The organism is Microbacterium sp. NPDC019599, assembly GCF_040632175.1.
GTDB lineage: Bacteria > Actinomycetota > Actinomycetes > Actinomycetales > Microbacteriaceae > Microbacterium.
Map to the genome: position 1 here is coordinate 510865 of NZ_JBEYBL010000002.1, position 55735 is coordinate 566599.

The following is a 55735-nucleotide window of genomic DNA, read 5'->3' on the forward strand; positions in this document are numbered from 1 at the left end:
CCTCGCTCAACGACCGGAAGCGGCGTGGGAGGAGCCTTCGGTCGACGACCGGGGGGCAGCCCGTCAGATCGAGCGCTGGTATGCCCGGATCGCGCTCACCGACCACACGAACGCCAGCCCCGCGAGCACCGCGAGCCCGGCCGCCTGCAGCCATGCGGCATCCGGATACCCTCCGTCCAGCCCGCCGCGACCGAGCTCGACCGCCCACGTCATGGGGTTCCAGCGCGAGACGTTCTGAACCCACTCGGGCATGAGGTCGGCGGGCATCATCGTGGTCGACAGGAACGTCGCCGGCAGCACGATGAGCTGCGAAAGGCTGATGAGCGCGATCTGGTTGCGGGTCGTCAGCGCGATCGCCGTCGACATCGAGCAGAAGATCGTCGCGAGGAGCGTCGCGACGCCCAGCGCGACGGCCACGCCGCCGATCCCGCCCGGATAGCGGGCGCCGGTGAGCCAGCCGATGCCGAGGACCACGAGCGACTGCAGCACGTTCACGATGAGCTGCTGCGCGAGCTGTCCAGTGATGATCGCCGTGCGCGAGATGGGCGAGGTGAGGTACTGGTCCATGACGCCGGAGTTGATGTCGTCGATGTAGCCCGTGCCGGCCCACGCCCCCGAGTACAGGACGGTCATCATGAGGATGCCCGGTACGAGGTAGTCGATGTAGCCGTCGCCGCCGAACTGCGGCAGCGTGCCGAGCGACGAGAAGACGGCGCCGAACAGCGCGATCCAGATGACGGGCTGGATGAGCGACATGACGGGACCCCACGCCTGGCGCCAGCTCGAGATGAGCCAGCGGCGCAGCACCTGCCCCGTCTGGGTGAACCAGCCCGAACGGGCCGGAATGGCGGTCGTGGGAAGCGCTATGGCGGTCATGCTGCCGCTCCTGTCCGGATCTCGGCGGCGTCGGGCGCACCCGCCTGGGTGAACGTGTGACCGACGAAGTGCAGGTACACGTCGTCGAGGGTGGGATGGGATGCCGCGACCTGCCCGAAGCGCACGCTCTCGGCGTCGAGGGCCGCGATGACGGCTCCGACGGCGGCCGATGCGTCGTCGGTCCGGGCCGCGAGGACTCCAACGGTTCCGGATGCCTCGACCACGACGTCTCGCAGACCGTGGACGCGCGCGACGGCGGCGCGGACAGCATCCGGATCGGGCTCGATGAGCGAGACCCGCAGCGAGTCGCCGTGGAGCGCCGCTTTGAGCTCGGCGGGCGTGCCCTGCACGACGGTGCGCCCGTTGTTGACGAGAAGGAGCTCATCGGCGAGGCGGTCCGCCTCCTCCATGTAGTGCGTCGTGAGCACGACGGTGAGCGCGTCCTCGGCGGACAGGCGCCGGATCTCGGCCCACATCGCGGCGCGCGCCTCGGGGTCCAGGCCCGTCGTCGGCTCGTCCAGGAACAGCACGCGCGGGCCGTGCACGAGTGCCGCGGCCACGTCGAGCCGGCGCCGCATGCCGCCGGAGAACGTGCTGACGGGGCGACGGGATGCCTCGGCCAGGCCGAACTCGTCGAGCAGGCGCACGGCGCGCTTGCGCGCGTCGACCGAGCCGATGCCGCGCAGTCGTGCCGCGATCTCGAGGTTCTCGGTCGCGGTGAGGAGCGGGTCCGTGCTCGCACCCTGCGAGACATAGCCGATCGACGCGCGCACCGCGTCGGGGCTGCGCAGGACGTCGTGGCCGTCGACGCGCGCCGTGCCGCTCGTGGGGCGCGACAGCGTCGTCAGGATCTTCGTCGTGGTCGACTTGCCGGCGCCGTTCGGGCCGAGGAGGCCGAACACGCGACCGGCGGGGACGGTGAAGCCCAGGCCGTCGAGGGCTCGGACGGCGGGCTTGCGCCCGCGACCGGGGTAGACCTTCACGAGGTCTTCGGCGACGATCGCCGGGGTGTTCTCAGGCATGGCGGAGCATCCCTTCCTTCTTCGTGGGTTTCGGTGGTCGCCGGTCGGCGGCCGGTTCGTCTCCGTCGAATGCGCGCCTCGAGGGCCGAAATCGCGGCGTTCTACGGAGACGAACCGAGGGTCGCGGCGGCACCGCGACGGGGTCAGGACGACGGCTTGCGGGGTGCGAACAGCATGCGGGCGAGGAGGATCATCATCGTCGCGAAGCCGCCGACCAGCGCGAGCAGCGCCCACCACCAGCCGACGGTGAAGATGAGCACGCCCGCGACGGCGAAGGCGACGATCCAGATGACGGCGGTGTAGATCCCGAAGCGCGCGGCGGCCTCCGGCTCCTCTTCGAAGCGGTTGGGCGGCAGGTCGGCGTGCGACTGGCGCGTCCATGCCTTGTGGCGATTGGTCTGCGTCGCGCCGAGGAAGGCGAACAGGACGACGGATGCCACGATCCCGAGCGCCGCGAACACGACGCACCACATCGGCAGCGCGCCGAGTGCGACGAGTCCCCCGAACGCGACGCCATAGGCGCCGAGGAAGGTCGCCAGCGCGTAGGACGAGGCGCGCCCCTGCGGCATCGGGTGATTCGTCGTGGTCTCCTGCGACAGGGAGTCGCCGACGAGCAGCCCGAGCCCCGTCGCGAACAGGCCCGCGAGCCCGATGAGCGGCCCGGGCGGCAGCGCAAGGACGCCTGTGCCGCCGAGGACCCCCATCACGAGGCCGGCCGTCGCGAGGACCGACCACAGGACGACCCGCACGACGAAGCCGGGCTTCGGTCGCACGCGGTGGCGCCGGGCGAGCGCCTCCATGCTCTCCCGCGCGGCGGGGGATGCGGCATCCGTCTCCCCCAGGAGATCGCGCACATCGCCGAGCTCGGCGATCGCGCGCTGCGCGGCGTCGGCCGGTGCGACGCCCGTCGCCTCGAGCTCCTCGACGCGGGCGACGAGGTTCGCGCGCACTTCCTCCTTGAGGTCCTGCGCGTCGGGCGTCATCGCGACCTCGCGGAAGGCCTCGTCGAGAAGGCGGTGGATGTCGGTGTTCATTGCTGTTCCTTCACGTCGAGGAGAGAGTCGATGATGCGCCGGGTGGCAACCCAGGCCTTGACGTTGCCCGCGTAGACGGCGCGGCCGGCGTCGGTGATCCGGTAGTACTTTCGGCGACCGCCCTGCGTCTCGTCGCCCCAGTAGGACTCGACGAGGCCGTCCTTCTCGAGGCGGCGGTAGGTCGCGTAGAGCGTGGCTTCCTTGATCTCGTGGTCGCCGCCCGTCGCATCGCGGATCGTCTTGTAGATCTCGAAGCCGTAGCGGTCGCCGCGCCGCAGCACGCCGAGCACGATCGTCTCGGTGTGGCCGCGCAGCAGATCGGCCGCGAAGGCGTCGTCCTGTGTCATGACAAGTACTGTATCACATCCAGTACTTGTCGAGACAAGACTCTTTCAGACCCGGGTCCCCACGCCTCCTCCACTCGCCGCTGGCGCGTCGAGCGGAGCCTCTGGCGCGTGGGCCCGACCGCGTCCTAACCTCGCGTCATGACGTTCGAGGTGCCCGCCACGGCGTACGACGACTTCATGGGCCGCTACTCCGTGCCCCTCGCCGAGGCGTTCGCCGAGTTCGCGCGGCTGCCCGACGACGGCCGCGCCCTCGACGTCGGCAGCGGGACGGGTGCGCTGACGGCGGTGCTCGCGCAGCGGTTCGGAGCGAGCGAGGTCGCCGCCGTCGAGCCCTCCGCGACCTTCGTCGCCGCGATGGCGTCGCGCTTCCCGTGGGTGGACGTCCGCCAGGGCCACGCCGAGGAGCTCCCCTTCGACGACCATGCCTTCTCGGCGACCCTCGCCCAGCTCGTCGTCCATTTCATGGCCGACCCCCTCGAGGGGCTCCGCGAGATGCGGCGCGTGACCCGCCCGGGTGGGGTCGTCGCAGCGTGCGTGTGGGACTTCGAGGGCGGCCGCGCGCCCCAGTCGCGGTTCTTCGAGGCGCTCCGCTCAGCGACGGGATCCGCCGACGACGAGAGCGACCGCGCGGGCGCGGGCCGCGGGCAGCTCGCGACGCTGCTCGAGGCCGCAGGCTGCACCGACGTCGTCGAGGGCGAGGTGAGCGTCTCGCGCTCCTTCGACGGCTTCGACGACTGGTGGGAGCCGTACACGCTCGGTGTCGCACCCGCAGGAAAGCAGCTCGCGGCGCTCGACGACGAGACGCGCGAGCGCGTGCGCGAGGCCGCCCGCGGGCTCTTCCCGGCCGGACCGTTCACGGTCGCCGTCGCGGCGTGGGTCGCCCGCGGGCGGGCGTGACAGCATCCCGAGCCGCTCAGGTCGCGGCGAGCCGCGCCTTCTCGGCCTCGACGTCGTAGTCCGCCTTCGGCCACTGCGGGTCGATCTCTTCGAGGGCCGCGAGGAGGAGCGCCTGCACCGCGACGCGGCCGTACCACTTGTGGTTGGCCGGGATGACGTGCCAGGGCGCGGCATCCGTCGACGTCCGCTCGATCGCGATCTGATACGCCTCCATGTACTTCGGCCACAGCATCCGCTCGTCGACGTCGCCGGGGTTGTACTTCCAGTGCTTGTCGGGGCGCTCGAGCCGGCGCATGAGCCGCGCCTTCTGCTCGTCGCTGGAGATGTGCAGCATGACCTTCACGATCCGCGTGCCGCCCTCGGTCAGGCGCTTCTCGAACTCGTTGATGGCGTCGTAGCGGCGCTCGATCTCGTCCGCCGGCGCGAGCTCGCGTACGCGTGCGATCAGGACGTCCTCGTAATGCGAACGGTCGAAGACGCCGATGTAGCCGGCTTCGGGAAGCGCCTTCTCGATGCGCCACAGGAAGTCGTGGGCGAGCTCCTCGTCGGTGGGCTTCTTGAAGGCGCTCACCGTGATGCCCTGCGGGTCGACCGAGCCCACGACGTGACGGATGATGCCGCTCTTGCCGGCCGAGTCCAAGGCCTGGAGCACGAGCAGCACCGAGGCGTTCGTGACCTCGGCCTGGCTTCTGGCATAGAGCCGCTCCTGGAGCTCGTCGAGCTCGTCGGCGCCCGAGCTGAGGTCCCGCTTGCCCTTGGCCTTGCCGCCGTCGTAGCCGGGTGTCGACGAGGGGTCGACCTTGTCGAGCCGGAATCCCTTGCCCACGCGCAGCAGCTCGGCGGGATCCCCTGTCCAGTACTTCTGACTCTCAGCCGTCATGGCACACCATCCTGGCGGACCAGACCGCGCCACGCACCCACTTGATCGCGGGTCGTCAGCGTGGCAAAGGCACCTCGATGATGCGGCATCCGCCGGCGACCGAGGTCAGCGCCTGGTCGAGCGCCGTCCGCGTCGTGACGCGCTCGTACTCCCACCCGTACGCGCGCGCGAGCTGCTCGACCTGGACGTCGTGCGGCGTGTAGAGCACGCGGTCCATGGCTTCGGCTCCGGCGACGCCGGCGACCTCGAGTCCGTCGAAGATCGTGCCGCCGGCGTCGTTGCCGACGATCACCTGGATGCGCGGCTCGGCCTCGCCTCTCGCGCGGAGGAGGGCGCCGACGTCGTGGAGGAAGGCGAGGTCGCCGAGCACGACGCGCGTGACCCCGGCTCGCCCGTCCGCCTGGCTCGCCAAGGCGATCCCGAAGGCCGTCGCGACGGTCCCGTCGATGCCGGCGAGGCCGCGGTTGGAGTGGACGGGGACCTTCTTGCCGCCGAGAAGGGCGTCGGCGACGCGCACGAGACGGGAAGAGCCGAAGACGAGGCGGTCGTGCGGCCACGTCGCCCGCCACACGGCGTCGACGAGGGTCGCGCGGTCCAGCGGCGTGCGGATCGCGTCCAGCTCGGCCGCGATCGCGCCGAGCCGCTCGCTCGGGACGCCCGACGAGAGCCCGTCGGCGTCGGGTGCGGCAGGTGAGAGATCGACGGATGCTGCGCGCGACGCCCGCATCCACAGTCCGAGCCACTCGCGATCGGCCTCGCCGCGCTCGACTCCGACGGTGTCGAGGGGCGTCGTCGAGCCGTTGAGGTTGAGCGGCTCCCCCGGTCCGCGAACGGCGAGGATCTCGACCTCCGGATCCGACAGAAGCGCGGCCGCCTCGCGGCTGAGCGTCGGGTGCCCGAGGACCACGACCCGCTCGATGCGCCCGCCCAGGTCCGGCTCCGCGAGAAGCTCGCGGTAGCCGTGCACGAGGTTGCGGCCGAAGCGGGCGCCGCTCACGATCTCGGCGATGAGCGGCCAGCCCCCCGCGTGGGCGAGGGCCTCGGCCTCCGGCCCCGCATCGGCGCCCGCGACGACGACGGTCCGCGGTCGTCGCGGGAGCAGGAACGGACGCTCCTCCGGCTCGATGGGCAGATCCGCCTCGCCGATCCCGCCACCGCCTTGGTAGAGGGCCCCGGACGGATCGACCTCGGACTCGGGCTCGACGGGTGCGGCGTCGAGGTCGGGCTCGGGCTCGACGGTGAGTTCGACGATCGGTGTCGTGAGCCAGCCCGGCAGATCGCCTGCGAGCGGCTCTCGGAAGGGCAGGTTCAGGTGAACGGGCCCCGGCGAGCGGGTGCCGGCCCCGAGCGCCGCGGCGACGGCCTCGACCGCGACCCGGCGCAGCATGAGGCTCTGCTCGCCGTCCCCCTCGGCATCCGTCCGCTCCGGAACGGGGAGGTCGGCCTCGAACCGCACGCTCGGTGAGAACATGCCCGGCTGGCGCGTGGTCTGATTCGCCCCGACGCCCCGAAGCTCCGGCGGGCGGTCGGCGGTGAGCAGCAGGAGAGGGACGCCGGCGTGGTGCGCCTCGAGGGAGGCGGGCAGGAGGTTCGCGACGGCCGTGCCCGAGGTGCAGACGACGGCTGCCGGCATCCGCGTCTCGCGCGCGATCCCGAGGGCCGTGAAGGCCGCGACGCGCTCGTCCACGCGGACGTGCAGCGAAAGGATGCCGCGCCGCTCCAGCTCGGCGGCCACGAGTGCGAGCGATTGGGAGCGGGAGCCGGGGCTCAGGACGATGTGGCGGACTCCCTCGTCGACGAGCGCGCCCAGGAGAGCCGCGGCGGCATCGGTCGCCGGAGACGGATCAAGGCGCGCGTCGGGCTCGTCGGGAGTCGCGACGGCGCGCTCGCCGTCGGCTTCGGGATCCACGGTCAGCCGGCGACGCCGCGCTGACCGCGGTTGTCGTCGTCGGCGTCGGGCGTGCCGCCGCGCCCGGTCGGCTCGGGCGGCGTGCCCGAACCGGTCGCGGTCTCGGGCGGCGCGGGCTTTCCCTTCGGGGCGGGACCGCCCGGGTCGGTCCAGCGCGGATCGTCGTCCTCGGCGTCGAGCTGCGCGAGCTCCTCCTCGAGGCGGCGGATGCGCTCGTCCTGGTCGCTGAGCGAGCCGATGCGGCCGAGGAACTCGGGGTCGTCGTCCGGAGCGCGGCGGGCCTGCACGGCGCTGGCTCGCGTGCGACCGACGACGAGCCACATGATGCCGCCCAGCACGGGGAGCAGCACGACGATGAGCACCCAGATGGGCTTGCTCACGCCACGGTGCCGCGTCGCGGGCTGCACAGCGCAATCGACGATGGTGAACACCCAGAAGGCGGTCGCCACCAGGGCCAGAATCAGCAGCACCCGAGGCACAGTCCCATCCTAGGCGCGTGAACTGGACATGGCCTGGGTCGTGACAGAACGGCAACGCCGTGGTAGCCAACTTAGGATGAGGTGGTGAAAGCCCGCTCCGCCGTCTTCTACACCGTGATGCGGCTGCTCGCGTTCCTGGTCCCGTTCGGCATCCTCATGCTGTTCCCCGTGTTCCAGGAGCTGTACTGGCTGGCGGCCCTGTTCGCGGCGCTCATCGGCCTGAGCCTCTCGCTCCTGTTCCTGCGCCGGCCGCTCGACGAGGTCTCGTCCGGCCTGGCCGAGCGCCGCGAGCGCACGCGCCGCGCCCGCACGGACGAAGACGCGGAGGATGCCGCGGCCGACGCGGACGACGACCGCTGACGCTCGGTCGTCGGGCGAGGGCGCGGGACCGGCCCGGTGCGTGCGCCGTGGGCACGCGTTTCGCCTCGCTGGAGCGCGGTTCCCGAGCTTGTCGAAGGGCCCTCAACGACCGGAAAGCCGGCTCAGCCGATGAAGGCCCAGCAGAGCGCGGCGCCGTAGGCGATCGATGTGAGCGACGTCAGCGCCAGCGCGACGAGCAGCTCCTTCGGCAGGCGGTAGGTCCACCCGATGAGGATCGCGGGGAGTGCCGCGAGCAGCACCATGAGCGTGAGCCACGCGATCGGGTAGAAGACCGCGAGGAACGCCGCGATGCCGAAGGGCGCGAGCACGAAGACGGTGAAGAGGACCTGCGTCCAGCGGCGCCCGATGAGCACCGTGAGCGTGCGCTTGCCCGCCGTGCGATCCTGATCGATGTCGCGCAGGTTGTTCGCGAGCAGCACGGCGCACGCGAGGAATCCGGCCCCCGCACCGCCGAACCACGCCTCCTGCGGCACGGAGAGCACCTGCACGAACGTCGTTCCGGCCGTCGCGACGAGGCCGAAGAAGACGAAGACGAAGAGCTCCCCGAGGCCGTAGTAGCCGTAGGGGCGCTTCCCGCCCGTGTAGAACCACGCCGCGAGGATGCACACGGCGCCGACGGCGAGGAGCCACCACTGCTGCGTGCGGATGACGAGCGCCAGGCCAGCGATCGCCGCGATGGCGAAGAAGGCGAGCGCCACGAGGAGCACGGTGCGCGGCTTCGCCTTGCGGGATGCCGTCAGGCGCGCCGGACCGACACGGTGGTCGTCGGTCCCGCGGATGCCGTCGCTGTAGTCGTTGGCGTAGTTGACGCCGATCTGCAGGCTCACCGAGACGATGAGGCAGAACAGGGCGATGACCCAGTGGAAGAGGCCGTCGACGAGATGCGCGGCGCCCGTGCCGATGAGGATGGGCGTCACTGCGAGCGGCAGCGTCCGCAGGCGCGCCGCGCCGATCCAGTCGCGCGACGTCGCCTTCTCGATGTGCCGCGGGTCGCGCGGTTCGTGCGACTTCTGCGGATTGCCTCGCGGGGGCTGCTTCTTCGGGCCCGTGCGCTTGCGGTTCTTGCTGGGGGTGCCTGCCACGAGGTCACATCCTAGATGCCTCATCCATGCCCGCCGCGCAACCCCTGTGCACAGCATCCCGCGTGCCGTCAGGATGACCGGATGCTGAGCTTCGCGACCGTCGTCATCACCGTCGAGGACATCGAGCGCGCCGGCGCCTTCTGGCGCGAGGCGCTCGGGTACGTCAACCGGCACGACCCCGACGACGACTGGGTCGTGCTCGACCCGCCGTACAAGAAGGACGACCTCGCGCCGGGCGCCAGCATCGCTCTTTCCGTGACGGGGTATCCGCAGCACTATCCGCCGCGCATCCACCTCGATCTGTACGCCGACGACCAGGCCGCCGAGGTGCAGCGCCTGCTGTCGATCGGGGCGCGGGAGGTCGACTGGGACGACTATCCGGAGGATGCCGACTGGATCGTCCTCGAGGACACCGAGGGCAACCGCTTCTGCGTCGTCGACAAGAGCGGCGCCTGAAACGGCTCAGTGAGCCCGTGCCGAATTCAGGGCGATTCGGCCTGTTCAGGACGTTCCGGGCCCGCTCCGTCCTGATTCCAGGCGATTCGCCTGATTTGGGCAAGGCAGGGGACCGGCCGGGCGGGCTCGTTCGGCGGCGCGGCGAGGCCGGCGAGGCGCCGCTGACCCGGCTCAGTGGAGGGCCGCGACGGCGCGGCGGATCGCGTCGCGGTCGGGCTTGCCCGACGGGAGAGTCGCGAGCTCGTCGACGAGCACGAGGCGGGCGGGCCGGGCGTAGGGTCCGATCTCGGCCGAGACGGCGTCCCGCGCCTCTTCGAGCTGGACGGACTCGCTGCGGCGCAGCGCCTCGCCGCGGGCGGCGACGATGACGGAGGCCTCGCCCCACTTCGCGTCCGGCATCCCGACGACGACGGCGCCCGCAAGGCCCGGGACGGACCGGACGACCCGTTCGACTCGATCGAGCGAGATGTTGACGCCGCCCGACACGATGACGTTGTCGATGCGGCCGCGCACGCGCAGGATGCCGTCCTCGAGGAGCCCCGCATCGCCCGTGCGGTACCACCGGCGCCCGGCGTCGTCGCGGCGGAAGGCGGCATCCGTCGCCTCCGGATCGCCGAGATACCCGTTCGCGAGGGTCGGACCGGAGATCTGCACCTCGCCGTCGACGATGCGCACGCCGACGCCGTCGAGAGGGCGGCCGTCGTACACGCAGCCGCCGCTCGTCTCGGTCGAGCCGTAGGTGCGCACGACGCAGGCCCCCATCGCCTGCGCGCGCTCGAGCACGACCGGCGGAAGCGCCTGCCCGCCGACGAGGATCGCCTGGAAGGAGCGCAGGGCCGCGCCGACGACACGATCGTGCTGGGCGGCGTCGAGCAGCCGCGAGAGCTGCGCCGGCACGAGCGACGTGTACGTCGGCACGCGCTCGCCCCCTTCGCTCGAGACCATCGTGAGCGCGGCGGCGGCGAATGCCTGAGGCGAGAACGAGCCGCTCAGGAGAGCGGGCTCGCGGTCGGCGATGATCGCCCGGACGAGCACCTGCAGGCCCGCGACGTAGCTCGCCGGCAGAGCGAGGAGCCACGCGCCTTCCCCGACGCGGGCGAATGTCGCAAGGGCGCTCGCCGTCAGGGCGTCGCGGCTCAGGATGACGCTCTTGGGCACTCCCGTCGACCCGGAGGTCGTGACGACCACGGCAGTGCCGGACCGCACCGTCCCGGACATGGACCGGATCATGCCGAGCCCGAGGGCCGGCCCCGCGCCGTGGATCGCCGAGCGCAGTCCGCGCAGGATCTCGCGCGGATCGTCTCCGGTGACGGTTTCGAGCCTCATGCCGCGCTGCCCCGCGCGCACGTGCGGAATTCAGGCTGGATGGATCGGGCCCGTCGAGAAGTCCGCGCAATCCCTGCCGAGGACCGGCGCACACTCGGCAGCGAGCCTGAATTGCGGACGTGGGACATGGATCGGGATGCTGCTCTCAGTACTGCCAGGGGTAGGACGACCAGTCGGGCTCGCGCTTCTCGAGGAACGAGTCGCGGCCCTCGACGGCCTCGTCGGTGCCGTATGCGAGGCGCGTCGCCTCGCCGGCGAACACCTGCTGGCCGACGAGCCCGTCGTCGACGGCGTTGAAGGCGAACTTCAGCATGCGGATCGCGGTCGGGGACTTCGTGAGGATCGTGCGGGCCATCGCGACGGCTTCGCGCTCGAGGTCGGCGTGCGGGACGACGCGGTTGACGGCGCCCATCTCGTACGCGCGCTGCGCCGAGTACTCCTCGGCGAGGAAGAAGACCTCGCGCGCGAACTTCTGGCCGATCTGCCGCGCGAAGTAGGCGGAGCCGTACCCGGCGTCGAACGAGCCGACGTCGGCGTCCGTCTGCTTGAAGCGTCCGTGCTCGGCGCTGGCGACCGTGAGGTCGCATACGACGTGCAGCGAGTGCCCGCCGCCCGCCGCCCAGCCGGGCACGACGGCGATCACGACCTTCGGCATGAAGCGGATCAGCCGCTGCACCTCGAGGATGTGCAGGCGTCCCGCGCGCGCGGGGTCGGCGACGACCGCGGGGTCGTCGGAGTACTTGTAGCCGTCCCGGCCGCGGATGCGCTGGTCGCCACCGGAGCAGAACGCCCAGCCGCCGTCCTTCGGGCTCGGACCGTTCCCCGTCAGCAGCACGACGCCGATCCGCGGATCCTGACGCGCGAGGTCCAGCGCCCGGTACAGCTCGTCGACCGTGTGCGGACGGAAGGCGTTGCGCACTTCGGGCCGGTCGAACGCGATGCGCGCGATGCGCCCGTCGCGCGAGACGTGGGACGTGATGTCGGTGTAGGCGTCGGCGCCGGGTGACGGCATCCATTCCGCCTCGTCGAAAAGCTCCGAAACGCTCACCGCCCAAGCCTACGGCGAGCCGGTCCCGGCGGGGCGTCACACGGGCGGACAGCCACCGGACAGGGCCCTAGCCTGGAAAGGTGACTTCGACCCTCCGCACTCTCGCCGCCACGTCCGCCGCCGCCCTGCTGCTCGCTCTCGCGGCGTGCACCGCGACTCCGTCTCCCGAGCCCACGCCCACGCAGGCGACGGCCGGAGCGGGCGAGTGCGCCGGTGTGACGGTCGTCGTCGACGCGAGCGCGCTGGAGCTCGAGGACGGCGACCCGTCGCAGGAGACGTGCATCCAGACGGACGACGCGATCGCCGCGAGCGACGCGCTCGACCAGGCCGACGTCACGACCGAGGGAACGGTCGACTACGGCGACCAGGTCGTGTGCCGCGTGAACGGCGTGCCGGCCGAGGATGTCGCCCTCCCCCAGCCCGACGGCTCGGACTACTTCGAGGCCTGCGAAGGGATGCCCGCGGCCTTCGCCTACTGGTCGCTGTGGGTGCAGCCCGAGGGCGGCGAGTGGGAGTACGCGCAGGAGGGCCTGTCGACCCTGCAGCTGCAGCCCGGCGAGAGCCTCGCGCTGCTGTTCAGCCTGAACGGGGATCCCGGCGCCCCGAGCTCGATCTCGTGACGCCGTGACCCTGCGACCCGGACCCCTGCGCGCCGCGGCGGCTCTCGCCGCCGGGTTCGTCGCAGTCCGGGTCGTCTATCGCGTCCTGTTCCACGGGGCCGACGGCTCGGGCCCGGTCATCCTGGCGCTGCCCGAGGTCCGGCTCCCTCCGCCGTTCGCGCACGTCGTCCTGTTCGGGCCCGTCACGACGGGCGGACTGTGGGATGCTGCCGCCAGCGCCGTGCCGATCGCCCTGACGATCCTCGCCTTCGGGCTCCTCAACGCGCTCATCGACCTGCCGCGCGTGTTCGCACGCGGCTCGCGGCGCGGACCCCTGCGCGGCATCGCGCGGACCCTCGCGGTCGCCTGGGGGACGCTCCCCGCGCTCGTCGACGCCGTGCGGTCGGTGCGGTTCGCGCAGCGTCTGCGCGGCGAGCGCGGCGGCGCGCGCCTGCTCGCACCCGTCCTCGAGCGGACGCTCGCGCGCGCGACGGCCGTCGCGGCCGCCCTCGAGCTGCGGGGGTTCGCGGGCACGTCGGTGCCGGGCGACTGCGAAGCGCCGGTCGTCGTGCGGGATGCCGAGCTCGCCCATGCGGGGGCGTCTTCGGTCGTCCGGATCGATGACCTGCGCCTCGCCCCGGGGACGCTCACGGTCCTCGCCGGCGCCACGGGGTCGGGCAAGTCGACGGTGCTGCGCGCACTGGGCGGACTGCTGACCCACCTCGACGGCGGGTCGATCACGGGCACGCTCGAGGTGGTCGGCCACAACCGGACAGCGGTGGCGCCGCGCGACACGGCCCAGCGCGTCGGGGTCGTCCTGCAGCAGCCGCGCGACGCGTTCGCGACGGAGCGCGTGCGCGACGAGCTGGGCCTCGCGCTCGAGCTGCGCGGCGTCGCACCCGTGCTCGTGCGGGCCCGGGTCGACGAGGTCGCCGAGGCGGTCGGCATCCGTCCCCTGCTCGAGCGGCGACTTCGCGGACTCTCGGCGGGTGAGGCGACGCTCGTCGCGATCGCCGCCGCGATCGTCGAGCGCCCCATCCTGCTGCTGGTGGACGAGCCGCTCGCCGACCTCGACACGGACTACCGACGGCGCATCGTGACGCTCCTCGGCGCGCTCGCGCACGACGCGGGCGTCTGCGTCGTCGTGGCCGAGCACCGCGCCGCGGAGTTCGCCGCCGTCGCCGACCGGATGCTGGCTCTCGAGGCCGGAGTGCTGCAGGAGTCCGCCGTCTCCGACGCACCGATCCGTGCGAGGCGCTCGACGTCCTTGCCCGGCGCGGAGGTGCTGACCGTGCGCGGATTGACCGTGCGGCACGGCGACGGCGTCGCGGTCGAGGACGCGGACTTGGCCCTGCGCTCCGGTGAGATCGTCGCACTCCTCGGGCCCAACGGCGCGGGCAAGTCGAGCCTTCTGGCCGCGATGGCGGTTCCGGATGCTGTCTCCGACGTGTTCCTCGACGGAGCTCGCGTCGCTCGGCGCGGCCGGGGCGGCGCCGGTGCCGGCATCGCGCTCGTTCCGGACGCGTCGGACGACCTGTTCGTGCACGAAACCGTCGCGGCGGAGTGCCGGCGCGCCGACCGCCGGGCGCACGAGCCTGTCGGGACGACGCTGCAGCGGTTCGCGGACCTGCTCGGGCTCGGGGCCGAAGTGGTCGCGCGCGGGGAGCAGCATCCCCTCGATCTCTCATCGGGTGAGCGGCGGTGCCTCGCCCTCGCCGTCCAGCTCGCCTCGTCGCCGCGCGTCCTGCTCGTGGACGAGCCGACCCGCGGCCTCGACCCACGGGCCCGCCAGGTCGTCGCCTCGGCGCTCGAACGCCTCACCGAGGAGGGTACGGCCGTGCTCGTCGCGACGCACGACGCGGAGTTCGCCGCAGCGGTGGCCGACAGCATCCTGCCCCTCCGGAATGGGCGGCTGGGCGACCCGGTGCCCGCCGGCGCCGGCCCGTCGGCCAGGCCGGTGCTGCACAACTCCGCAAGAACGGACGTCGCGGGGGTCCCGAGCCGCGTCGTTCTGCAGGCGGGCTCCCGCCGACACCTCGAAGTTGAGGAGTTGCGCACGCGGAGGAGGCTGCCCGCGCGGTCGACGCTCGCGCTCCTGGCCGCCAACGTCGTGGCGCTCGCGGCGTTCGCGTGGCCGTTCGCCGCGATGGCGGTGCCCGCGCAGGCGCAGGCGGCCGTGCCGTTCGCGGCGCTCGCCCTGGCACCGCTCGCGGTGATCGTCGTACTGGCGTCGCTCGACGGCACGGTGCGTTCCGCGCACACCCTGGCGCTGCTGGGCATCCTCGCTGCGATCGGCGCGGCGATCCGGATCGTCGGGACGGGCGTCGGCGGCGTCGAGGCCGTCTTCATCCTGCTGATCCTCGCGGGCCGCGTGCTCGGCGCCCGGTTCGGGCTGCTGCTGGGAGTCCTGACGATCGCACTGTCGTCGCTCATGTGGGGCGGGATCGGCCCGTGGACCCCCTTCCAGATGTTCGCGTGCGCGTGGGTCGGCGCCGGCGCCGGGCTGCTGCCTCGACGTCTGCCGCGCGGCGGCGAGATAGCGATGCTCATCGCGTACGGCGTCGTGGCCTCGTACGCGTTCGGGCTCATCATGAACCTGTGGTTCTGGCCGTTCGCGGTGGGCACCCAGACCGGGATCTCGTACGAGGCGGGCGCGGCGCTCGGGCAGAACCTCTCGAGCTTCCTGCTCTACTCGCTCGTGACGTCGACCCTCACGTGGGACACCCTTCGCGCCGTCACGACGACGGTAGGACTCCTCGTCGTCGGTCGCGCGGTGCTCGCGTCGCTCCGGCGCGCGAAGCCGGTCGCGCCCGCTCCGCCGACAGGGCGAACCCCCAGCCGGAGTCGTGCAGACTTGATGGGGGCGTCCGCACGGAGCCCGCGGAAGGAGACCCCGTGAAGATCGTCGAGAGCGCCGACTGGCGGGACTCCCTCCCCTTCGAGTCGCCCGTCCTCGTGGCCGACATCGCTCCGGGCGACGACGCGCGCTGCGTCGGCTGCGGAGCCGACTCCGCACCGCGCCCCCGCACCGAGCTGTGGGCCGTCAAGCACCGTCACCCCAAGAACCACGGCGGATTCGTGCGCTTCTACTGCGCCCAGCACAAGCCCGCGCCGGCCGCGCGACCGGCATCCGTCCCCGCCGTCTCGACGAGCCCGGGCCGCGCCGCGACCGCGCGCCGGAGCGCGCCGAGCGCCGAGCGCCGCGCTCCCGCACGACGTCCCGCCCCCGAGGACCGCGTGCGCGCGATGTGCCCGAACTGCTTCGTCGAGGTCTCGGCGACCGGCGTCTGCGGCATCTGCGGCACCGAGGTCTGACCCGCTCCCGGCCGAAGGCCTCGCTCTCCGCGAGAGGGCGGATGTGCGCGCGACACGCCGATGCCGGTGCACATATCCGCCCTCTCGCGGCGGGAAGACCCAGCCGAGGGAATGTCCCCGTTCGGAGGACGGATGCCGTCGCCGACGCCTCCCGAAGGCCACAACACCTCCCGAACAGCACGGCGGCTCAGACCGAGAAGTACTTCGCCTCGGGGTGGTGGAACACGAACGCGTCGGTCGACTGCTCGGGGTGGAGCTGGAGCTCCTCGCTCAGCTCGACGCCCATGCGCTCGGGACGCAGGAGCTCGACGACCTTGCGGCGGTCCTCCATCTCGGGGCAGGCGGGGTAGCCGAGCGAGAAGCGCGCTCCGCGGTACTCGAGCTTGAACAGACCCGCCGTGTCGGTCGGGTCTTCGGCGGCGAAGCCGAGCTCGGAGCGGATGCGCGCGTGCCAGTACTCGGCGAGCGCCTCGGTCAGCTGCATCACGAGGCCGTTCAGCTCGTAGTAGTCGCGGTAGGCGTCCTCCGCGAAGAGCTTCGCCGTGACCCGGTCGATGTGGGCGCCGGCCGTCACGAGCTGGATCGGCAGCACGTCGACCTGGCCCGACTCGCGCGACCGCACGAAGTCGGAGAGGCACAGGTGCCGGTCGCGTCGCTGACGAGGGAACGTGAAGCGCAGGCGCTCCGTGCCGAGCGCTCCGCCGGACCCGCCGTCGGGCGCGAGCAGCCCCGCGAGGCCGAGCGCACCGGAGGGGTCGTCGCCGTGGTGCAGGACGACGAGGTCGTCGCCTTCGGCGACGACGGGGAAGTACCCGTACGCGATCGACGGGTCGATCATCTTCTCGGCGAGGATGCGGTCGAGCCAGTACCTCAGGCGCGGGCGTCCTTCGAGGTCGACGAGCTCCTCGTAGGACTTGCCGCCTTCGCCGCGACCCGGCTTGAGGCCCCACTGGCCCATGAACGTCGCGCGCTCGTCGAGGAACGCGGCGTAATCCGCGAGCGCGACGCCCCGCACGATGCGCGTGCCCCAGAAGGGAGGCGCCGGGACGGGATTGTCGGATGCCACGTCCGAACGTGCCGGCATCGCCTCGGGCTCGGTCAGCGTGAGCTTCGACCCGGCCGCATGCCGCCGCTTCTTGAGGGCGGGAAGGCCCACCGACGCGGGGTCGGCGCCGCGGGCCACGGCGACGAGCGGCTCCATGAGCGAGAGCCCCTCGAACGCGTCGCGCGCATAGCGCACCTCGCCGTCGAACAGCGAGGCGAGGTCGTCCTCGACGTAGGCGCGGGTCAGGGCGGCGCCGCCGAGGATGACGGGCCATCGCTTCGCCAGGCCGCGCGACTGCAGCTCGGCGAGGTTCTCCTTCATGACGACCGTCGACTTCACGAGCAGCCCCGACATGCCGATGACGTCGGCGTCGTGCTCCTCCGCCGCGGCGATGATGTCGGCGATCGGCTGCTTGATGCCGAGGTTCACGACGTCGTAGCCGTTGTTCGTCAGGATGATGTCGACGAGGTTCTTGCCGATGTCGTGCACGTCGCCGCGGACGGTCGCGAGCACGATGCGGCCCTTGCCCGCGGCATCCGACTTCTCCATATGCGGTTCGAGGAGCGCGACGGCGCTCTTCATGACCTCGGCCGACTGCAGCACGAAGGGCAGCTGCATCTCGCCCGAGCCGAAGCGCTCGCCGACGACCTTCATGCCTTCGAGGAGGTGATCGTTGATGATGCCGAGGGCGCTCAGGCCCCCTTCCCGCGCGAGGTCGAGGTCGGCCTCCAGGCCCTTCGCCTCGCCGTCGATGATGCGACGCTCGAGCCGCTGGCCGACGGGCAGGGCCGCGAGCTCGGCCGCGCGCTGGTCGCGGAGGGCCGCCGTGTCGACGCCCGCGAAGAGGTCGAGCATCGTCGAGAGCGGGTCGTACGTGACGCTGCCGTCGGCGTCGTACTCGCGACGGTCCCACACGAGGTCGAGCGCGACCTTGCGCTGCTCCTCGGGCACCGATGCGAGCGGCACGATCTTGGCGGCGTCGATGATGCCCGAGTCGAGCCCCGCCTCGGCCGCCTCGTGCAGGAAGACGGAGTTGAGCACCATGCGCGCCGCCGGATTGAGGCCGAACGAGACGTTCGAGACGCCGAGCGTCGTGTGGATGCCCGGATAATTCGCGTTGATCGCGCGGATCGCCTCGATCGTCTCGATGGCGTCGCGCCGCGTCTCCTCCTGGCCCGTCGCGATGGGGAACGTCAGGCAGTCGACGATGATGTCCGAGACCTTCAGGCCCCACTCCCCCACCAGGCTGTCGACGAGGCGCGACGCGATGCGCACCTTGCCCTCGGTCGTGCGGGCCTGACCGTGCTCGTCGATCGTGAGCGCGACGACGGCGGTGCCGTGCTCCTTCACGAGCGGCATGATCCGCCCGAAGCGACTCGTCGGACTGTCGCCGTCCTCGTAGTTGACGGAGTTGACGACGGGCCTGCCGCCGATGAGCTCGAGCCCCGCGGCGATGACGGCGGGCTCGGTCGAGTCGATCACGAGCGGAAGAGTCGAGGCGCTCGCGAAGCGCGACACGACCTCGCGGATGTCGGCGACGCCGTCCCGGCCGACATAGTCGACGCACACGTCGAGCAGGTGCGCGCCGACGCGGATCTGGTTGCGCGCGATCTCGACGCAGTCGTCCCAGCGCTCCTCGAGCATCGCCTCGCGGAACGCCTTCGAGCCGTTGGCGTTCGTGCGCTCGCCTATCGCGAGGTACGAGGCATCCTGATCGAACGACACGTGCTGGTACAGCGACGCGACGCCCGGCTCGGGCGTGATGCTCCGGATGCTGTCCCCCGCGCCGCGGCCGGGTCCGGGGCGTTCTGGTCGGTCGCTTCGCTCCTGACCGGGCAGCGCTCGCAGCGGCGCCAGGCGCTCGACGACCGCGGCGAGGTGCTCGGGGGTCGTGCCGCAGCATCCGCCGATGAGCCCGAGGCCGAACTCGCGCACGAACTGCTCGTGCGCGTGCGCGAGCTCGCCGGGCGAGAGCGGGTAGTGCGCGCCGTCGGCCGTCAGGATCGGCAGGCCCGCATTGGGCATGCACGCGATCGGGACGGGCGAGTGCTTCGAGAGGTGGCGCAGGTGCTCGCTCATCTCGTCGGGACCCGTCGCGCAGTTGAGGCCGATCGCATCGACGCCGAGCGGCTCGAGCGCCGTGAGCGCCGCGCCGATCTCGCTGCCCATGAGCATCGTTCCGGTCGTCTCGACCGTGACCTCGACGAAGATGGGCAGGCGGATGCCGCGGCTCACGATCGCCTGACGGCATCCGTTGATCGCGGCCTTGGTCTGCAGCAGGTCCTGCGACGTCTCGACGAGGAACGCGTCTGCTCCCCCGTCGATGAGGCCCTCGGCCTGCAGCGCGAAGGTCTGCTTGAGGTTCTCGTAGGTCGTGTGACCGAGGCTCGGCAGCTTCGTCCCGGGACCCATGGAGCCGAGGACCCACCGGACGCGACCGTCGGCGCTCTCGGCGGCCTCGACCCGTTCGCGGGCGATGCGCGCGCCCGCCTCGGCGAGCTCGGCGATGCGGTCCTCGATGCCGTAGTCGCCGAGATTCGACCAGTTCGCGCCGAAGGTGTTCGTCTCGACGGCGTCGATGCCGACCTCGAGGTACGCGTCGTGGATCGCGGCGATCATGTCCGGACGCGAGACGTTGAGGATCTCGTTGCAGCCCTCGAGCTGCTGGTAGTCCTCGAGCGTCGGCTCGTGCCGTTGCAGCATCGTGCCCATCGCGCCGTCCGCGATGACGACGCGGTCATGGACGGCATCGAGGAGCGCCTGCGCCCGGGCGGGGCGCGGAACGCCCTCGATGTCGAGCGCGAAGCGGGGGGTCGAGGCGGTGCCGGTCACCCCGCGATTTTAGTCGCGGGGTGACCGGCGCGCCCCGCCGGTTACGCGTTCTTGGCGTCGCGCCAGCGCAGCCAGCGCTCCACGAGCGCGTAGTCCCAGTCAGGCCCCTGGAACGCGAGCGTGAACAGCCGGACACCGGCGTCGTACATCGCGTCGGCCGTCTCATCCGTCTTGCGCGCGAGCTCGTTCGAGACGACGAGGTTCGACGTGTCGCGCCCCTCCCTCTCGGCCCAGCGCTCGATCACCCCGATCTTGTGCGGGAGGTCGTCGGGGCGGACGAAGCTGTGCCAGATGTCGGCGTGCCGCGCGACGAGGCGCAGCGTCTTCTGCTCGCCGGCGCCGCCGATCATGACCGGGATGCGCCGCGTCGGCGCGGGGTTGAGCTTCTGCCACCGCGCCTCGATCCGCTTGAGACCGTCGGCGAGGTCGTCCAGGCGCGAGCCGGCCGTGCCGAACTCGTAGCCGTACTCGTCGTAGTCGCGCTCGAACCAGCCCGACCCGGTCGCGAAGATGAAGCGGCCCTCGCCGCCCTTCGCCGAGATGTGGTCGATCGTGCGGGCCATGTCGGCCTGCAGATCGGGGTTGCGGTAGCTGTTGCAGTTCACGAGGGCGCCGAACTCGACGCGCTCGGTCTGTTCGGCCCACGCCGCGAGCATCGTCCAGGACTCGAAGTGCAGCCCGTCGCGCTCACCCGAGAGCGGGAAGAAGTGGTCCCAGTTGAACAGGATGTCGACGCCGAGATCCTCGAGCCGCAGGACGGCGTCGCGGAACGCGGTGTAGGGAGCATGCTGCGGCTGCAGCTGCACGCCGAGGCGCACAGGAGTGTCGAGAAGAGGCATGCGGCTCAGCCTATGGCGGTGGCGGGATGCCGAGGCCCGACGTGGCGGGATGCCGAGCGCGTGCGCCGAGATGCCACAAGTTCTGGCGACTCGGCGCCGAGATGCCACAAGTTCTGGCGACTCGGCGCCGATTCGCGCGAAGGTGTGTCGGCTCGCCGAGGCGCCGACCACGGTCACAGGGAGGGGCGGGATGCCGGTGGCTCCGGCATCCCGCCCCTCGACAGGCTCGGGGACCGTGGGCGGCTCAGGGACCGTGGGAATCAGCGGCGGCGGCGCGCCTTCAGGAAGGCGTCGATCGAGTCCCACGCGGCGATCGCGACGACTCCGAACCCGAACAGGATGGTGATGATCGTGGTGACCGTCTCGGCGGAGTCGGCGGGCATGAGCGCGGGGAAGAAGTCCGGATTGAGCAGCTGCCCCTGCGAGAGCAGCCACAGCGCGCCACCGGCGACCGTGAGGTTGAGGAAGAGGTTGACCGTCGCGGAGCCGACGTCCCAGCCGCCCTTCGCGTAGACGGAGATCGCGAGGAGCGCCTCGAAGAGCATCAGGACGAAGAGCGCGCCGATCCACCACGGCCACAGCCCGGGTGCGAGGAACGACTCCCAGCCGCCATCGGTCGTGTAGCCGAACCCGACGAAGTGGTCCCACAGGATCGCGCCGGCGGCGACAGCGAGGAACACGAGCGACGCGATGAGGTCGCTCAGCTTCGCGCCGGTGTCCTTCGCCTCGGGCAGGTCCTCGGGCTTCCACGGGCTCACGACGCCGCTGACGGTCCCGCGCTCGGACCGCTCGATGATGAAGAACACCAGGGCGGTCCAGAACCCGATGTGGACGATCACGCTCATGACGACGGCTGCCACGGTGCCGACGATCTGGCCGAAGGGCTCCCCCGCGATGGTCTGCCCGAGCGCGACGCCGAACGCCGCACACACGGGGACGATCGCCCAGAGGAGCTTCGTGAGGCGCCACCACGTGAGGTAGTAGCGCGGGCCGATGAGCCACAGCGGCCGGTCGGTGTATCCCGCGGCGAGCTTGTCTGGGTCGCCGAGGTCGGTGAGGACGGCGCGCTCGGCCACCTCCTGAGGCTCTCCTTCGGCGACCCGCGCGTCGATCTGGTCGTCGATTGAGGCGCGCAGCTCGGCCGCGAGGTCGGCGCGCTGCCTGTCGGGGACGGTCCGCATCGCGGCGTCGATGTAGCGGTCGGTGAGGGTGGCGTTCATGTCAGTGCTCCTTGGGGAGGGCGTCGATCGCGGCGGCGATGGCGCGGAAGTCGGCGGTGAGGGCGGCCGCGAGCCGGGAGCCGGCGGCGCTGGTGCGGTAGAACTTGCGGGGCCGGGCCTCGTCGGTGTTCCACTCGCTCACAAGGTGGCCCTGCTTCTCGAGGCGGCGGAGCAGGGGGTACAGGGTGTTGGCGTCGGTGTCGAAGCCGCGGGCTCCGAGCTCTTCGAGGAGCCCGTAGCCGTAGCCCGGCTCGGCGAGCAGTCTCAGGCACGCGAGGACGACGGTGCCGCGCCGCAGCTCCTGCAGGTGCGTCTCGAGCGCTTCGGTTTCGGTCATGCCTCGCACTTTACTGTGTGACACACACTATCGGCAAGAGCACAATGTTGTTCGGCAGCTGGATGCGTTTCGTCTCGGTCGCTGCGCTCCCTCGCTCAACGACCGAGAAACATCCGGTCGTTGAGCGAGCGAAGCGAGACGAAACGCCCGAGCCCGGGCGACACGGCGATAGCAGGACGCGAACCTAGGATGGGCGCGTGACCGAGCCGCTGCCCCCGCTGACCGAGATCCTGGCGTCGGCGAGGGTCGTCGCCCTCCCCCTGGCGACGCGGTTCCGAGGAGTCGACGTCCGCGAGGCCGTCCTCTTCGAGGGGCCCGAGGGGTGGACCGAGTTCTCGCCCTTCGCGGAGTACGACGACGGCGAGGCCGCCACGTGGCTCGCGGCGGCCGTCGACTTCGGTTGGGCGCCGCAGCCCGCCGCGGTGCGTGCCGAGATCCCCGTCAACGCGACGGTGCCGGCCGTCGCGGCGGCATCCGTCCCCGACGTCCTGGCGCGGTTCGACGGATGCCGGACCGCCAAGGTCAAGGTCGCCGAACGCGGGCAGATCCTCGCCGACGACGTCTCGCGCGTGCGTGCCGTGCGCGAGGCGATGGGGCCCGAAGGGCGCATCCGCGTCGACGCGAACGGCGCCTGGAACCTCGACGAGGCCGAGCACGCCGTGCACGCGCTCGCCGAGTTCGACCTCGAGTACGTCGAGCAGCCGTGCGCGACGATCGAAGAGCTCGGCGAGCTGCGCCGCCGCGTGAAGTACATGGGCGTTCCGATCGCGGCCGACGAGAGTGTGCGCAAGGCGGAGGATCCCCTCGCCGTCGCACGCGCGGGGGCCGCCGACCTCCTCGTGATCAAGGCCCAGCCGCTCGGCGGGGTGCGGCGCGCGCTCGCCATCGTCGCCGAGGCGGGGCTGCCGGCCGTCGTCTCGAGCGCTCTGGACACCTCGGTCGGTCTCGCAATGGGCGTCGCCCTCGCGGCAGCCCTCCCCGACCTCGACTACGACTGCGGCCTGGGCACGGCGTCGCTCTTCACAGCCGATGTCGTCGAGCCCGCTCTCACACCCCGCGGCGGAGCGCTGCCGGTCGGCCGGGTGTCACCGGATGCCGGCCTGCTCGCGGCCCACGAGGCATCCGCCGAACGCGGCGACTGGTGGCTCGAGCGCATCGCGCGCTGCCACGCCCTGCTCGAGGCGCGCTGATCGAGACACGCCCGGTCGGAACCGCTCCTCGCGAGAACGCGCGTGTGTCATCACGCCGTGGCGTGAGGAGATAGGCGCGTTCTCGCGAGAGAGAGCACGAGGACCGCCCGCCCCCGGTGGGACTGATTCAGCGGGGCTCGAGGATGAGCTGCGCGACGCGGGCCAGCTCCTCGTTGGAGCGGCGGCACATGTCCTGGTAGTCCAGGCCGGCCATCGCGGCACGGACCGACGCCCCCTCCCACACCGTCATCATGAGGCGCGCCGCCTCTTCGGACGAGACGCGGAAGGCCAGCGCACCGCCGCGGGCGACGTCGTCGATGATCTGGGCGACCCCGCGCACCATCTCCTCGTCCTGCGCGAGGTACGCGGCCGCGAGCTTGGGATTGCGCAGGGCGTGGATGCGGATCTCGCTCATGAGCAGGATGCCGAGCCGATCCTCGTCCGCGACATCCAATGCGCTCTGGATGATCGAGAGGGCGTCGACGTGGGCCTCGGTGAAGACACCCTGCTGCTCGAGCTCCGCGATCCTGGCCTGCACGGCGGCGACGCGCTCCCGGGCGACGATGCCGGCGAGCTCGAGGAAGAGCTCCTCCTTCGTCTCGAAGTTCGAGTAGAACGCGCCGCGCGTGAAGCCGGCCCGTTCGCAGATGGCCTCGACGGATGCCCCGTCCAGCCCGACCTCGGCGAACACCTCGGCGGCAGCATCCCGCAGCCGCTGACGGGTGACGTCCCGGCGGCGCGTCGTCACGACATCCGTCACGTCTCCTCCTCGTCTCGATTCTCACACCTGACGTTCAGCCTTGCGATCGGCATCGACTTTACGATACATCTATGTATCGGATACAGCGACGTATCGGTCATCTCTGCGTCGCTCGGATCGGGTAGCCGACGCAGTCGGGGAATCGCACAGTCCGGAGGCTTCGTGTCCACACTGCTCTACGCGCTCGGGCGCTGGTCCTACCGCCACCCGTGGCGCGTGCTCGTCAGCTGGCTCCTGCTGCTCGGGATCGCCGGCGGCAGCGCGGCGGTCTTCATGCAGGGCACCGACAACACGTTCTCGATCCCAGGGACGGAGGCGCAGGCGGGCATCCAGCAGCTGAGCCGCTCGTTCCCCGAGGCGAGCGGCACGAGCGCGCAGCTCGTCGTCGTCGCCGCGGACGGCGACCAGATCGACGAGGAGTCCTACGCCTCGGCGATCGCCGACACGATCGACCGGCTCGAACACCTCGACGGCATGCTCGCCGTGACCGACCCGTTCAACGAGTTCGTCTCGGGGCTCGTCTCGGACGACGACTCGGCCGCCATCATCCGCATGCAGTTCGACGGCCAGGCGACGGACGTGTCGCCCGAGGCGAAGGAAGAGCTCGCGGACGTCAGCGCCGACCTCGAGGACTCACTGCCGGAGGGCTCGCAGGTCGCGATCGGCGGCGACCTCTACTCGCAGTCGGTGCCCGCGATCTCGATCGTCGAGGCGGTCGGCGTGCTCATCGCGCTGTTCGTGCTCATCGTGACGTTCCGCTCGTTCGCCGTCGCATGGTTCCCCCTCGTGACAGCCCTCATCGGCGTCGCGCTCGCGATCTCGCTCATCTTCGTGTCGACGGCCTTCGCGTCGATCTCGTCGACGACCCCGCTCCTGGCGATCATGCTGGGGCTCGCGGTCGGCATCGACTACGCCCTGTTCATCATCGCGAGGCATCAGGACCAGGTCCGCGCGGGCGTCGACCCCGAGGAATCGGCCGCGCGCGCGACGGGCACGGCGGGCTCTGCCGTCGTCTTCGCCGGTGTGACGGTCCTCATCGCCCTCATCGGCCTGTCGCTGGCGAACATCCCGTTCCTCACAACGATGGGCGTCGCGGCCTCGGTCGCCGTCGCGATCGCCGTCCTCGTCGCCCTCACGCTCTCCCCTGCCCTGCTCGGCTTCGCGAAGGGCCGCGTCATCGGCTGGAAGCGCCGTGGACGCGGATCTCGGTCGTTGAGCGAGCGAAGCGAGACGAAACGCGCCGAACCCACGAGTTACGCGGAGCTGGATGCTGCTCCCGCCGTGCCGGAGGACTCCGAGGCGTTTCGTCTCGGGGCTTCGCGCCTCGCTCAACGACCGAAATCAGCGGAGCGCCGCGGGTTCGCCGAGCGCTGGGTCGGCGGGGTGACGCGGCATCCGATCATCACGACGATCGCCGTCGTCGTGGGCCTCGGCATCGTCGCGATCCCGGCCGCGAGCCTGCGGCTGGCCCTCCCGAACGCCGGCATGCAGCCCGAGACGAGCGAAGCGCGGCAGGCCTACGACCTCACGTCGGAGCACTTCGGCCCCGGCTTCAACGGCCCTCTCATCCTCACGGGGACGATCGTCACCTCGACGGACCCGCTCGGCCTCATGGAGGACCTCGGCGACGTCGTGAGCGAGATCCCCGGCGTCAAGACCGTCGCGCTGGCCGTGCCGAACCAGACGGCCGACACGGGGATCGTCCAGCTCGTCCCCGAGACGGCGCCCGACGACCCCGCGACCGCCGACCTCGTGCGGGAGCTGCGCTCGAATCACGACGAGTGGCTCGAGGAGTACGGCGTCGACCTGAAGGTGACGGGCTTCACGGCCGTCGCGATCGACATCTCCGACCGCCTGGGCGGCGCGCTCCTCCCCTTCGGCCTCTTCGTCGTCGGCCTCTCGCTCGTGCTCCTGACGATCGTGTTCCGCTCGATCTGGGTGCCGATCAAGGCGGCGCTCGGCTACCTGCTGTCGGTCCTCGCGGCCTTCGGCGTCATCGCCGCCGTCTTCGAGTGGGGCTGGTTCGGCGATGCGCTGCACGTCGCCAAGACGGGGCCGATCATCAGCTTCATGCCGATCATCCTGATGGGCGTCCTGTTCGGCCTCGCGATGGACTACGAGGTCTTCCTCGTCTCGCGCATGCGCGAGGACTACGTCCACAAACGCCGCGACAGCGGCGGCGTGGGCGACCGCGCGATGGCCGTGGGCGCCGTGCGCTCGGGGTTCACAGCGTCCGCCCGCGTCGTCACGGCCGCCGCCGTCATCATGTTCGCGGTCTTCGCCGCCTTCATCCCCGAGGGCGACACGGCGATCAAGCCCATCGCCCTCGGTCTCGCGGCGGGCATCGCGATCGACGCCTTCATCGTCCGCATGACCCTCGTGCCGGCCGTCATGGCGCTCCTCGGCGACAAGGCCTGGTGGATCCCGCGCTGGCTCGACCGCGCGCTGCCGCACTTCGACATCGAGGGCGAGGCCGTCGAGCGCGAGCTCGCACTCGCGGACTGGCCGGGCCCCGACTCGACGGCCGTCGTGGTGGCGGAGGAACTCGACGTCTCGGACGAGGGCAGGACGCTCCTCACGGATGTCTCGGTCCAGCTCGAGCCCGGCGACTCGCTCGTCGTGACGGCATCCTCTCCCGCGTCGGCGACGGGACTCCTGCTCGCGGTCGCGGGGCGCATCGCGCCGACGGGCGGCCGGCTGCGCGTCGCGGGACACCTGCTGCCCGAGCGCGGCGCGTGGGTGCGCGCGCACGTCGGCGTCGCGCTGCTGCACGGCTCACCGGACCCGCTCGACGAGCTGCGCCGCGCCCTGCGCGGACGGACCTCCCTCGTGGTCATCGACGGCGTCGACGCCCTCACGCACGCCGAGCGCACGCAGGCGGCGGGGATGCTGCGGGACGCGGCCGGTGTCACGGTCCTCGTCTCGGCAGCCGACCCCGCCGTCGCGCACGCCCTGCTCTCCGAGGCCGGCCGCGCGAACGCGACGACACTCGACCTCTCCCGCACGTCCGCCCTCTCCCCCGAGGTGATCGCACCTGTGCTGAGCGAGCGGCAGCAAGACCGAACCCCCGTCCTGAGCGAGGGAAAGCGAGACGAAGCATGAGCCTCCCGATCGAACGCGCGCGCACGCGCAAGCCCGTCACCTGGATCACGATCATCGGCGTGCTGCTGCTGCCCGTCGTGATCGGCGGCATCCTCGTCGCCTCCCTGTACAACCCCGCCGAGCGGCTCGACCAGATCAATGCGGCGGTCGTGAACGAGGACGAGCCCGTCACGATCGACGACCAGCTCGTGCCCCTCGGCCGGCAGCTGACGGCGGGGCTCGTCGAGGGCTCGGACGAGCTCGACAGCAACCTCACCTGGACGATCTCGAACGCGGACGACGCGGCCGAGGGCATGGCCGACGGGACCTACGACGCGATCGTGACGATCCCCGAGAACTTCTCGGCGGCGGCGACCTCGACGGCGCCGGGCGGAACGCCCGAGCAGGCCACGATCGAGGTGCAGACCGCGCCCGATGCGCTCATCGTCGACAGCGCCATCACGGCGCAGGTGACACAGGCGGCCGCGTCGATCATGGGCGAGCAGCTCTCGCAGGTGTACCTCGAGAACGTCTTCCTGGGCTTCACGACGCTGGGCGACCAGCTCGGCGAGGCCGCGGGCGGCGCCCGCGAGCTCGCCGACGGAGCGGAGAAGGCCGCGGACGGCGCTGCCCAGCTGCCGGCCGGCGTGACGCAGCTCGCCGACGGCGCGGGGTCGCTCTCGACGGGCGCGACGTCGCTCGCCGGCGGCCTCGACCAGATCGCGGGCGGCATCAGCGGCGCCGCGAACGGCGCCCGCGACCTCGCGGGGGGCCTCGACCTCGCCGCCCAGGGCGTGCAGAGCCAGGAGCTGAAGGATGCCGCGAACGATGCCTCGACGTACGCGTCGGATGCCGCGTCCGAGACTCTCGCCCTCGCGCTGACGCTCGGCAATCCCGAGCCCGACGAGGAGAACCCGCTCGGCCTCGCGCAGCAGCTCGGCGGACTCTACGCCCAGTGCGCGACGTCCGGCGCCTCCCCGGAGTTCTGCGGGCAGCTGGGCCTCCTCGCGGGCAGCCTCGGCGTCGCAGCGCAGGATGCCGGCACGGCAGCCACGAGCGCGGGTTACGCGAGCGGCTACGCGAGCGGGACCGAGACCGGCATCGCCCAGCTCATGACGAAGACGAGCTCGGGGCTGACGGAGGCCGCGGGCGGCGCGCGCGGCCTCGCCGACGGCCTCGACAAGCTCTCCGCGGGCACGACGCAGTCCGCGAGCGGGGCGCGCCAGCTCGCCTCCGGAGCATCGCAGCTCAGCGACGGCGGCGACCAGCTCGCGACGGGCACCCAGAGTCTGGCGGACGGCGTCGCGCAGCTCGCGTCGGGCACCGACCAGCTCGCGACGGGCCTTGCGACCGCGACCGACCAGATCCCGGCCTACACCGACACCGAGGCCGCGAGCCTCGCCGACGTCGTGTCGAACCCCGTCGCGGCCGAGGGCAACTCGACGAGCCTCTTCGGCGAGTCCGCGATCCCGCTGCTTGCGACAGCGGCGCTGTGGTTCGGCGCTCTCGCGACGTTCGTCGCGCTGCAGGCCGTCTCGCGGCGCTCGCTCGCGTCCCGCGCGCCGTCCGCTCTCCTGGCGCTGCGCGCCTTCGGCCCGGCCGCGGCGATCGGCGCGGTCCAGGGCGTGCTCGTGGCGGGCATCGTCCAGATCGCGGCGTCGTACGACTTCGCCGAGTGGTCCGTGTTCGCCGGCATCTGCGTCGCCGCGGGCGTCGCGTTCGCCGCAGTGAACCAGGCCCTCGTGGCGGTGTTCGGCGGTGCGGGACGCTGGATCTCGGCGCTCGTCGGCGCGTTCCTGATCGCGACCGGCGTCGTCTCGACGGTTCCGCCCCTCCTCGCCTCGATCGCGGCGCTCCTGCCGACCGCTCCGGCCTACAACGGCATGGTCGCGGCGCTGACAGCGGCCGGCGGCGTCGGCGCCGGGCTCGCGGGGCTTGCGATCTGGGGCGTCCTCGCCTTCGTCGTGACGACGCTCGCGGTGGCCCGGCGGCGCACGATCACGGCCCGGACGCTGCTGGCGGCATCCGGACCCGCCCCGCTCAGCGCGCCGAGCCCCTCCCCCGCCTCCGCCTGACCCGGGGGCCGCCGTTCGCGCGGCGGTCCCCGATTCACAGGTCAACCACGCATCGGCAGGTCGATGCCGTCCGATCGGCCCGCCACATGCGTGGTCGACCTGTCGATGCGGGGTCGCAGATGCCGGCGAAGGCTCTGCATCGGCCGATCGGTCGAGACCACCGGCCGATCGGCCGATTGTCGCGCGGCCGCAGGTCCACGAGGATCGGGGGCATGACCTCCGACGAACAGGACGGCCGGGCGCGGGGCGAGGCGGGGCGGCTCCCGCCGCGGTGGTTCATCCGCACGGCGTGGGTCGTGCACCGAGCGATCTACCGTGTCACGGGCGGCAGGCTCGGCCTGCGACCGCCTTCCAGGACGGTGTACGGCATGATGCGGCTGCACACCGTGGGCCGCCGCACGGGCGAGCCGCGCGTCGCGATCCTCGCCTATCTCGAGGACGGCCCGAACCTGGTCACGCTCGCGATGAACGGATGGGGCGATCCGCCGCCCGCGTGGTGGCTCAACCTGCGGGCTCGGCCGCACGCCTCCGTCGACCTCCCGGGCGGAAGCCGGCGCGTCGTGGCGCACGAGGCGACGGGATCGGAGCGCGAACGACTGTGGGCCCTCTACAGGGCTCTCGAGGACGGCGGGAGCCTCGACGCGCATGCGGCGCTGCGATCGCGCGAGACGCCCGTCGTGGTGCTCGCGCCCACGGAAGAGGTCAGTTGAGGCCGCTGTAGACGTGGAGGCCCTTGAAGAACATGTTCACGATCGTGAAGTTGAACATGACGGCGGCGAAGCCCACGATCGACAGCCACGCGGAACGGCTGCCGCGCCACCCACGGGTTGCGCGCGCGTGGATGTAGCCCGCGTAGAGGACCCAGATGACGAACGTCCAGACTTCCTTCGTGTCGAAGCCCCAGTAGCGTCCCCACGCGTCGTTCGCCCAGATCGACCCCGCGATGAGCGTGAAGGTCCAGAAGATGAAGCCGAGGATCGCGAAGCGGTACGCGAGCGACTCGAGCTTCTCGGCCGTCGGCAGCGTCCGCAGGAACCGCGGGCCGGTCTTCGGGGCGACAGCATCCGCGTCCGCACCCGTCGAGGCCAGTCGTGAAGGGACACTCGCGGCGAGCACCTTGCGCTCGCGGCGGGCCTGCATGAGCTGCAGCACCGAGAGGCCGAAGGCGAGGGCGAACAGCGCCGTCGCGAGCGACGCGACGAAGACGTGGATGACGAGCCAGATCGACTTGAGCGGGTCGGCGAGCGGCACGACCTCGACGTAGAAGGACAGTGTCGCGCCGCCGAGCAGGAGCACGACCATGCCCGTGATGAGCGCGCCGAGAAAGCGCAGGTCGTAGCGGAAGAGCACGACGAGGTAGACCGCGACGATGAGGAGCGTCCCGGTGAGGGCGAACTCGTACATGTTCGACCACGGGACCCGGCCTGCGGCGATGCCGCGCGTGATGGTCCCCGCGAGGTGGAAGAGGAACGCGAGCACCGTGAGCGACGTCCCGATGCGCGCCCACACGAGTCGCTGACGACTGCCGAGGCGGGCCTCGACGGCGTCGTCGGGCGACGCCTGCCGGCTCTGCGCGGCGATGCCTGCACCGCCGAGCGCGGCCCCGACGAGCTCGCGCTCACGCAGCTGCGCGGCATCCTTCTCGTCCGCCGCCTGCGCGCCGCGGCGCGCAAGGTCCACGGCGTACGCGACGAACGCGAGGGCGTAGACGGCGATCGCCGTCCACACGAGGAGCACGGACACCGAGTCGAGCGACAGTGTTTCGGGCATGGCTTCCAGTCTAGGTGCGGGGGCTCTCAGCCCACTCTCCGCGAGACTTCACGAACGGGGCCGCTCACCGGCGTGTCGTGCCCCGTTCGTGAAGTCTCGCGCACGGCAGGGTGGCTCAGCGGTTGTCGAGCGCGCCGGCGTGGCGCCGCGCGAGGTCGTCGACCGCGGCGGCGAGGGTCGGGTCCTCGCCGCGCGCGAGGCCCGCGTATTCGAGGCGGAGCGTGTGGCCGTCGGGCGTCGCTTTGACCCACATGCGGCGCCGAGGGACGAACAGCGCGGCGAGCAGGCCGAGCAGCGCGAGGATCGCGAAGCCGAGGACCCAGGGCGCGGCGATGTCGCGGTGCAGCGAGAGTGAGACGTAGCGCTTGACGGAATCCTCGTAGCCCTGCGCGTCGTCGGGCGCGTCGTCCTGGAAAGTGATCGTGCCGAAGCCGTCCGGGAGGTCCTGCGTCTCGCCGGGCGCGAGCTCGATCGAGTCGACGCCGGTCTCTCCGCCCGTGAGCTGCGTCATGCCGGTCGGGTCGAGGGTGTACACGGAGCGGGGTGTGCCGTCGTCGATGCCCAGGTCGCCCGCATAGACGTTGAGCGTCAGCACGGGGTTCACGAGCGCGGGGTAGGCGGAGGTGAAGGCCCCGGACTCGAGCTGGAACTGCGTCGGGTAGAAGAAGCCGACCATGCCGAGCTGCTCGGGCAGCCCGTCGGCGACCTTGACGACGCCGAGCGAGGTCATGTTGGCATCCTGCGGGAGGAAGGGAACGGGATCGTTGAACACGACGTCGCCGTCGGCGTTGCGGATCGTGATGTGCGGCGCGTAGCCGTTGCCCATGAGGTAGACGCGGTCGCCCGCGATCTCGAGCGGGTGGTTGACGCGCACTTCGCCCTCGTGCGCCTGGTCTCCCGCGAACTGCGTCTGCAGGTGCGCGACGAAGTCGCCGGCCTGACCCGCGCCCTGCTCGCCCGCCGGCACGTAGCTCACATCGAACTCGTCGAGGGTCAGCGAGTAGGGGGTCAGGCGCTCTTCGTCGACGAACCGGCCCGGGTTGAACGACGTGTAGTCGAGCATCGTGTTGACGAACGTCCGGCCCTCGATGATGACGGTCTGGCCGGTGTAGGTGAAGCCGCCGCCGATCCCGACAGCGAGGAGGACGCCGACCAGCGCGCTGTGGAAGACGAGGTTGCCCGTCTCGCGCAGGTACCCGCGCTCCGCCGAGACGGAGGTCGCCGCACCGGACTCATAGCGCTCGACGCGGTATCCCGCACGCCCCAGCTGGTCCGCCGCGAGGTCGATGACCCGGGACGCCTCGGCCGCGGCATCCTCGTCGGCGGACAGCTCGATGAGCGACTCGCGGTGGTCGTCGAGGCGGCCGAGGCGTGCTGGCGTGCGCGGCGGGCGTGCGCGCAGCGCCTTCCAGTGGTGCTTCGTGCGCGGGATGACGCAGCCGATGAGTGAGACGAACAGCAGGATGTAGATCGCCGAGAACCACGCCGACGCGTACACATCGAACAGCTGCAGGTTGTCCAGGACAGGGGCGAGCTCGGGGTTGTCGACGAAATACTGCGTGACGCCGTTGGGGTCGGCGCTGCGCTGCGGGACGATCGATCCGGGGACCGCGGCGATCGCGAGCAGGAGCAGTAGGACGAGCGCCGTCCGCATGCTCGTGAGCTGGCGCCAGCCCCAGCGGAGCCAGCCGACGACGCCGAGCGCGGGCTGCGTGACGTCACCCTCGCTGTCGGCGTGATCGGCCGGGCGAAGCGGGTCCACTGTGTCGGGAGCCTCAGAGCGGGAGCGGGACACTCGTGAACACCCCCTGCAGCTGGGTCATGAGCGCCGTCCAGACGCCCGTCACCATGAGCACGCCCAGGACGATGAGCAGGACGCCGCCCACGATGTTGACAGCGCGGATGTGACGGCGCAGGAACGCGACCGAGCGCGTCGCCCACCCGAATCCGAGCGTCAGGAGGATGAACGGGATGCCGAGGCCCAGCGAGTACGCGAGCCCGAGGAGCGCGGCCCGGCCGGGGTCGCCCAGGTTCCACGACACCGAGAGGATCGCCGCGAGCGTCGGGCCGATGCACGGCGTCCAGCCGATGCCGAGAGCGATGCCGAGCAGGGGCGCGCCGATGAGGCCCAGGTTGCTGTGCACCTTCGGGTGGACGGTCTTCTGCGCGAAGCCGAAGACGCCGATGAAGACAAGTCCGAGGAGGATCACGACGACGCCGAGGATGCGCGTGATGACCTCGTTGTAGGCGAGGAAGAACTGCCCGAGGGTGCCGCCCAGGATCGTGACGGCCATGAACACGACCGTGAACCCGGCGATGAAGAGCAGGACCCCGAGCAGGAGGCGCGACTTGGTCGGGGCGGTCGGGTCGATTTCAGGAGACGGCGCCGAAGTCAGGACGGATGCCGCGACACCGTCCTGATCCCGACGCTTCGTCCTGATCTCGGCGGGCCGCCGGGGCTGGACGGCGCCGCCGATGAACCCGAGGTACCCCGGGACGAGCGGCAGCACGCACGGCGAGAGGAACGACAGCAGGCCCGCCAGGAGCGCGATCGGCAGGGCGACCCACAGCGCGCCGCCCGCCATGACGGCGTCGATGCTCACGCCTCCTCCAGCGTGTCGCGCACGAGCGTCTCGAGGATCGAGGCATCCAGCAGCTGCCCGATGATGCGCGCCGCGACGCGCCCCTCCTTGTCGAGCACGAGGGTCGTGGGGGTCGCGTTGAGGGGGGTCTGCTGCGCGAACGACAGCTTGATCGCGCCGTCCTCGGCCGCCATGAGGCTCGGGTAGGTCACGCCGTACTTCTCGGCGAAGGCGGCTGCGGCATCCGCCGAATCGCTCGTGTTGACGCCCAGGAACGCGACATCCTGCCCCTCGAAGGACGCGTAGGCCTCCTCGAGGAGCGGCGCCTCCGCGCGGCAGGGACCGCACGCGGCGTACCAGAAGTTCACGACGAGCACGCCGCCGGCGTAGTCGTCGCTCGCGGCCGTCGCGCCGGTCTCGGTCGCGCCCGTGAACACGACGGGCTCGCCGCGGTCCTCCGGGTCGATCTCGACGACGCGGGAGTCGCCCGCGATGAACCCCTTGTTGTCGCCGGCGCGGTACTGCTCGGCGAGCGGGTCGGCGCTGCAGGCCGCGAGTCCCGCGACGAGCGTCGCGATCGCCAGGACGGATGCTGCTCCCCGCCACGCAGGACGCCGAAGGCGCACGGAAAGAGGGCGTTCGGCAGGCACCCAGCCAGTCTACGTGGGCGGGTTCTGTGGGCCGGCTGAGCGTCGGCTGGACGCGTCAGACGGCTCCGACGTCGATCGCGCCCTCGGTCGACGCGGGCTCGGCGTAGCCGACCTCGACCCAGCGGTCGTCGTGCAGGTCGAAGCTCGTGACGCTCGACAGCGCGCAGCGGCGGCGACGCGGGTCGTGCCGCGAGGGCAGACCCATGACCCACAGATGCGTCACCCAGATGGGCAGCTGGTGCGAGACGATCACGACGTCGCCGGAGGGGACGGAGGCCCAGGCATCCCTCATCGCGGCGTCCATGCGGGAGATGATCTGGGCGTACGGCTCGCCCCAGCTCGGCAGGGCCGGCTGGGTCAGGTGGCGCCAGTTCCATGGGTTCATGAGCGCGCGGTCCATGCGCCGGCCCTCGAACCTGTTGGTCGGCTCGATGACGCGCTCGTCGATGACGGGCTCGTGCCCGAACTTCTCCTGGAACGGCTCGGCCGATTCGCGCGTGCGCTGCAGCGGCGAGCAGACGAGGCCGGAGACGGGCCGCGTGAGCCGTCCGACGTAGTCAGCGGCCTGCTGCGCCATGCGGCGGCCGTCCTCGCTCAGCCCATAGCCCGGCAGCCGGCCGTACAGGACGCGACGGGGATTGTGGACCTCGCCATGGCGCACGAGATGGAGGCGTTCGGCAGGCACGGGCTCAGTCTACGGCCGGGGCTCCACCCCGCCGGGGGGTCAGGATGCCGGTACGCCGGCTCCCGCGAGGGCGAACCCGAGGACGAGCGCTCCGCCCACCGCGACGGCGCCGATGAGCGGCAGGTAGAAGGCGAGCTTGCGCTTGACCATGAAGACGACGGCGACGGTGACGGTCGCGATCAGGACGACCCAGGGAAGCAGCATCCCGACCAGCCACCCCATGACGATGAGGCCGCTGTTGCACTCGCCGACCGCTCCGCACGAGTCGGACGCCATCACGAGGAAGACGCCCGCGAAGGACGCGAACGCCGTCACGAACACGAGGCCCACCAGGAGCACGATCGTGAGGATGACGTCCCACAGCTGCACGGGCTGTCGCGGCGGGCGGGCCGGCGGCGGTGCGTACGGAGCTCCCGCGACCGGCGGGCCCGGCTGCGCGGCGGAGCCGGGATAGCCCGACGGCTGTGCCGGCGCGGGCTCTCCGTACGAGGGCTGGCCTGCGGGCGGGACGGGCGGCGGCGTGGTCACGTCGTCATCCTAGGGATGCTCCGCCACGGCGCGTCAGTCGCTCGCCGGCGAGGCATCCCCTCGTCGGCGCAGGAGCGCCCGCGTGCGGGCCCACACGAACCACGCGACGCCGATCGCCGAGGCCGCGATGACGAAGTACTGGAGGACGTCGACGTACATCTCGACGACGTGCCACGACTCTCCGAGGAAGAAACCGGCGAGCACGAAGATGGCGTTCCAGAGCAGGCTGCCGGCGGCCGTGAGGAGGCCGAACCTCCACATCCGCATCCGCGTGACGCCCGCGGGGATCGAGATGAGGCTCCGGAAGATCGGCAGCATCCGTCCGAAGAAGACGGCCTTGGCGCCGTGCCGCTCGAACCACGCGACCGTGCGGTCGATGTCCTCGGGGTGCAGGAGCGGCGTTCTGGCCGCGACGGCCCGCAGCCGGGCCGCGCCGAACCAGCGCCCCAGCCCGTAGAGGAGGAAGGCGCCCACGATCGAGCCGAGGGTCGTCCAGAAGAGGGCCTCGAACAGAGTGAAGGTGCCGCGACTGGCCGCGAGGCCCGCCATCGGCAGGATGACCTCGCTCGGCAGCGGGGGGAAGACGTTCTCGAGGGCGATCGCCAGGCCCGCTCCCGCGGGCCCGACGAGCTCCATGAGCGAGACCGCCCAGTCGACGAGCGCGGTGAGCCAGGAGCCATCGGTTGTCGTCGTCATGCCTTCGACGCTATGCAGGCAAGGTTGCGAGAACCTGTGTACGCGTTACGCGGGCGTGAAGAAATCCGGTGAATGAGGTCCAAGTAAGCTGGACCCTTGTGAGTGAACGCGTTCTCGTCCAGCAGCTGCAGGGTCTTGCCGACGGTCCCGTGACCGTCTCCGGATGGGTCGAGACCGTCCGCGATCAGAAGAAGGTGCAGTTCGTCATCCTGCGCGACGAGACCGGCGCCGTCCAGCTCGTCAACCCGGCGACCCGTCCGGCGGAGGACGGCACAGCGCAGGATGCCGTGGCGCTCGCGCTCACCGACACGATCTCGAACCTCTCGACGGGCACGTTCCTGACGGTGCGCGGCGAGCTCAAGCACGACGAGCGCGTCAAGCTCGGCGGCGTCGAGATCAAGATCGGCACGCTCGACATCGCGTCCGAGGCTCTCCCCGAGACGCCCATCGCCGCCGACTCGGGCCTGGACAAGCGCATGGACTGGCGCTTCCTCGACCTGCGCCAGCGTCGCAACAACCTCATCTTCCGCATCCAGACGACGCTCGAGCACGCCTTCCGCTCGTACTGGATCGAGCGCGACTACATCGAGGTGCACTCGCCCAAGCTCATGGCCTCGGCCTCCGAGTCCAACGCCGAGCTGTTCGAGGTCCCGTACTTCGAGGACAAGACGGCGTACCTCGCCCAGTCGCCGCAGTTCTTCAAGCAGATGGCGCAGGTCGCCGGCTTCGGCAAGATCTTCGAGATCGCCCCGGCCTTCCGCGCCGACCCCTCGTTCACGTCGCGCCACGCGACCGAGTTCACGTCGGTGGACGCCGAGATCAGCTGGATCGACTCGCACCTCGATGTCGCCGCGATGCAGGAGGAGCTCCTGGCCGCGGGCATCCAGGCGGTCAAGGACAAGCACGGCGCCGAGATCGAGGAGCTCTTCGGTCTCGAAGTGCAGGTGCCCAGCATCCCGTTCCCGCGCATCCCGCTCGCCGAGGCGCGCGAGATCGTCAAGGCCCGCGGCTACGAGATCCCCCGCACCGACGGCGACCTCGACCCCGAGGGCGAGCGCCAGATCTCGGCGCACGTGCTCGAGACGTACGGGCACGAGTTCGTCTTCATCACGGACTACCACCCCGAGATCCGCGCGTTCTACCACATGCGGGACGAGGAGACGGGGCTCACGAAGAGCTACGACCTGCTCTTCAAGGGGGTCGAGATCACGACGGGCGCGCAGCGCGAGCACCGCGTCGACGTCCTGATCGAGCAGGCGAAGGAGAAGGGGCTCCTGCCGGAGCACCTCGACTTCTACTTCGACTTCTTCCGCTACGGCGCCCCGCCCCACGGCGGGTTCGGCATGGGCCTCGCGCGCGTGCTCATGCTGCTGCTCGGACAGGACTCGATCCGCGAGGTCACGTATCTCTTCAGAGGCCCTACGCGCCTCGCCCCCTGACCGCTCCCGCGGTCCGACGCGCCTCGCCCCCTGACGCTCACGGCCTCCGCGAGCGTTCCCAACTCCTGCTGTCGGGGGCGACACGCCGGGCCTGGTCCCGCCCGGGGCCGCTCGTGTCGCACTCAGCCGGAGTTCGGCGCGCCGGAGCGAGCCTGGCCGAGGTGTTTACGGGCCGAGCCGATCCCGGTCGAGGCGCTCGTCGTCGAGTCGCTCGTCGCCGAGGATGCGGCGGCGGCGCTTGCCGAGGGTGTGGGTGGCGTTCGGGTCCGCCCGCGGGTCGGCGAAGGCGTCGGGGTACAGCTGCTCCACGAGCTCTCGCGGCGGGATGACGTACCGCCAGGTCTCCCACTCGCCGATCTGACCGCGATTGGCGACCAGCTCGCGCCCGCCGCCTCCCTCGGCGCAGAGGAACCTGCCGTTGCTCGCCTGCAGGGCGGAGTTGTCTCCGAGCGCGATCTCGAGGAACGTCTCCGGATCGCCGATCCCTGTCGCCGAGACGTTCAGCAGGCCGTCGGCGGCGAGCGAGACGTAATTGGCGCCGTTCCGGAAGGCGTAGCGACTGTCGCCGAGCGGTACGCGCTCGAAGATCGTGGCCGCGCCCATGCCGGTTCCGGTGCAGCTGACGACCATCCAGCCGTACAGGCTGGGGACGACATTCCAGAACTCGTTTCGCAGCGTGCTGACGCAGAAGAAGTCGCGACTCACGGCGGCCCCCCTTCACGGGTGAAGGATCCCCACTGGTGTGGAGAATAGCCCTCCGGCTCGGGCGCGTACAGGTACTCAGGCTCCGGATGCGTCCGTCGCGGAGTACGGCGCGGCCCACCCGGAGGACCCCTAGGGTGGGGGCGTGGCGAGGATCGAGGGACTGTACAACTTCCGCGACACGGGCGGGATCGCCCTGACCGGGGGCGGTGAGACGCGGCCGGGCGTGCTCTACCGCTCGGACGCCCTCGGCGCGCTCACACCCGAGGGCGTCGACGCGCTGGCGGCGACGCGCATCGGCGTCGTCGTGGACTTCCGCACGCCGAAGGAGCGGCAGTCGGCGCCCGACCGCCTCCCCGCGACGCGGCCCGTCCGGCTCATCGAGCTGCCGCTGCTGGAGGGCGACCTCGGTCAGCTCGCGGGCGAGGCCATGCAGGCGGCCACGTCGGCGGATGCCGCGACCGTCGCAGCCGCCGCGACGGATCTGCCGACACTCGGCGACATCTACGTCGGGATGCTGGAGCACGGCGCCGAATCCTTCGCCGCGACCGCCCGGCTCGTCGCGGTCTCGACCGACGACGCGCCGACGGCGGTCCTGGTGCACTGCACAGCCGGGAAGGACCGCACCGGCGTCGCGACCGCGCTTCTCCTGAGCGCCGCGGGCGCAGAGCGCTCCGCGGTCGTCGCGGACTACGCGGCCTCGGCCGGCAACCTCGCGGGCCCCTGGGCGGAGGGCATGTACGCGATGCTCGCGCAGCTCGGCATCCCCCTCACGCCGCCGCTGCAGACGCTCGTCGCGGGCTCCCCCGCGACCGAGATCGAGCGCGCGCTGGACTGGATCGAGGCCGAGCACGGCAGCGCAGCCGCTTACCTGCGATCGGGCGGGCTCGACGACGACGAGCTCACGGCGCTGCAGACCCGCCTCGCCGGCTGAGCCGCAGCTCAGGGGGCGGCGGCGAGGGCCGCGCGGAGCCGGTCGGGTGAGACGCGCCAGTGGCCGTGCAGGGAGCCGTCGATGAGGACGACCGGGATCTTCTCCCACCACTGCTCGTAGAGCGACGGGTCATCGAGGATCGAGTGCTCCTCGACGACGACGCGGTCCTCGGGGAACTCGGAGACGACCGTCTCGACGATCTCGCGCGCGACGTCGCACAGATGGCAGTCGGGCTTGCCGATGAGGGTGAGGGTCGTCACCGATCCATCGTACGAGCGCCCGGCCGGCCTCGGCTCAGCGCTCGATCGGATACCCCGCGGCGGCCCACTCCCCCGTGCCGCCCTCGACGTTCGTCGCGTCGTAGCCGCGCGCCTCGAGAGCCTGGACGACGCGGGCGGAGCGTCCGCCGACCTGGCAGATGACGTCGAAGGCGCCGTCGGGAAGCTGGTCGAGCTGGTCGCCGAGCGTCGACATCGGGAGGTTGACGGCACCCGGCACGTGGCCGGCGGCGAACTCGTCGGCCTCGCGGACGTCGATGAGCGGGACGTCTGTGCGAGCGCGCAGCTCGTGGACGGTGATGGTCTGCATGATGCCCTCCCGGCAGACACGAAGCGCCCGTCCGGAGACAGGCGCTTGGTGCTCTGGCCGCTTACTTCTTGTTGCGGCGCTGGTGGCGAGTCTTGCGAAGCAGCTTGCGGTGCTTCTTCTTCGCCATGCGCTTGCGGCGCTTCTTGATGACAGAACCCACGGAAAACCTCACTAGATCAGGGGTCTGGACGCGCTCGGCGCGCCCGGGAACGAGCAAATACGGAAAAATGCCTCGGACTAGTCTAGCCGACGTCCGCGACCGGCCTTTGCAGGGCCTCTGTGACGGCCGATTCGGGCACGCGATAGCTGCGTCCGAACCTCACCGCCGGCAGCTCGCCCGCGTGCACGAGACGATAGACCGTCATCTTCGACACGCGCATGAGCTCGGCGACCTCGGCGACCGTCAGGAACCGCACGTTCGGCAGCTCGGCCATGGTGCCTCACTCTCCCCCAAGCGCAACGCGTGTGCTGGAGACACTCTAGATCCCGCGCGGGACGCGTGTAAACCGGTGTTGCTGATGTGATTCCTGTGACGTGGTCAGCCGCTCGCCCCAGCGCGCTTGAGCCGCTCCGCCGCCTCGCGGGCCGCCTGACGCTCGTGCTTGCGCGCGTCGCGCAGCGCCCGCTCGGCGTCGCGCACCGACTTGCGGGCGTCGCGGAACCGCTTGTCGGCAGCGAGCTCGGCATCCGGATCGCTGACCCACCCTCTGGAGGGCGCGTGGGCACCTCCCGCCTCGAGCTGGGCGATGTAGGCGGCGACACCGTCGAGGAAGCGCTCGAGGCCGTACGCGAAGGGATCGGAGTCGTCGACGAACACGCCCGCGTCGATCGCATCGCGCAGGAACGGGTAGGCGTCGCCCGTGATGAGCGAGCGGTACAGCTGGTCCTCACGCTGCGAGATCGAGGCGTCGTCGACGCCGGTCTCGCGCGCCACCCGCGCATAGCCTGCCAGCACCGAGCCGCACCATCGCGACTGGCCGGTGATCGCGAGCATGACCGCGAGGCGCTCGTCGTGCGAGAGCGACGTGCCGACGAGCGCCGCGAGGCCGGCATCCATCCACGCCGCACTGTTGGGTGTGATCGGCGAGCCGCTGATCGGGATGTCGAGCACCCACGGGTGGCGCATGTAGAGGAGCACCTGCGCGCGGTACAGCTCCTCGAGCCTCTCGCGCCAGCCGCCCGCTTCGTCGCCCGGCTCCGGCGGCAGGCCCGTCGCCTCCTCCTGCATGAGCAGGACGAGGTCGTCCTTGGCACTGACGTAGCGGTACAGCGACATCGGCGTGTAGCCCAGCCGCGCCGCGACGGCGGCCATCGACACGGCGCCGAGCCCCTCGACATCCGCGATCGCGACGGCGGCCTCGACGATCCGCTCGACGCTCATCTCGCGCTTGGGACCGCGCTGCGGATCGGCGGCGATGCCCCATGCGAGCGCGATGCCGCGCGGGAGGTCGGGCTCGACGGTGTCGGACATGACCCGAGTCTATGACTGTATACAGCGTAAACAGTGTGTTATCGTCATAAACAGTTTCTAGCATACACAGTCGGGAGGAATGCATGGATGCCGCCATCACCGTCCGCGGTCTGAGCAAGTCGTTCGGTGCTCAGACCGTCCTCGAGGCGCTCGATCTCGATGTCGCGCGCGGCGAGATCTTCGCGCTGCTGGGTCCGAACGGCGCGGGCAAGACCACGACGATCTCGGTCCTGACGACGCTCCTGAGCCCCGACGCCGGGTCGGCGAGAGTTGCGGGGTTCGACGTCGTGGCCGAGGCCGTCGAGGTCAAGCGCCGGATCGCCCTCACGGGCCAGTCGGCCGCCGTCGACGACGTCCTGACCGGGACCGAGAACCTCATCATGCTCGGCCGCCTGTCGGGCCTGGATCCGCGGGCCGCGAGAACGCGCGCGTCCGCGCTGCTCGCCCGGTTCGATCTCACGGATGCCGCCGCCAAGCGCGTCGGCGCCTACTCCGGCGGCATGCGGCGCAGGCTCGACCTCGCGCTGAGCTTCGTCGTGGCCCCCGAGGTGCTCTTCCTCGACGAGCCCACGACCGGCCTCGACACCCGCAGCCGGCTCGAGCTGTGGGACGTCATCCGCTCGCTCGCCGACGCGGGCACGACCGTCTTCCTCACGACGCAGTATCTGGAGGAGGCCGATCGCCTGGCCGACCGCATCGCGGTGCTGCACGACGGCCGGATCGTCGCCGAGGGCACGCCGTCCGAGCTCAAGGCCCGCATCGGCGGCGACGTCGTCGAGCTGCGCGATGACAGGGACGCGATCGTCCGCGAGGTCGCGACCGACGGCAGCGTCTCGGGCCTGCGGCGAGCGCTCGACATCCTCGACGAGTCGGGCGCGGAAGGCGTCGTGACCCTCCGCCGGCCATCGCTCGACGACGTCTTCCTGTCCGTGACCTCGGGCTCGGCATCCCCGATTCAGGCGATTCCGCACGGTCAGGACGATTCGGCGCCAGAACGTCCTGATTCCGCCGATTCGCCTGAATTCGCACCCGCCCAGGCGCACCGCGCCGCACACCTCGAGGAGTCCGCGTGACCGCCGTGTCCACGCCCCAGCTCGCCCGTCCGCGCATCGGCGGGCTCGTCGCCGAGAGCGTCTTCGTCCGCCGGAGCCTCACCCACTCGCTGCGCGACGGCGAGTCGCTGCTCATGGCGATCATGCTCCCCGTCCTGCTCATGGTGCTGTTCACGTACGTGTTCGGCGGGGCGATCGATCCGTCCGGCGGCTACGTCGACTACGTCGTGCCGGGCATCATCCTGCTGTGCGCGGGGTTCGGCGCGTCGTCGACCGCCGTGTACGTCGCGAACGACATGAAGCGCGGGATCATCGACCGGTTCCGCACGATGCCGCTGCGCTCGAGCGCCGTCCTGACGGGCCATGTCGTGGCGAGCCTCGTGCGCAACCTCCTCGCGACGACCGTCGTCATCGGCGTCGCGCTGCTGCTGGGATTCCGACCGACCGCCGACGTCTGGGGCTGGATCGGCGCGATCGGCGTCATCGCGCTCTACATCCTCGCGATCACCTACCTGTTCGCGGCGATCGGGCTCGCGGCAGGCAGCCCGGAGGCGGCGAACGGCTACGGCTTCATCATCCTGTTCGTGCCGTACCTCTCGAGCGCCTTCGTCCCGGTCGAGACGATGCCGGACTGGCTCCAGTGGATCGCCGAGAACCAGCCCGTCACTCCCATCATCGAGACGATTCGCGGCCTCCTGATGGGGACGCCTCTGGACACCGAGCCGGCGTGGGCGCTCTTCTGGTGCGTGCTCATCCTCGCGGTGTCGTTCGTGTGGGGCGCCTGGCTCTTCAAGCGCAAGGCGGTGTCCTGAGTGGTCGCGAAGCGCCGTATCGCAGGGCGGGCCGGCGCTGGCCGGCGATCGAGGGCGGGCTGTGGATCTTCAGCGGATCCATAGCCCGCTCTCCACATGCGCATGAGGGTGTGCGCTCCACTATGCGCATGAGCGAACAGCACCCTCAGCCGGCAGGGCAGCCGGCCAGCGTCCCGCCCGCGCATCCGGAGGACTTCACGCGACACGACGGCGGCTACGCGCAGCCCTACGGACAGGTCCCCCCGTACGGACAGGTGCCGCCGAGCGGACCGTGGGCGCAGCATCCCACTCCCCCGCCCGCGAGGAAGTCGCACGTCGGACTCATCGTCGGCTCGATCGTCGGCGGAGTCGTGCTCCTGGGTGCGACCTTCGCGGGCGGTGCCGCCGTCGGCTGGTGGTTCGGCTCGCACCACGCGGCATCGTCGTGGACGATGGTCGGTCCCGGCGGGCAGGACGGTCAGCTGCCTCCCGGCTGGGAGGACGGCGAGCGCGGCCCCTTCGGCCCGAACCGGCAGGACGACGGGCAGGACGCTCCCGGCACCTGAGACGGGATGCTGCTCCCGCGGCGTCAGCGACGCCGGCGTCAGCCGGGGACGCCCGCGAGACTCAGCGCCCGGGGAGCTTCTTGAACGCGTTCGCGACGGCGTGCTTGGCGGATGCCGCGGCCCGGCCGACCACCTCGGCCGCATGTGCCGCGGAGTCCGGAAGTACGGGCGTTGCGAGCGGGAGGATGATCTCCTCCTCCTCTTCTCCGACGATGAACGGGACGAGCCAGTCGTCGACTTCGTCCAGGGGTGCCGGCGACAGGCTGTAGTACCTGTGCTGGCCCTCTTCGCGGACTGAGACGAGAGACGCCTCCCGCAGCACCTTGAGGTGCTTCGAGACGGTCGGCTGGCTGACACCGAGCTCGTGGACGATGTGCGAGACGCTCGTGCCCTTCTCGCCGTCGGCGGAGCGCGACAGCAGGAGCTGAAGGATCTCGCGCCGTGTGCCGTCTGCGATCACGTCGAAGATGTCCGCCATGTCGACAGACTAGCCGCGCGCCTGCCGGAGTACCATGACTGGGATTCCGCCGCGAAGGCGATGTCCTGAGCCGGGCCGGATCGAATCCAAAGCGCCGTCCCGAGCGAGCGGAGCGAGTCGAAGGGAGGGCGCGGAATGGCTGCGGATCCCGTCAGCCCGTTCTCCCGCTTCGGGCTCCGAAGGTTCTTCGCGCGCCTCTACGACGACATGCGGTCGCTCACGACGTCCTCGCCGGCGCGGTTCGCGGTCCTGGTCTTCGCCTCGCTCATCCTGCTGTTCACGTTCCTGCTCTCGCTGCCTGCCGCGACAGCATCCGGAGACCGCGCGCCCTTCGCCGACGCCCTCTTCACTGCGGTCTCGACCATATGCGTCACGGGCCTGTCGACCGTCGACATGGGCACGTACTGGTCGGGCTTCGGCCAGGTCGTCATCTACATCGGCGTCAACGTCGGCGCCCTCGGCGTCCTGACGCTCGCGTCGATCCTGGGCCTCATCATCTCCAAGCGCCTCGGGCTGCGCGCGAAGCTCATCGCGGCCGGCGACACCAACCCCATGCGTGCGCACGGCGGGCCCGTCAACGAGGGGCAGACCGTCCGGCTCGGCGAGGTCGGCCTCCTGCTGCGCACCGTCGCACTGTCGACCCTCATCATCGAGGCCGGCCTGGCGATCCTCATGTACCCGTCTCTGCTGATCGGCGGGGTGGACCCGCTCACCGCCCTGTGGGAGGCGCCGTACTACGCGGCGATGTCGTTCACGAACACGGGCTTCACGCCCAACGCGGGCGGGCTCGAGCCGTTCGCGCAGGACTACTTCTTCCTCACCGTCATGATGACGGGCGTCTTCCTCGGCTCGATCGGGTTCCCCGTGATCCTCGCGCTGTGGCGCCACCAGTGGCACGTGCGCCAGTGGTCGCTGCACGTCAAGCTCACGCTCATCACGACCGTCCTCCTCTTCTTCGCCGGCGCCGCCGCGTTCCTCGCCCTCGAGTACGACAACCCCGAGACGTTCGGGAGCATGAACGCGTGGGACACCGTGTTCCAGTCGTTCTTCCTGTCCGCGATGACCCGGTCCGGCGGGTTCTCGGTCGTCGACATCGGCGACCTGCACGGCTCGTCCCTCGTCGTCGGATCGATGCTCATGTTCGTCGGCGGCGGATCGGCCTCGACGGCCGGCGGCATCAAGGTCACGACGCTCGCCGTGCTCGCCCTGGCCGTGTGGTCGGAGGCGAAGGGGCGTCAGTCGGTGCAGGCGTTCGGCCGCCGCATCCCGAGCGACGTCCAGCGCGTCGCCCTCTCGGTCGTCGCGTGGGGCGCGACGATCGTGGCCCTCTCGACCATCACGATCGCGCACGTCACGAAGGCCCACGTCGAAGACGTCCTCTTCGACGTCATCTCGGGCTTCGCGACCGTCGGCCTGTCGACGGGCCTCACCGCGGAGCTCCCCGACGTCGGCATCTACGCGATGGCGCTGACGATGTTCATGGGCCGCGTTGGTACAGTGACACTCGCCGCGGCCGTGGCCGCGACATCCCGTTCGCAGCTGTACTCGCTGCCGGTGGAAAGGCCGATCGTTGGTTGAGCAGATCCGCGGCGACGCACCCGTCCTCGTCATCGGCCTCGGCCGCTTCGGCGCCGCCTGTGCGGGCGAACTGGACAGGCTCGACCGCGAGGTCCTCGCGATCGACGAGAGCCTCGAGCTCGTCCAGAAGTGGTCGGAGCGCGTCACCCACACGGTGCAGGCCGACGCCAAGAACATCGACGCGCTCAAGCAGATCGGCGCGCAGGACTTCCAGGTCGCCGTCGTCGCCGTCGGCTCGTCGATCGAGGCATCCGTCCTCATCACCGCCAACCTCGTCGACCTCAAGGTGCCGCAGATCTGGGCCAAGGCCGTCTCGCAGTCGCACGGCAAGATCCTCGCCCGGGTCGGCGCCAACCACGTCATCTACCCCGAGCGCGAGGCCGGCGAGCGCGTCGCCCACCTCGTCAGCGGGCGGATGCTGGACTTCATCCGCTTCGACGACGACTTCGTGCTCGCCAAGATGTACCCGCCGAAGTTCATCCGGGGCGTCGGCCTCAACGAATCGGGCGTCCGCTCGAAGTACAACGTCACGGTCGTGGGCGTGAAGAGCCCGGGCAAGCCGTTCCGCTACGCCGAGGCGACCACCGTCGTGACCAACCACGACCTCATCATCGTGTCCGGCACGAACACCGACATCGAGCGGTTCGCAGCGCTCGACCGCTGACGCACCGCCGGGCATTCGCGAGAACGCCCCTATGTCCTCAACACGCCGCGCCGTGAGGACATAGGGGCGTTCTCGCGTGCTTGCACGCGGTAGTGCCCCGACGCGGGCGGGACAGCATCCGGAAAGTTCTCGGTATTCGGTGTTGCTATGTACCGGTACTCGGCGTTACTATCTAGTGGTAGTCAGCAACACCGAGTAGTGGAAGGAGGCACTCCGATGGGCAAGCAGGAGACCGAGATGCTCAAGGGAGTCCTGGAGGGCATCGTCCTCGCGATCCTCGCCACGCGCGCCGCCTACGGGTACGAGATCACGGCATGGCTTCGGCAGCAGGGCTTCTCCGACATCGCGGAGGGCACCGTCTACGCGCTGCTCGTCCGCGTCGAACAGCGAGGCCTCGTCGACGTCGAGAAGGTCCCCTCCGAGAAGGGGCCGCCGCGCAAGGTCTACACCCTCAACGCGCAGGGCGAGGACTACCTCACCGAGTTCTGGAGGACCTGGAGCTTCCTCGCCGAACGCCTCGAACAGCTCCGCCCCGCACGTCTTGTGAACGAAGAAGGAGAGAAGTAATGGCCGCCAAGTGGATCGAGGCCCTCACCGGGTCGCTCGAGCAGAAGAAGCAGTACAAGCAGGACATGGCGCGCATCGAGGCGCTGCCCGCGTCGTACCGGACCGCGGCCAAGGCCGTGCACCGCTACCTCATGTACGCGGGAGGCGTGGTCGACGGCGAGACCCTCACGACGATGTTCACGGACTTCGCCGACCTGTGGGAGCGCGCGGCGCTCGACGGGACCCCAGTCCGAGAGATCGTCGGCGACGACCCCGTCGCCTTCGCGGAGAACTTCGCACAGGCGTACACGGGCAAGCAGTGGATCGACAAGGAGCGCAACCGCCTCAACGAGGCGATCGCCGAGGCGGAGAAGGAGGACCAGGGATGAGCCCCACTGCCACAGTCACCGCCGCCATCCGCGTCACGGGTGTCGAGAAGTCGTTCAAGGACGTGCACGTGCTGCGCGGCGTCGACTTCGAGGTCGCGCCCGGGAGCATCTTCGCCCTGCTCGGCTCGAACGGGGCCGGCAAGACGACGCTCGTGCGGATCCTCTCGACGCTCCTGTCCCCCGACGCGGGCACGGCCGCGGTCAACGGCTTCGAGGTCACGACGCAGGCCGGCGACGTCCGGGAGTCGATCAGCCTCACGGGGCAGTTCGCCGCCGTCGACGAGGTGCTGAGCGGTCGCGAGAACCTCGTGCTCGTCGCGCGGCTCCGTCACCTCGAGAACCCCGGCGCGATCGCCGACGAGCTGCTCGCCCGCTTCGCGCTCACCGAGGCCGGCGGCCGTCGCGCGTCGACGTACTCCGGCGGCATGCGCCGGCGGCTCGACATCGCGATGAGCCTCATCGGCGAGCCGCCGATCGTCTTCCTCGACGAGCCCACGACGGGCCTGGACCCCCAGGCGCGGATCGAGGTGTGGGACACCGTCCGGGGGCTCGCGAAGAACGGCACCACGGTGCTGCTCACGACGCAGTACCTCGATGAGGCCGAGCAGCTCGCAGACCGCATCGCGATCCTGCACAAGGGCACCATCATCCAGAACGGCACGCTCGACGAGCTCAAGCGGCTCCTTCCGCCGGCCCAGGTCGAGTACGTCGAGAAGCAGCCCTCGCTCGAGGACGTCTTCCTCGCGCTCGTGGGCGAGACCGCGGAGACGGATGCTGCTCCCGCCGCGGACGCCGGCGAAGCCGTCACGACAGGAAAGGAACTCCGATGACAACTCACGCCATCGGCGACACCGCCGTGCTCACCAGCCGGTCCCTCCGGCACATCCTGAGAAGCCCCGACACGATCATCACGACGGCCGTCACGCCGATCGCTCTGATGCTCCTGTTCGTCTACGTCTTCGGCGGCGCGATCGACACGGGATCGCAGGAGTCGTACATCGACTACATGCTCCCCGGCATCCTGCTCATCACGATCGCGTCGGGCATCGCCTACACGGCGTACCGGCTGTTCCTGGACATGCAGGGGGGCATCTTCGAGCGCTTCCAGTCGATGCCGATCGCCCGATCGAGCGTGCTGTGGGCACACGTGTTCACGTCGCTCGTCGCGATCCTCGTCTCGATCGCGGTCGTGATCGGGGTCGCCCTGATCATGGGGTTCCGGACGGGGGCCTCGGTCCTCGTGTGGCTCGCCGTGCTCGGCATCCTGACCCTGTTCACCCTCGCCCTGACGTGGATCGCCGTCATCGCGGGTCTCTCGGCCAAGACCGTCGACGGGGCGAGCGCGTTCAGCTACCCGCTGATCTTCCTGCCGTTCATCAGCTCGGCCTTCGTCCCGACCGAGTCGATGCCCGCGCCCGTCGCGTGGTTCGCCGAGAACCAGCCCGTCACTGCGATCGTCGACACCCTGCGCGCCCTGTTCGCGGGGCAGCCGGTCGGCACAGACATCTGGGTCGCACTCGCCTGGCTCGTCGGGATCCTCGTCGTCGCGTACGGCTTCGCGGTCGCGATCTACCGGCGCAAGTTCCGCTGATCGGAGCACGGACGGGCCGCTCTCCCTCAGGAGGGCGGCCCTTCCGCCGTCTCAGCGCAGCTGCGCGAAGGCCTCCACCCTGTCGGTCGGTCCCACGATGAGGATCTGGTCGCCTTCCGACAGCACCGTCTCGTTGTCGGCGTTCTGCCAGACCCCCTGACCGGCCCGGAAGGCCGTGACGGTGATGCCGTGCTCGCGGCGGATCGTCGTCCTGCCGAGCGGAACCCCCAGGATGCTGGCAGGCGACGCGATCCTCGCGAGCGCGTAGCCCCGCTCGATCTCGAGGTAGTCCATCGCCGCGCCGCGCACGAGATGAGCGACGCGGCGGCCCATGTCCTTCTCGGGATACACGACGTGGTGGACGCCGAGCTGCTCGAGGATCCGGCCGTGCTGCTCCGTCACCGCCTTCGCCCAGATCACCGGGATCTTCATGCCGAGGAGGATGGACGACGTCAGGATCGACGCCTGCACGTCGGCCCCGATCGCGACGACGACCCTGTCGAACTCGTCGACCGCGAGCTGGCGCAGCACCTCCTCCTTCGTGGAGTCGGCACGCACGACCTGGGTCAGCTCGCCGTTGTGGGCCTGGACGAGGTCGTCGTCCATGTCGATGCCGAGCACCTCGGTGCCGGCCGCCATGAGCTCGAGGGCCAGGGCGCTGCCGAAGCGGCCGAGACCGATGACGGCGACCGAGTCGGCCTCCGCGATGCGCCGCGAGGTGTCGCCGAAGAGCGCGAATCTAGCCAATGGCGGGCCTTTCCGTCGGGAACTCGTACAGGGTACGGCGATCGCGCAGTGCGAAGGCCGAGCCGATCGTCAGCGGGCCGAGCCTGCCCATGAACATGAGGAGGACGAGGATCACCTCGGCCGTCGGCGGGAGGTCGTACGTGATGCCGGTCGTGAGCCCGACCGTGCCGAATGCCGAGATCGCCTCGAAGAGCACCTTGTCGAAGGCATGGCCCGTGACGACCATGAGGGCGATGACCGAGGCCACGATCGCGCCGAGCGACAGCAGGACGACCGAGATGGCCTGGCGGTGCACGGCGCGCGAGAGCCGCTTGCCGAAGATGTGGACGGACGCCTCACCCCGCAGCTCCGTCAGCAGGATGAACCACAGCACCGCGAACGTCGTCACCTTGATGCCGCCCGCCGTGCCGGCGGGGCCCGCGCCGATGTACATCAGGACGTCCATGCCGACCCACGTCTCGTCGTGCATGAGGCCGATGTCGACCGAGTTGAACCCCGCCGTGCGGGTCTGCACCGAGTGGAAGAACGCGATGAGCACCCGCGCCCACGGGTCGTAGGCGCCCAGGGTGCGCGGGTTCGTCCACTCGAACGCACCGATGTAGGTCGTCCCGGCCGCGAGCAGCACGATCGTGACCGACAGGACGATCCGCGTGTTCATCGTCCAGCGGAGCGGATGCCGGAACTCCCGCCGCAGCTGCATCAGGACGGGGAATCCGAGGCCGCCGAGGATGATGGCGGCGCAGATGGGCAGGCAGATGAAGGGGTCGGCGGCAAAGCCGATGAGGTTGTCGCTGAACAGCGCGAAGCCGGCGTTGTTGAACGACGAGACGGCGTGGAACACGCCCAGCCAGGCCGCTTCGCCCGCCGAGTAGCCGTAGCCGAGGGCGAATCTCGCGAAGAGGAAGAGGAACGTCACGCCCTCGATGAGCAGGGAGATGAGCAGGATGCGGCGCGCGAGCCCGCGGATGTCGTCGAAGCCGATCGCGCCCGCCTCCATCGCCGCCGTGAGCCGGCTCGCGACGCTCATCTTGCGCGCGAGGAAGAGCCCGATCGTGGCCGCCGAGATCATGATCCCGAGCCCGCCGAGCTGGACGAGGAGCATGATGACGACCTGGCCGAACGGCGTCCAGTGGGTCTCGGTGTCGACGACCGTGAGCCCCGTGACGCACACCGCCGAGGTGGCCGTGAAGAGGGCGTCGAAGAAGTCGGTGACCCGGCCGGAGCGCGCCGAGATCGGGAGCATGAGCACACCCGTGCCGATGAGGATCGCGACCGCGAACGCCGCGACGATGCTGCGCGCGGGGCGCAGCCGCCGCGTCCGAGGGCGCTCGGGGCGGCGCGTTCGCGAGGTCACGCTGTGGACTCTATGCCCGCGCGAACGCGCGCGACGGGTGACTCACGAGCCGCGGATGACCCGCGGGCCGCGCCTCGGTGCGGGGTTCGCCTACGCTCCCGCCGCCCATTTCGATACGCCGCTTCGCGGCTACTCACTGACCGTCGCCGGCGGGGGTCGCCTACGCTCCCGCCGCCAGCTCCCGAGCCCGGGCGAGCGCGGCATCCGTCGCCTCCGCGAAGAGTCCTCCGAGGTGGGCGCCCTTGAGCACCGCGATCGCGCGCTCGGTCGTGCCCTTGGGGCTCGTGACCCGGCGACGGAGCTCGGCGGGGTCGTCGCCGGATGCCTCGAGCAGCGCGGTGGCGCCGATGAAGGTCTGCTCCGCCATGAGCCGCGCCTGCTCTTCGCTGAAGCCCTTGCCGATGGCCGCCTCGGTGAGCTCCTCGATGAGGAGGTAGACGTAGGCGGGGCCCGACCCTGAGATCGTGGACAGGGCGTCGATCTGGTCCTCGGGCACGTCGACGACCGTGCCGACGGTCTCGAAGAGGCGCCGCACGAGAGCTGCGTCGTCCGCGGTCGCCGCGGTTCCGGCCGCGAGGCCCGTGACCGCCTTTCCGACGAGGGCCGGCGTGTTCGGCATCGAGCGCAGGACGGGGATCGCGTCGCCGAGGATGCCCTCGAACGTCGCGATCGTGACGCCCGCCGCGAGGCTCACGACGATCGTCCCGGGGCGCAGGTGCGGCGCGATCTCGCGCAGCAGGTCGGGGACCATGGCGGGCTTGACGCCGATGAGGACGATGTCGGCGGATGCCGCGGCATCCGCATTCCCGGACGCCTGCTCCTCCATTGCGATCGAGGTGACGCCGTCGAGCTCTGCGAGCTCGGACGCCTTGGCGGCCGTGCGGTTCGTCGCGACGATGCCGCCTCCTGCCAGGCCCGAGCGCACGAGGCCGCGGAGGATCGCGCCTCCCATGGAGCCGGCACCGAGGAACGCGAGAGGAGGAAGTGAGTCGGGCATGAACGTCATCCTATGAGCCGCGGGTGAACGATCGGGGGTTCTTGATTGCGTCTTGACTTATATAAGTTGCGACGCAAGAATGGGGTCATGCACGCGCTCGACATCCTCGGAGACCCGGTCCGCCGCCGGATCATCGAGCTGCTCGCCGACGGCGAGCGCAGCGCGGGCGAGCTCGGCGACGTCGTGCAGCGCGAGTTCGGCATCTCGCAGCCCGCCGTGTCGCAGCACCTGCGCGTGCTCCGCGAAGCCGGGTTCGCGACGGCGCGGGCCGAGGGCACGCGCCGCCTCTACACCGTGGATCCGGCTCCGCTCGAAGCGGCCGACGCCTGGTTCGACCCGTTCCGCCGGTTCTGGCAGCCGCACCTCGACGCACTGGCGACGGAGCTCGCGCGCGGCCGCCGCGCGCGGCGGCTCGAGGCCGAGCGAGCCGAGCGCGAGGCCGAGACGGATGCCGCGCCGGCCGCGGACGACGAGGAACCGGATACCGCGGCATCCCCCACCGACGACACCACGAGTGCCGACGCCGACGGCGTCGGCACGGACCCCGAGACGAAGGAGAACTGACCATGGTCGATGTCGATGCACAGATCGAGGCCGTCGAGCGCGGCGTCGAGACGACGGACCGCGACGGCGAGGCCGTGCGCGTGCAGCGCCTCGCGCAGGAGTACCCCGCCGACCTCGACGACGTCTGGAACGCCGTCACGACGGACCGCGTCGCGCGATGGTTCCTGCCGATCAGCGGCGACCTGCGACTCGGCGGCCGCTATCAGCTCGAGGGCAACGCGGGAGGCGAGGTCCTCGAGTGCGCGCCGCCTGCGGACGGCGCGGCGCACTATCGCGCGACCTGGGAGTTCGGCGGCGGCGTGACCTGGATCACCGTGCGGCTCTCCGACGCGGGAAGCGGCCGCACGCGGCTCGACCTCGAGCACGTCGCCCGCGTGGCGGACGTGCCCGAGGACATGTGGGAGAACTTCGGCCCCGCCGGAACGGGCATCGGGTGGGATTCGGGGCTGCTGGGCCTCGCCCTGCACCTCGGGTCGGCGGCCGACGGCCCGAGCCCCGAAGAGGGGGAGGCATGGATGCTGTCCGCCGAGGGCCGTCAGTTCACCCGCCGCTCCGCCGACGAATGGGCGCGCGCGCATGTCGCGGACGGCGCGAACCCCGATGCTGCGGCTCGCGGTGCCGCCGCGACGGCGGCGATGTACCTCGGCGAGGCGCCTTTCGACATGGGCGAAGGCGCCTCGTAAGCGGCGCCGACTCGACGCGGAGGGTGCCTCGCCCCACCATGTGACGAGGCATCCCGCCGCTTCTGCGGTCCCGCTCCCACGACGTCCGGGAAGCCCGCTGACCCCATCCGAGCCGAGGGCTATAGTCGAGGCAGCATGGGGGCTCTGCGGCCCTCGGCGAGAGCGAAGGGACGCAGCAAATGACCCTGTTCGAGGGCATCACCTCCCGGTCCGTCGAAACGTCGCGACTCGTCGTGAACGTCCTCGAGCGCGCAGGTGATGACGCCGGCACGCCGCCCGACCGCACGGTCGTCCTCGTCCACGGAAACGGCTCGTCGTCGCTGTTCTGGCAGGAGGTCATGCAGGACCTCCCCCATGACCTGCGGGTCGTCGCGGTCGACCTGCGCGGCTACGGCGGGACCGAGCACGCGCCCATCGACGCGACGCGCGGCGTGCGCGACTTCAGCGACGACCTCTTCGAGACACTCCAGGCCCTCGGCATCCCCACGGCGCACCTCGTCGGCTGGTCGATGGGCGGCGCCGTCATCCTGCAGTACGCGCTCGACCACCCCGTGCTGAGCCTCACGCTCGAATCCCCCGTGTCGCCGTACGGCTTCGGCGGGACCCGCCGCGACGGCAGCCGCCTCACCGACGACGACGCGGGAACGGGCGGCGGCGTCGCGAACCCCGACTACGTCGCACGGCTGATCGCCCACGACGCCACCGACGAGGCCCCCACGTCGCCGCGCAGTGTCTTCCGCTCGGGTTACGTCGCCCCCGGCTACACGACCGCGCACGAGGACGTCTGGGTCGAGTCGATGCTGTCGACGTCGACCGCGACGGGCAACTACCCCGGTGACTCCGTGCCGAGCGACAACTGGCCGGGCTTCGCGGCGGGCACCGTCGGAGTGCTCAACACGATGGCCCCCCAGTACTTCAACCTCTCGGGCATCGTCGATCTCGAACCCAAGCCGCCGATCCTGTGGATCTACGGGACGGAGGACGCGATCATCTCGGACACCTCGTTCTACGACTACAACCACCTCGGGGCGCTCGGCATCGTCCCCGACTGGCCGGGCGCCGACGTCGCCCCCGCGCAGGAGATGGTGTCGCAGACGCGGGACGTGCTCGGCGAGTACTCGGCGCGCGGCGGCGAGGTGACCGAACTCGCCCTCGAGGGCGTCGGGCACACCGCGCACCTCGAGCGCCCCGCGGAGTTCCGGCACGCCCTCCTCATCGTGATCGGCTACGTCGGGCACCCCGTCGACCCGGCTCCCCCGACCGAGACGATCATCCTCCGCTCCGCCGACTGACGCATCGATCGGCGCTCGTCAAGCGGCGCAGGCGGCGGTCTCGGCATCCGTAGACTCGTCGCCATGAGTGCATCCGGCGGCGGCAAGGCGATCATCGCGGCGTTCCTGGCGAACATGGGGATCGCGCTGGCGAAGTTCGTCGCGTGGCTCGTCTCCGGCTCGGCGTCGATGCTCGCGGAGTGCATCCACTCGCTCGCCGACTCGGGCAACCAGCTCCTCCTGCTGCTGGGCGGACGCATGGCCCGGCGCAAGGCAGATGCGCAGCATCCGTTCGGCTACGGCCGCGAGCGCTACGTCTACGCCTTCGTCGTCTCGATCATCCTGTTCTCGGTGGGCGGCCTGTTCTCCATCTACGAGGGCGTCGAGAAGCTCACGCACCCGCATGAACTCGAGAACTTCTGGGTGCCGCTCGTCGTGCTCGTCGTCGCGATCGTGCTCGAGTCGTTCTCGCTGCGCACGGCGGTCAAGGAGAGCAACCACGTCCGCGGCCGGGGCCAGTCGTGGGTGTCGTTCGTGCGTCACGCGAAGGCTCCCGAGCTGCCCGTCGTGCTCCTCGAGGACATCGCGGCGCTGACGGGTCTCGTGTTCGCCCTGTTCGGCGTCGGCCTCACCGCCATCACGGGCAACAGCGTCTTCGACGCGATCGGCACGCTCATGATCGGAACGCTTCTCGTCCTGGTCGCGATCGTCCTCGGCATCGAGACGAAGAGCCTCCTCGTCGGTGAGGGCGCCACGATGGGCGACCATGACCGGATCGTCGCAGCCATCGAAGCGGGTCCCGAGGCCGAGAAGGTCATCCACATCAAGACCCTGTACCTAGGCCCCGACGAGCTGCTCGTGGCCGCCAAGCTCGGGTTCGTCTCCGACCGCTCGCTCGGCGACGTCGCGGCCGACATCGACCGCATCGAGTCCCGCGTGCGCGAGGCCGTGCCCGCCGCCCGGGTCATCTACCTCGAGCCCGACATCCTCCGGTCCGAGACCCCCGTCCCGCCGACCGAGGAGATCGTGCTCAAGTCCGCGGACTGAGACCGGCCGGCGTCAGCCGGTAGGACGGCAGGCCGCGCCGGCGGATGAGCCATTCCGCGACGACGAGGTTCGGCAGCCAGCACAGGAACGGCACGACGGCGTACGCGTTCGCGAACGCCGCGTCGAACTCGAACGCCCCGAACGGGATCTGGACGACGAGCAGGAACGGCAGCCAGAGCCGCAGCGTCACGGCCGCGTAGGTCAGGGCGTAGTTGCGGATCATCCACGACTGGTGCGCCGCGACGTCACGACGACGGATGCTGCGATACGCCCGCCACGCGGTCACGAGCCACAGCACTCCGAGTGCGCCGAAGCCGAAGAGTCCGACGAGCCCGGCCGCGC

General features: G+C 70.9%; 58 protein-coding genes (1 of these 58 cut by a window edge). 25 read left to right on the forward strand and 33 right to left on the reverse strand.

The annotated features are described in order from the left end of the window. Nucleotides 1-63 precede the first annotated feature (63 nt). The 4 genes from ABZ477_RS05800 to ABZ477_RS05815 form a co-directional block, all read right to left on the reverse strand. On the reverse strand, nt 64-876 hold the full coding sequence (locus ABZ477_RS05800) for an ABC transporter permease (RefSeq protein WP_360129238.1): 813 nt from the start codon (nt 874-876) through the stop codon (nt 64-66). Further along, nucleotides 873-1898 (reverse strand): ABC transporter ATP-binding protein, encoded by a 1026-nt coding sequence (locus ABZ477_RS05805; protein WP_360129241.1) that lies wholly within the window; start codon nt 1896-1898, stop codon nt 873-875. The genes ABZ477_RS05800 and ABZ477_RS05805 overlap by 4 nt, the downstream gene beginning before the upstream one ends. A 143-nt stretch (nt 1899-2041) precedes the next feature. After that, on the reverse strand, nt 2042-2932 hold the full coding sequence (locus ABZ477_RS05810) for a permease prefix domain 1-containing protein (RefSeq protein WP_360129244.1): 891 nt from the start codon (nt 2930-2932) through the stop codon (nt 2042-2044). Next, the gene (locus ABZ477_RS05815; RefSeq protein ID WP_360129247.1) at nt 2929-3279 is read right to left on the reverse strand and encodes a PadR family transcriptional regulator; all 351 of its coding nucleotides are present in this window, start codon (nt 3277-3279) and stop codon (nt 2929-2931) included. The genes ABZ477_RS05810 and ABZ477_RS05815 overlap by 4 nt, the downstream gene beginning before the upstream one ends. 138 nt (nt 3280-3417) lie before the next feature. On the opposite strand from ABZ477_RS05815, the gene ABZ477_RS05820 reads away from it, so the two are divergent. After that, on the forward strand, nt 3418-4176 hold the full coding sequence (locus ABZ477_RS05820; RefSeq protein WP_360129250.1) for a class I SAM-dependent methyltransferase: 759 nt from the start codon (nt 3418-3420) through the stop codon (nt 4174-4176). 16 nt (nt 4177-4192) lie between these two features. Here the strand turns inward: ABZ477_RS05820 and ABZ477_RS05825 are convergent, their stop codons facing one another. The 3 genes from ABZ477_RS05825 to ABZ477_RS05835 are packed head-to-tail and all read right to left on the reverse strand — an operon-like array spanning nt 4193 to nt 7444. Beyond that, nucleotides 4193-5056, reverse strand: a complete 864-nt coding sequence (locus tag ABZ477_RS05825) for a PPK2 family polyphosphate kinase (protein WP_360129253.1) — start codon at nt 5054-5056, stop codon at nt 4193-4195. A gap of 55 nt (nt 5057-5111) precedes the next feature. Then, nucleotides 5112-6965 carry a 2-succinyl-5-enolpyruvyl-6-hydroxy-3-cyclohexene-1-carboxylic-acid synthase gene (gene menD / locus ABZ477_RS05830; RefSeq protein WP_360129256.1) on the reverse strand — a complete coding sequence of 618 codons (1854 nt, stop codon included), beginning with the start codon at nt 6963-6965 and terminating at the stop codon, nt 5112-5114. A gap of 2 nt (nt 6966-6967) precedes the next feature. Continuing rightward, nucleotides 6968-7444 carry a PLDc N-terminal domain-containing protein gene (locus ABZ477_RS05835; protein ID WP_360129259.1) on the reverse strand — a complete coding sequence of 159 codons (477 nt, stop codon included), beginning with the start codon at nt 7442-7444 and terminating at the stop codon, nt 6968-6970. A gap of 84 nt (nt 7445-7528) precedes the next feature. Between ABZ477_RS05835 and ABZ477_RS05840 the strand changes: the two genes are divergently transcribed. After that, entirely contained in the window at nt 7529-7804 is a 276-nt protein-coding gene (locus ABZ477_RS05840) for a DUF4229 domain-containing protein (RefSeq protein WP_360129262.1), read from the forward strand. Nucleotides 7805-7926: 122 nt separating this feature from the next. Here ABZ477_RS05840 and ABZ477_RS05845 read toward each other — a convergent pair whose 3' ends face one another. Continuing rightward, complete coding sequence (locus tag ABZ477_RS05845) at nt 7927-8907, reverse strand: 1,4-dihydroxy-2-naphthoate polyprenyltransferase (protein ID WP_360129265.1); 981 nt, start codon at nt 8905-8907, stop codon at nt 7927-7929. 81 nt (nt 8908-8988) lie between these two features. Here ABZ477_RS05845 and ABZ477_RS05850 point away from each other — a divergent pair, with 81 nt between their 5' ends. Further along, on the forward strand, nt 8989-9363 hold the full coding sequence (locus ABZ477_RS05850; protein ID WP_360129268.1) for a VOC family protein: 375 nt from the start codon (nt 8989-8991) through the stop codon (nt 9361-9363). A gap of 171 nt (nt 9364-9534) precedes the next feature. Here ABZ477_RS05850 and ABZ477_RS05855 read toward each other — a convergent pair whose 3' ends face one another. Next, nucleotides 9535-10689, reverse strand: a complete 1155-nt coding sequence (locus ABZ477_RS05855) for an AMP-binding protein (protein ID WP_360129271.1) — start codon at nt 10687-10689, stop codon at nt 9535-9537. A gap of 145 nt (nt 10690-10834) precedes the next feature. Next, nucleotides 10835-11737 (reverse strand): 1,4-dihydroxy-2-naphthoyl-CoA synthase, encoded by a 903-nt coding sequence (locus tag ABZ477_RS05860; protein WP_360129273.1) that lies wholly within the window; start codon nt 11735-11737, stop codon nt 10835-10837. An 80-nt stretch (nt 11738-11817) separates the two neighbouring features. Between ABZ477_RS05860 and ABZ477_RS05865 the strand changes: the two genes are divergently transcribed. From ABZ477_RS05865 to ABZ477_RS05875, 3 genes are read left to right on the forward strand one after another with little or no spacing between them, the layout of a single operon-like run. After that, the gene (locus ABZ477_RS05865; RefSeq protein ID WP_360129276.1) at nt 11818-12357 is read left to right on the forward strand and encodes a hypothetical protein; all 540 of its coding nucleotides are present in this window, start codon (nt 11818-11820) and stop codon (nt 12355-12357) included. Between the two features lie 4 nt (nt 12358-12361). Then, nucleotides 12362-15235, forward strand: a complete 2874-nt coding sequence (locus ABZ477_RS05870) for an ATP-binding cassette domain-containing protein (protein ID WP_360129279.1) — start codon at nt 12362-12364, stop codon at nt 15233-15235. Next, nucleotides 15232-15651 (forward strand): glucose-6-phosphate dehydrogenase, encoded by a 420-nt coding sequence (locus ABZ477_RS05875; RefSeq protein WP_360129282.1) that lies wholly within the window; start codon nt 15232-15234, stop codon nt 15649-15651. Before ABZ477_RS05870 ends, ABZ477_RS05875 begins: the two co-directional genes overlap by 4 nt. A 187-nt stretch (nt 15652-15838) precedes the next feature. Here ABZ477_RS05875 and metH read toward each other — a convergent pair whose 3' ends face one another. The 4 genes from metH to ABZ477_RS05895 all read right to left on the reverse strand — a co-directional run bounded on the left by metH (nt 15839) and on the right by ABZ477_RS05895 (nt 21924). Then, nucleotides 15839-19528 carry a methionine synthase gene (metH, locus tag ABZ477_RS05880; protein WP_360129285.1) on the reverse strand — a complete coding sequence of 1230 codons (3690 nt, stop codon included), beginning with the start codon at nt 19526-19528 and terminating at the stop codon, nt 15839-15841. A gap of 41 nt (nt 19529-19569) precedes the next feature. After that, entirely contained in the window at nt 19570-20367 is a 798-nt protein-coding gene (locus tag ABZ477_RS05885; RefSeq protein ID WP_360129288.1) for an LLM class F420-dependent oxidoreductase, read from the reverse strand. A gap of 260 nt (nt 20368-20627) precedes the next feature. Beyond that, nucleotides 20628-21587 (reverse strand): permease prefix domain 1-containing protein, encoded by a 960-nt coding sequence (locus ABZ477_RS05890; protein ID WP_360129291.1) that lies wholly within the window; start codon nt 21585-21587, stop codon nt 20628-20630. Between the two features lies 1 nt (nt 21588). Beyond that, nucleotides 21589-21924, reverse strand: a complete 336-nt coding sequence (locus ABZ477_RS05895; protein ID WP_360129294.1) for a helix-turn-helix transcriptional regulator — start codon at nt 21922-21924, stop codon at nt 21589-21591. Between the two features lie 197 nt (nt 21925-22121). Between ABZ477_RS05895 and ABZ477_RS05900 the strand changes: the two genes are divergently transcribed. Continuing rightward, on the forward strand, nt 22122-23114 hold the full coding sequence (locus tag ABZ477_RS05900; RefSeq protein ID WP_360129297.1) for an o-succinylbenzoate synthase: 993 nt from the start codon (nt 22122-22124) through the stop codon (nt 23112-23114). A gap of 127 nt (nt 23115-23241) precedes the next feature. Here the strand turns inward: ABZ477_RS05900 and ABZ477_RS05905 are convergent, their stop codons facing one another. Then, nucleotides 23242-23874 (reverse strand): helix-turn-helix domain-containing protein, encoded by a 633-nt coding sequence (locus tag ABZ477_RS05905; RefSeq protein WP_360129300.1) that lies wholly within the window; start codon nt 23872-23874, stop codon nt 23242-23244. A 162-nt stretch (nt 23875-24036) separates the two neighbouring features. Here ABZ477_RS05905 and ABZ477_RS05910 point away from each other — a divergent pair, with 162 nt between their 5' ends. From ABZ477_RS05910 to ABZ477_RS05920, 3 genes are all read left to right on the forward strand, one after another. Further along, nucleotides 24037-26976, forward strand: coding sequence for an MMPL family transporter (locus ABZ477_RS05910; protein ID WP_360129303.1), 2940 nt, complete (start codon nt 24037-24039; stop codon nt 26974-26976). Beyond that, the gene (locus tag ABZ477_RS05915; protein WP_360129306.1) at nt 26973-29030 is read left to right on the forward strand and encodes a YhgE/Pip family protein; all 2058 of its coding nucleotides are present in this window, start codon (nt 26973-26975) and stop codon (nt 29028-29030) included. The genes ABZ477_RS05910 and ABZ477_RS05915 overlap by 4 nt, the downstream gene beginning before the upstream one ends. Nucleotides 29031-29242: 212 nt before the next feature. Continuing rightward, entirely contained in the window at nt 29243-29740 is a 498-nt protein-coding gene (locus tag ABZ477_RS05920; RefSeq protein ID WP_360129309.1) for a nitroreductase/quinone reductase family protein, read from the forward strand. On the opposite strand, the gene ccsB is transcribed toward ABZ477_RS05920, so the two are convergent. The 7 genes from ccsB to ABZ477_RS05955 all read right to left on the reverse strand — a co-directional run bounded on the left by ccsB (nt 29733) and on the right by ABZ477_RS05955 (nt 35941). Further along, the gene (ccsB, locus tag ABZ477_RS05925) at nt 29733-30800 is read right to left on the reverse strand and encodes a c-type cytochrome biogenesis protein CcsB (protein ID WP_360129313.1); all 1068 of its coding nucleotides are present in this window, start codon (nt 30798-30800) and stop codon (nt 29733-29735) included. The two genes, ABZ477_RS05920 and ccsB, sit on opposite strands and share 8 nt — an antisense overlap. 115 nt (nt 30801-30915) lie before the next feature. Beyond that, nucleotides 30916-32562 carry a cytochrome c biogenesis protein ResB gene (locus ABZ477_RS05930; RefSeq protein ID WP_360129316.1) on the reverse strand — a complete coding sequence of 549 codons (1647 nt, stop codon included), beginning with the start codon at nt 32560-32562 and terminating at the stop codon, nt 30916-30918. Between the two features lie 13 nt (nt 32563-32575). Continuing rightward, nucleotides 32576-33403: a cytochrome c biogenesis protein CcdA gene (locus tag ABZ477_RS05935; RefSeq protein WP_360129319.1), complete on the reverse strand. Its 828-nt coding sequence runs from the start codon at nt 33401-33403 to the stop codon at nt 32576-32578. Then, nucleotides 33400-34032 (reverse strand): TlpA disulfide reductase family protein, encoded by a 633-nt coding sequence (locus tag ABZ477_RS05940; protein ID WP_360129322.1) that lies wholly within the window; start codon nt 34030-34032, stop codon nt 33400-33402. Before ABZ477_RS05940 ends, ABZ477_RS05935 begins: the two co-directional genes overlap by 4 nt. 55 nt (nt 34033-34087) lie before the next feature. Continuing rightward, nucleotides 34088-34717, reverse strand: coding sequence for a histidine phosphatase family protein (locus ABZ477_RS05945; RefSeq protein ID WP_360129325.1), 630 nt, complete (start codon nt 34715-34717; stop codon nt 34088-34090). A 39-nt stretch (nt 34718-34756) separates the two neighbouring features. Next, the gene (locus tag ABZ477_RS05950) at nt 34757-35245 is read right to left on the reverse strand and encodes a DUF6264 family protein (protein ID WP_360129328.1); all 489 of its coding nucleotides are present in this window, start codon (nt 35243-35245) and stop codon (nt 34757-34759) included. A 33-nt stretch (nt 35246-35278) separates the two neighbouring features. Beyond that, nucleotides 35279-35941, reverse strand: a complete 663-nt coding sequence (locus tag ABZ477_RS05955; protein ID WP_360129331.1) for a DedA family protein — start codon at nt 35939-35941, stop codon at nt 35279-35281. A 98-nt stretch (nt 35942-36039) separates the two neighbouring features. Here ABZ477_RS05955 and aspS point away from each other — a divergent pair, with 98 nt between their 5' ends. Further along, nucleotides 36040-37380, forward strand: coding sequence for an aspartate--tRNA(Asn) ligase (gene aspS, locus ABZ477_RS05960; protein WP_360129334.1), 1341 nt, complete (start codon nt 36040-36042; stop codon nt 37378-37380). 165 nt (nt 37381-37545) lie between these two features. Here the strand turns inward: aspS and ABZ477_RS05965 are convergent, their stop codons facing one another. Beyond that, nucleotides 37546-38085 carry a hypothetical protein gene (locus ABZ477_RS05965; protein WP_360129337.1) on the reverse strand — a complete coding sequence of 180 codons (540 nt, stop codon included), beginning with the start codon at nt 38083-38085 and terminating at the stop codon, nt 37546-37548. Nucleotides 38086-38227: 142 nt separating this feature from the next. Here ABZ477_RS05965 and ABZ477_RS05970 point away from each other — a divergent pair, with 142 nt between their 5' ends. Further along, the gene (locus ABZ477_RS05970; RefSeq protein WP_360129340.1) at nt 38228-39016 is read left to right on the forward strand and encodes a tyrosine-protein phosphatase; all 789 of its coding nucleotides are present in this window, start codon (nt 38228-38230) and stop codon (nt 39014-39016) included. A gap of 8 nt (nt 39017-39024) precedes the next feature. Here ABZ477_RS05970 and ABZ477_RS05975 read toward each other — a convergent pair whose 3' ends face one another. The 5 genes from ABZ477_RS05975 to ABZ477_RS05995 all read right to left on the reverse strand — a co-directional run bounded on the left by ABZ477_RS05975 (nt 39025) and on the right by ABZ477_RS05995 (nt 41075). Next, complete coding sequence (locus ABZ477_RS05975; RefSeq protein ID WP_360129343.1) at nt 39025-39276, reverse strand: glutaredoxin family protein; 252 nt, start codon at nt 39274-39276, stop codon at nt 39025-39027. A gap of 34 nt (nt 39277-39310) precedes the next feature. After that, nucleotides 39311-39604, reverse strand: a complete 294-nt coding sequence (locus ABZ477_RS05980; RefSeq protein WP_360129346.1) for a rhodanese-like domain-containing protein — start codon at nt 39602-39604, stop codon at nt 39311-39313. A gap of 61 nt (nt 39605-39665) precedes the next feature. Then, nucleotides 39666-39764 (reverse strand): AURKAIP1/COX24 domain-containing protein, encoded by a 99-nt coding sequence (locus ABZ477_RS05985; RefSeq protein ID WP_003792170.1) that lies wholly within the window; start codon nt 39762-39764, stop codon nt 39666-39668. 82 nt (nt 39765-39846) lie between these two features. Continuing rightward, the gene (locus ABZ477_RS05990) at nt 39847-40038 is read right to left on the reverse strand and encodes a helix-turn-helix domain-containing protein (protein ID WP_360129349.1); all 192 of its coding nucleotides are present in this window, start codon (nt 40036-40038) and stop codon (nt 39847-39849) included. A 104-nt stretch (nt 40039-40142) separates the two neighbouring features. Beyond that, complete coding sequence (locus ABZ477_RS05995; protein ID WP_360129352.1) at nt 40143-41075, reverse strand: TetR/AcrR family transcriptional regulator; 933 nt, start codon at nt 41073-41075, stop codon at nt 40143-40145. Between the two features lie 83 nt (nt 41076-41158). On the opposite strand from ABZ477_RS05995, the gene ABZ477_RS06000 reads away from it, so the two are divergent. From ABZ477_RS06000 to ABZ477_RS06010, 3 genes are all read left to right on the forward strand, one after another. Further along, nucleotides 41159-42148, forward strand: coding sequence for an ATP-binding cassette domain-containing protein (locus tag ABZ477_RS06000; RefSeq protein ID WP_360129355.1), 990 nt, complete (start codon nt 41159-41161; stop codon nt 42146-42148). Then, nucleotides 42145-42939, forward strand: coding sequence for an ABC transporter permease (locus ABZ477_RS06005; protein WP_360129358.1), 795 nt, complete (start codon nt 42145-42147; stop codon nt 42937-42939). Before ABZ477_RS06000 ends, ABZ477_RS06005 begins: the two co-directional genes overlap by 4 nt. Nucleotides 42940-43067: 128 nt before the next feature. Then, nucleotides 43068-43484, forward strand: a complete 417-nt coding sequence (locus tag ABZ477_RS06010) for a hypothetical protein (protein WP_360129361.1) — start codon at nt 43068-43070, stop codon at nt 43482-43484. Nucleotides 43485-43545: 61 nt separating this feature from the next. On the opposite strand, the gene ABZ477_RS06015 is transcribed toward ABZ477_RS06010, so the two are convergent. Continuing rightward, the gene (locus tag ABZ477_RS06015; RefSeq protein ID WP_360129364.1) at nt 43546-43962 is read right to left on the reverse strand and encodes a metalloregulator ArsR/SmtB family transcription factor; all 417 of its coding nucleotides are present in this window, start codon (nt 43960-43962) and stop codon (nt 43546-43548) included. A 207-nt stretch (nt 43963-44169) separates the two neighbouring features. Between ABZ477_RS06015 and ABZ477_RS06020 the strand changes: the two genes are divergently transcribed. The 6 genes from ABZ477_RS06020 to ABZ477_RS06045 all read left to right on the forward strand — a co-directional run bounded on the left by ABZ477_RS06020 (nt 44170) and on the right by ABZ477_RS06045 (nt 48730). After that, nucleotides 44170-45540: a potassium transporter TrkG gene (locus ABZ477_RS06020; RefSeq protein ID WP_360129832.1), complete on the forward strand. Its 1371-nt coding sequence runs from the start codon at nt 44170-44172 to the stop codon at nt 45538-45540. Then, the gene (locus ABZ477_RS06025; protein ID WP_360129367.1) at nt 45533-46204 is read left to right on the forward strand and encodes a TrkA family potassium uptake protein; all 672 of its coding nucleotides are present in this window, start codon (nt 45533-45535) and stop codon (nt 46202-46204) included. The genes ABZ477_RS06020 and ABZ477_RS06025 overlap by 8 nt, the downstream gene beginning before the upstream one ends. A gap of 216 nt (nt 46205-46420) precedes the next feature. Then, entirely contained in the window at nt 46421-46771 is a 351-nt protein-coding gene (locus ABZ477_RS06030) for a PadR family transcriptional regulator (RefSeq protein ID WP_360129370.1), read from the forward strand. Continuing rightward, nucleotides 46771-47139: a DUF1048 domain-containing protein gene (locus tag ABZ477_RS06035; RefSeq protein ID WP_360129373.1), complete on the forward strand. Its 369-nt coding sequence runs from the start codon at nt 46771-46773 to the stop codon at nt 47137-47139. The genes ABZ477_RS06030 and ABZ477_RS06035 overlap by 1 nt, the downstream gene beginning before the upstream one ends. Beyond that, nucleotides 47136-47969 (forward strand): ATP-binding cassette domain-containing protein, encoded by an 834-nt coding sequence (locus tag ABZ477_RS06040; RefSeq protein WP_360129376.1) that lies wholly within the window; start codon nt 47136-47138, stop codon nt 47967-47969. The genes ABZ477_RS06035 and ABZ477_RS06040 overlap by 4 nt, the downstream gene beginning before the upstream one ends. Then, nucleotides 47966-48730 (forward strand): ABC transporter permease, encoded by a 765-nt coding sequence (locus tag ABZ477_RS06045; protein ID WP_360129379.1) that lies wholly within the window; start codon nt 47966-47968, stop codon nt 48728-48730. The genes ABZ477_RS06040 and ABZ477_RS06045 overlap by 4 nt, the downstream gene beginning before the upstream one ends. A 51-nt stretch (nt 48731-48781) precedes the next feature. Here the strand turns inward: ABZ477_RS06045 and ABZ477_RS06050 are convergent, their stop codons facing one another. The 3 genes from ABZ477_RS06050 to proC all read right to left on the reverse strand — a co-directional run bounded on the left by ABZ477_RS06050 (nt 48782) and on the right by proC (nt 51828). Beyond that, nucleotides 48782-49477 carry a TrkA family potassium uptake protein gene (locus ABZ477_RS06050; protein ID WP_360129382.1) on the reverse strand — a complete coding sequence of 232 codons (696 nt, stop codon included), beginning with the start codon at nt 49475-49477 and terminating at the stop codon, nt 48782-48784. Then, nucleotides 49470-50831, reverse strand: coding sequence for a potassium transporter TrkG (locus tag ABZ477_RS06055; RefSeq protein ID WP_360129385.1), 1362 nt, complete (start codon nt 50829-50831; stop codon nt 49470-49472). Before ABZ477_RS06055 ends, ABZ477_RS06050 begins: the two co-directional genes overlap by 8 nt. A gap of 160 nt (nt 50832-50991) precedes the next feature. Continuing rightward, nucleotides 50992-51828 carry a pyrroline-5-carboxylate reductase gene (gene proC, locus ABZ477_RS06060; protein WP_360129388.1) on the reverse strand — a complete coding sequence of 279 codons (837 nt, stop codon included), beginning with the start codon at nt 51826-51828 and terminating at the stop codon, nt 50992-50994. An 87-nt stretch (nt 51829-51915) separates the two neighbouring features. On the opposite strand from proC, the gene ABZ477_RS06065 reads away from it, so the two are divergent. The 4 genes from ABZ477_RS06065 (at nt 51916) to ABZ477_RS06080 (ending at nt 55393) form a co-directional block, all read left to right on the forward strand. Continuing rightward, nucleotides 51916-52392, forward strand: coding sequence for a metalloregulator ArsR/SmtB family transcription factor (locus ABZ477_RS06065; RefSeq protein WP_360129391.1), 477 nt, complete (start codon nt 51916-51918; stop codon nt 52390-52392). A 2-nt stretch (nt 52393-52394) separates the two neighbouring features. Next, nucleotides 52395-53075: an SRPBCC domain-containing protein gene (locus ABZ477_RS06070; protein ID WP_360129394.1), complete on the forward strand. Its 681-nt coding sequence runs from the start codon at nt 52395-52397 to the stop codon at nt 53073-53075. A 179-nt stretch (nt 53076-53254) separates the two neighbouring features. After that, entirely contained in the window at nt 53255-54367 is a 1113-nt protein-coding gene (locus ABZ477_RS06075) for an alpha/beta hydrolase (RefSeq protein ID WP_360129397.1), read from the forward strand. Nucleotides 54368-54430: 63 nt separating this feature from the next. Next, nucleotides 54431-55393, forward strand: a complete 963-nt coding sequence (locus tag ABZ477_RS06080; protein ID WP_360129400.1) for a cation diffusion facilitator family transporter — start codon at nt 54431-54433, stop codon at nt 55391-55393. Here ABZ477_RS06080 and ABZ477_RS06085 read toward each other — a convergent pair. Beyond that, nucleotides 55377-55735, reverse strand: partial view of a DUF2306 domain-containing protein gene (locus ABZ477_RS06085; protein ID WP_360129403.1) — the 3' portion only. The gene runs 385 nt beyond the window's last position; only the last 359 of its 744 coding nucleotides appear in the window; the start codon falls outside the window, past its right edge; the stop codon is at nt 55377-55379. The two genes, ABZ477_RS06080 and ABZ477_RS06085, sit on opposite strands and share 17 nt — an antisense overlap.

Excerpts from the sequence above, each read along its gene's own strand:
- ABZ477_RS05800 (WP_360129238.1), bottom strand. The coding sequence starts at position 876 with ATGACCGCCATAGCGCTTCCCACGACCGCCATTCCGGCCCGTTCGGGC.
- ABZ477_RS05805 (WP_360129241.1), bottom strand. The coding sequence starts at position 1,898 with ATGCCTGAGAACACCCCGGCGATCGTCGCCGAAGACCTCGTGAAGGTC.
- ABZ477_RS05810 (WP_360129244.1), bottom strand. The coding sequence starts at position 2,932 with ATGAACACCGACATCCACCGCCTTCTCGACGAGGCCTTCCGCGAGGTC.
- ABZ477_RS05815 (WP_360129247.1), bottom strand. The coding sequence starts at position 3,279 with ATGACACAGGACGACGCCTTCGCGGCCGATCTGCTGCGCGGCCACACC.
- ABZ477_RS05820 (WP_360129250.1), top strand. The coding sequence starts at position 3,418 with ATGACGTTCGAGGTGCCCGCCACGGCGTACGACGACTTCATGGGCCGC.
- ABZ477_RS05825 (WP_360129253.1), bottom strand. The coding sequence starts at position 5,056 with ATGACGGCTGAGAGTCAGAAGTACTGGACAGGGGATCCCGCCGAGCTG.
- ABZ477_RS05850 (WP_360129268.1), top strand. The coding sequence starts at position 8,989 with ATGCTGAGCTTCGCGACCGTCGTCATCACCGTCGAGGACATCGAGCGC.
- ABZ477_RS05855 (WP_360129271.1), bottom strand. The coding sequence starts at position 10,689 with ATGAGGCTCGAAACCGTCACCGGAGACGATCCGCGCGAGATCCTGCGC.
- ABZ477_RS05885 (WP_360129288.1), bottom strand. The coding sequence starts at position 20,367 with ATGCCTCTTCTCGACACTCCTGTGCGCCTCGGCGTGCAGCTGCAGCCG.
- ABZ477_RS05890 (WP_360129291.1), bottom strand. The coding sequence starts at position 21,587 with ATGAACGCCACCCTCACCGACCGCTACATCGACGCCGCGATGCGGACC.
- ABZ477_RS05895 (WP_360129294.1), bottom strand. The coding sequence starts at position 21,924 with ATGACCGAAACCGAAGCGCTCGAGACGCACCTGCAGGAGCTGCGGCGC.
- ABZ477_RS05915 (WP_360129306.1), top strand. The coding sequence starts at position 26,973 with ATGAGCCTCCCGATCGAACGCGCGCGCACGCGCAAGCCCGTCACCTGG.
- ABZ477_RS05920 (WP_360129309.1), top strand. The coding sequence starts at position 29,243 with ATGACCTCCGACGAACAGGACGGCCGGGCGCGGGGCGAGGCGGGGCGG.
- ccsB (WP_360129313.1), bottom strand. The coding sequence starts at position 30,800 with ATGCCCGAAACACTGTCGCTCGACTCGGTGTCCGTGCTCCTCGTGTGG.
- ABZ477_RS05955 (WP_360129331.1), bottom strand. The coding sequence starts at position 35,941 with ATGACGACGACAACCGATGGCTCCTGGCTCACCGCGCTCGTCGACTGG.
- ABZ477_RS05980 (WP_360129346.1), bottom strand. The coding sequence starts at position 39,604 with ATGCAGACCATCACCGTCCACGAGCTGCGCGCTCGCACAGACGTCCCG.
- ABZ477_RS05990 (WP_360129349.1), bottom strand. The coding sequence starts at position 40,038 with ATGGCCGAGCTGCCGAACGTGCGGTTCCTGACGGTCGCCGAGGTCGCC.
- ABZ477_RS05995 (WP_360129352.1), bottom strand. The coding sequence starts at position 41,075 with ATGTCCGACACCGTCGAGCCCGACCTCCCGCGCGGCATCGCGCTCGCA.
- ABZ477_RS06000 (WP_360129355.1), top strand. The coding sequence starts at position 41,159 with ATGGATGCCGCCATCACCGTCCGCGGTCTGAGCAAGTCGTTCGGTGCT.
- ABZ477_RS06010 (WP_360129361.1), top strand. The coding sequence starts at position 43,068 with ATGAGCGAACAGCACCCTCAGCCGGCAGGGCAGCCGGCCAGCGTCCCG.
- ABZ477_RS06015 (WP_360129364.1), bottom strand. The coding sequence starts at position 43,962 with ATGGCGGACATCTTCGACGTGATCGCAGACGGCACACGGCGCGAGATC.
- ABZ477_RS06020 (WP_360129832.1), top strand. The coding sequence starts at position 44,170 with ATGCGGTCGCTCACGACGTCCTCGCCGGCGCGGTTCGCGGTCCTGGTC.
- ABZ477_RS06030 (WP_360129370.1), top strand. The coding sequence starts at position 46,421 with ATGGGCAAGCAGGAGACCGAGATGCTCAAGGGAGTCCTGGAGGGCATC.
- ABZ477_RS06035 (WP_360129373.1), top strand. The coding sequence starts at position 46,771 with ATGGCCGCCAAGTGGATCGAGGCCCTCACCGGGTCGCTCGAGCAGAAG.
- ABZ477_RS06040 (WP_360129376.1), top strand. The coding sequence starts at position 47,136 with ATGAGCCCCACTGCCACAGTCACCGCCGCCATCCGCGTCACGGGTGTC.
- ABZ477_RS06045 (WP_360129379.1), top strand. The coding sequence starts at position 47,966 with ATGACAACTCACGCCATCGGCGACACCGCCGTGCTCACCAGCCGGTCC.
- proC (WP_360129388.1), bottom strand. The coding sequence starts at position 51,828 with ATGCCCGACTCACTTCCTCCTCTCGCGTTCCTCGGTGCCGGCTCCATG.
- ABZ477_RS06065 (WP_360129391.1), top strand. The coding sequence starts at position 51,916 with ATGCACGCGCTCGACATCCTCGGAGACCCGGTCCGCCGCCGGATCATC.
- ABZ477_RS06070 (WP_360129394.1), top strand. The coding sequence starts at position 52,395 with ATGGTCGATGTCGATGCACAGATCGAGGCCGTCGAGCGCGGCGTCGAG.
- ABZ477_RS06075 (WP_360129397.1), top strand. The coding sequence starts at position 53,255 with ATGACCCTGTTCGAGGGCATCACCTCCCGGTCCGTCGAAACGTCGCGA.
- ABZ477_RS06080 (WP_360129400.1), top strand. The coding sequence starts at position 54,431 with ATGAGTGCATCCGGCGGCGGCAAGGCGATCATCGCGGCGTTCCTGGCG.